Raw genomic sequence first — 56,868 nt, 5'->3', positions numbered from 1 at the left:
TTCTGAATGGTTTCGTTCCATTCAGCGGCCAGCGTCGCGCGAGTGTCATCGTCGAGCCGATCATCCAGTACGTCGAGGAACGGGTTAGGCATGGCCTTCTTGGCGGGTAGGGAGGACAAGTAAAGGCTGGCCGCCTCCCGCACGCGCGACGTGGCGCGTTCGATTTGCCTCATGGAGCTCTTGTCGGCGTTGGCCACAAGGGAGTGCTTCTCTAGAGCCGACAACAGCTTGTTCAGAGCCTTCGCGTTCTTTGTCATGTACGTATTGTGGCGCGTTCAGGCGTGCGGGGTGTGCGGCATTATGAGCAAGCCACGGGGCGCCCGAGTCAGCTCTCCAACTCGGCTCTCAAGACTGCAATGGCTTTTGGCCCGACTCCATGAAGTGTCGCGAGAAATGCGAGATCGGCATTCTCCAGGTCATCGAGGTTCCGCACCCCTACCTCGGCCAGCGCACGAGCTGCCGGCGCTCCGATGGCGGGAAGCGGCCGGGGATCGTCCATGACTTGCAGGGTACGCCCCCGTCGGAGCGACCCGTACGTCGGTCGGTCACCTCATGGCTGACCTCCGAAGTGGCGACGCCCGCAACGACTAGGGCGCGCTCGCCGCTTCCTCGTCTGCCGCAACATTCTTCTGCACCGCGAATTGGGTGCGGTGCAGCTCCTCGTACCGCCCACCCGCAGCCAGCAGCTCCTCGTGCGTGCCCCGCTCCACGATCGAGCCATCTTCGACCACGAGAATCAGGTCTGCGCTGCGGATGGTGGAGAGGCGGTGCGCGATCACCATCGCGGTGCGCCCCTCGAGCGCCTCGCTGAGCGCCGCCTGCACGGCGGCCTCAGAGGTCGAGTCGAGCGCGGCCGTGGCCTCGTCGAGGATCACGACGCGTGGCTGTGCGAGAAGGAGCCTCGCGATGGTCATCCTCTGGCGTTCACCGCCAGACAGTCGGTAGCCGCGCTCGCCGACCATGGTGTCGAGCTGGTCGGGCAGCGACCGGATGAGCGGCTCGAGCCGCGCGCGACGCACGGCGTCCCACACGTCGTCGGTGGATGCATCCGGCCTCGCGAGACGCAGATTGGAAAGGATGGTCTCGTGAAAGAGGTGGCCGTCTTGGGTCACCATGCCGAGGGTGTGCCGCATGGAGGCGAAGGTGACATCGCGCACATCCAGCCCCGCGAGGCGCACGGCGCCGCTGTCGACGTCGTAGAGGCGCGAGAGCAGCTGCGCGATCGTGGACTTGCCGGCACCCGATGTGCCGACGAGGGCGACGGTCTGGCCCGGCTCGATTCTGAAGGAGACGCCGTGCAGCACCTCCTCGCCGCCGCGGGTGTCGAGCGTGGAGACCTCTTCGAGGGAGGCGAGAGACACCTTGTCTGCAGACGGGTAGGCGAAGCGCACATCGTCGAACTCCACAGACACGGGGCCCTCGGGCACGGATGCGGCGTCGGGCTTCTCCTGGATGAGCGGTTCGAGGTCGAGCACCTCGAAGACGCGCTCGAAGCTGACCACCGCGCTCATGATCTCGACTCGGGCGCTCGCGAGGCCGGTCAGTGGAACGTAGAGGCGGGTGAGCAGGAGCGCCAGGGTCACCACGTCGCCGGTGTCGAGCTGGCCGGCGAGTGCGAGAAAGCCGCCGAGCCCGTAGACGAGCGCGAGGGCGAGGGCGGAGACGAGCGTCAGAGCGGTGACGAAGACGAACTGCAGCATCGCGGAGCGCACTCCGATGTCTCGCACGCGGGCGGCGCGCACGCGAAACTCCTCGGCCTCGTCGTCGGGTCGGCCGAACAGTTTGACGAGGGTGGCGCCGGGAGCTGAGAAGCGCTCGGTCATCTGCGTGCTCATGGCGGCGTTGTGGTCGGCGGCCTCGCGGCGCAGGGCGGCGAGCCGGCTGCCCATGCGGCGCGCGGGTATCAAGAAGAGGGGCAGCATGATCACGGCGAGAATCGTCACGAGCCAGGAGGTGCTGAGCATAACGATCAGGGTGAGGATCAGCGCCACGATGTTCGTGACCACACCAGAGAGCGTGCCGCTGAAGGCCTGTTGCGCGCCGATGACATCGTTGTTGAGGCGGCTCACGAGGGCGCCGGTGCGTGTGCGGGTGAAGAACGCGATCGGCATCTTCTGCACGTGGTTGAAGACGGCGGTGCGCAGATCGAGGATCACGCCCTCGCCGATGCGCGCCGAGTACCAGCGCGTCACGAGTGACACTGCGGCGTCGGCCACGGCCACGAGGGCGATGACGACGGCGAGCCACACGATCGTGTTGACCGCGCCCCGGGCGACGATGACGTTGACCACCTGGCCGGCGAGCACCGGCGTCGCGACCGCGAGGAAGGCCCCCACGACAGAGAGGGCGATGAAGATCACCAGCTTGGCCCGGTAGGGCACCGCGAAGGCCAGGATGCGCCGCACCGACTCACGGGAGAAGCCGTGCTTGCCGTCTCTGGCGCTCGAGATCTTGTACAGCGAGCTCCAGGCAGCGCTCTCCATGCTCATAGCAATTCCTTCCGTGGGCACGAGGCCGCACTGAGAGTCTGACGGTTCGCGTCTGGCATTGTGACCAGAGGAGGCCCTGCGCCCGAGATCGACGACATCAGATTCTTCTATCCGTGACGGCTGAGCCGTGTCTGCCTACTCCGAGCGCACCCGCCCGGCAATGACGACAGCGGCCGCCGCCGCGAGAGCCACCGCCAAAGGCAGTATGGGTCCGGCCCACTTGGCGGATGCGATGACCACGGTTTCGCAGACCGCCCCCAGCGGCAGCATGAGAATGCTGACGACACGGATGACCTGCCCCGTCGAGCTTCGTTCCGCGAGAGATTCCATCGTGCTCGTCAGCGTGCCGGTGACATAGGTGGTCGTGACGCCCGAGCGATCCGACAGGCGTCGGGCCGCGACCGTCTGCAGGGCCAGCGCCGCAGAGGCGAGCGCCACTGCGAGAATCTGGCCGTTCGGGGCCGAGGCCCATCCGAAGACCCAGACCAAAACGACGATCGCCTGCAGCACGATCGAGCCGATCAAGAGATGCGTCCACGTCGTGGCGCGAGGCGAGTTCGTGGGAGCGCGATGCGCGCTCGTCAGCCGGAATCCGAGGTAGAGAAAGGCTGCGAAGGCCAGGATCGCCGTGACGGAGCCGATGAAGGTCTGCAGAAACTCGGGCCTCGAGAACATGCCGCTCAGAATCAGGTTGCCGGTCATGTTGGCGGTGAAGATGCCGCCGAGGGCGAGGAACGCGAACGCGTCGGCCGCGCCGGAACCGAACGAGAGCAGCAGCAGGCTCACATGGACGGTGCGCCCGGCAGGCTCACTCGGTGGCATCACCATCGAGAGTCGATGCCTCGTCATCTTCTGAGCTGTCGTCGAGCTCGCTGAGGATCGCTTCGGACGGGTCGGCGTCGGCCGGTTCGCCGGCGAACTCGAATCCGTCTTGATTGGGGTCGCTGGGCAGGCTCACGATGGCTCCGTTCTGAGAGAGTGGCAAGTACGTGCGCGCTCTCGCGACGTTACTCGCGAGCCCGGATGCCGCCACACGACAAACGTCGAAAGCACCGGCCAGGCCGATCGTGCTCTCGTCTGACTGTTGTGGCCGCCTCACTGCATGAGTGTTCGCGCAGATACCCCCAACGGGTATCGGCTCGGCGGTGTAGGTTAGGTGTGGCTAACCTAATTACACGACAGATGTTCGAGCAATGACGGGTGCCACAGATATCGAACCGAGCACGGTGGCGTCGCCACGACCATGGGAGAGCACATGAGTGAACTGCACGCCGAGACCGCGTCCTCGCGCAAGCGCAAAAGTCCGTCGCGGCTGGTGCCGACAAGTCGGCGCATGCTCACGGCGGAGGTGCATCGCGTGCAACGGCTCAGCGAAAGCATGGTCGGGATCACGATCGGCGGCCCGGAACTAGAGCACTTCGAGTATCAGGGTGCCGATCAGTTCTTCCGTTTCTTCTTCCGTAGGCCCGGCCAAGACGTGCTGCGTATGCCGACCTGGGGCAACGATGGGTGGCTCGCGCAATATTTGCTGATGGCCGCGCCGACGAGGCCGCACTGCCGCATCTACACGGCACGTTCGTTCCGGCCTGAATCCAACGAGCTCGACATCGAGTTCGTCGCTCACGGCGATTCGTCTCCGGCATCCGGTTGGGCGGTGCGTGCTCAGCCGGGCGACCCGGTGGGCATCTTCGATGAGGGCACGACATACAACCCGCCCGCCGTGGATGGGTGGCAGCTTCTCGTCGGAGACGAGAGCGCAATGCCGGCGATCTTGTCGATTCTTGAGGGTTCTCCGGCAGATCTGCGCGCTCAGGTGTTCCTCGAAGTCCCGCACGCGGCGGACATCCGTGAGATCACGGTTCCGGATGGGGTCGACATGCACTGGCTTCCGCGTGAGAACGACCATGCGATTCCGGGAAGGCTGGCACTTGAGGCGCTCATCGAGGCACAACTTCCCGCCGAGAACCCGTCGTATGCCTACCTGGCCGGCGAAAGCGGTCTGGCGACGGGGGCGAGGCGGTTTCTCGTCAATGAGCGTGGCATGCCGAAGTCGGATGTGAAGTTCCAGGGCTACTGGAAACACGGCAAGGCAAGCCCCGGATAACACTGGTCGGCGTTGAGGATTCCATTGACCGACTCGACCTGCGCGCTCGATATGGCTCCGCTCGTGATCCTCGACAAGAGTCTTAGACAAACACGCGCCTGGTGCATGAGGATCGACACACAACCGTGCAGCGCGGCTGAACGACTGCACGACACCGACGTGAAGGAGCAGATCATGGCCGACCTCGAAACCCAGGCAGCACTCTCAGAAGCCCGAAAAGCCGCGAGTGCTGCGAGCTACGACATTCAGAAACTGCCCGAAGATTCGGTCGAGCGCCAGGCGCTGCACAACCTTCTCACCGCCGTGGACTACCTGATTCAGGCTGCCGACGGATCGGAATGAGAACGAGCACGCTGCGCGTCACATGAACCGGCGGCTACCCAATGCAGGAAAAACCGACGGTCGGCGCGCGAAACAGCCCGATTCCGGCCACTTCTCCTGAATTAGAGCGGCGGCCCGAGCGGCGGCTCGCGCGGCGGGTGCGTGCGGTGTTCGTCCGCGCGCCGCGCGCGCCAACTAGTATGCCTACGTGTCCGCCATGTTGTACGTCGAGATTGCCGATGACCTCCGCCGCAAGATCGTGAGCGGTGAGCTGTCTCCGGGTGACGACGTGCCGAGCGAGGGAGAGCTCGCCGATCTCTGGCGCAGCTCGCGAGGGCCGATTCGCAACGCCCTCGCGGCTCTCAGAAATGAGGGGCTCATCGAGACCCGCCGTGGTCGGCCCGCACGAGTCGCCGAGCGCAAGGCGCAGCAGGCGGCCGACGTGTCGATTCCATTCACGCGATGGGCACAGCAGATGGGCACCGAGCCCGGTGCTCAGACCCAAGAGGTCTCGCTGCGTCGCGCAGACGAGGAGAAGGCCCGAGCGCTCGGAGTAGAGAAAGGCGCCCCGATCGTCGATGTGGTGCGGTTGCGTCTGCTCGACGGTCGGCCGACCATGCTCGAGCGCCTGACGTTCATCGAGGAGGTGGGGCGGGTTCTCTTCGATGTCGACCTCGACACTGTGTCGATCACCGAGTACCTGAACGAGCGGGGCTTCGGCTATCACGATGTCGACCACGAGATCGACGCCGTCGCCGCCGACGAGCTCGACAGTCGGCTCCTCGATGTCGAGGTCGGCACGCCGATCCTGCGCCTTCATCGTGTCACCCGGGGGCCCGACGGTCGCATCTTCGAAGCGTCGGATGACCGCTACCGCAGCGACATTATCCGCTTCACCGTCTCTGCGTCGGGCCGTGCCCGAGAGGGCAGCCACTTCATTCGCGCGATCGGTTCTATCGGCGCCTAACCGGTCTGAGTGACGGGCTTCACCGGGTCGAGGCCGGGTGCCACCCCGATGCGCACGGCACCGCCGCCCGCCGCCGCCTCGATTCCGTCGTCGAGGTCGCCGAGTGCGACCGTCGCTCCCACGAGTTCGGCGAAGGGGTACACGTCGTGCCGCTTCTCCACGAAGCGCGCGGCTTCTTCCAAGTGCCGCGGCGCGTAGTTGTGCACACCGCGAAGCGTGATCAGTCGCCGCACGATGGCCTCCGGGTCGAGTGGCACGGCCGCCGAAGGCGAGACGCTTCCGACCAGCACGGCGACCCCGCCGATACCGAGTGAATCGATCGCCGAAGCGACGGCGAGAACCGATCCGGATGCCTCGATCGCCACGAGCGGACGCGTCCCGATCTCGTCGAGCGCGGTCTCAAGAGACCCCGGCTCGCCAGCTTCGAGAGTGGGATCTGCGGTGGCGGCCGCACCGAACCGAGCGGCGAGAGATCGGCGGCCCCGAGCGGGGTCGACCACGATCACGCGGGCTCCTCGGTCGTTGGCGATCGCGCACGCGGTGAGACCGATGAGGCCGGCGCCGAACACGATGACGACGGCGCCGTCGAGCGGCGTCACGACGGATGCCGCGTCGAGTGCGGCGACGGCCGTCGCGGTGCCGCATGACACCGGCGCCAGAGTCGCCGCGGGCAGCGAACGCGAGACGGGAACGATGGCTGTGCCGCGGCGAACGTGCGCATGGGAGGCGAAGCCTCCGCTGAGTTCCCAGCCTGCCTCGAGCCGTTCGTGGCCGTATTTCTTCACCGTCTCGCACTTCTGTGGGAGTCCGCGAATGCACGTGTCGCAGGTGTCGCATCCGATGGTCAGCGACCACACCACCCGCTCGCCCACCTCGAGCGGCGCGCCGGTCGAGGTGACGGCCCCGGCCCCGACGGCGACCACACGGCCGACCTGTTCATGCCCGAGCACCAGGGGTGTCGGGGCGCTGCGATGCCCCTGCGTGGTGTGCACGTCAGAGCCGCAGATGGTCGCGAGCTCGATGGCGACGAGGGCGTCGCCGACAGCCAGCGAGACCGTCGGCACCGCGATGGGCTCGTGCTTCTGGCCGGGCTGCACCCAGACCATCGCGGTGGGTGCGGGGTCGAGCTTCATCCTGACGACGCAGTCGCGCGCAGCCGCTGTCGATGCGGCGTCGTGAACGAGGGTCACCGCGAAGCAAACTGGGGCAGGCCGGCGAGGTCGCGCACGCTGTCGAGCACGATGTCGGCCCCCGCGGCCTCGAGCTGCTCGCGGCTGTGGGCTCCGGTGATGACGCCCACGACGAGCCCCGCGCCGGCGTTGCGCCCCGAGAGCATGTCGCTCATCGTGTCGCCGACGACCACGACGGATGCGACGGAGTTCGCGCCTGTCGCCACGATGGCGGCGAGAACGAGGTCGGGTGCCGGACGACCGCGGCCGGCGTCGGCGGGAGACAGAGCGGCGTCGACCTGCCATCCGAGGCGGGCGAGAACGGCGTCGCGGGTGATGGGCGAGAATCCGGTGGTGAGCGCGACCTTGATTCCGGATGCTCGGAGCGCGTCGATCGCGTCGGCCGCGCCGGTGATCGGGTCGACTCCGATCTCGTCGATGAGTTCTGCGTAGGCATCTTCGAACGCGTTGTTGGCGGCGTGCGCTGCCTCGTCATCGCCATCGGTCAGGTGACGGAACACCTCGATCTTCGACTGGCCCATGGTGTCGCGCACGTACTGAAGCGATTGCTCGAGCGGGCGCACCGAATCGAGGCCGGTGCGGCGTGCGGCGCGTTCGAAGGCCTGCTCCACGATGCCGTCGTCGACGACGGTGGTGCCGGCCATGTCGAGCACGACGAGCTCGACAGGAACGGTCGTGGCAGAGGACCCAGCGGAGGCAGCGGGAGTGGTGATGGTCATAGCATCGTGCTTTCTGTCAGGGTGCGGGAGTGGGTGTCGAGGTGTGCGCCGACGACCTTCTCGGCCAGGCCGAGTCCGGTGGTCATGCCGATGCCGGTGGTCACGACGGTGACGAGCACATCGGGTTCGATCTCCTCGATGAGGAATTCCTCGCCAGCCGTGGCGTACACGCCCTGCCAGCGTTCGACGACGTCGGCCCGGTGCTGGAACAGCGACTCGAATTCGTCGAGGAGCGCGCGAGCCGCGTCTTCTGGCTGGAACGGCGAGACGGACTCGCCCTTCCAATGGCTGTCGCCGACAATGAGTGAGCCGTCGGGTCGCTGCGTGTACATCTGGTTGAGGTCGAGCGCGGCCAGTTCGGGTCGCTCGGCCGTGAGCCGATCGCGCACGTCGGACGAAGCTGCCATGCTCGTGAAGGCGCTGTAGCGAATGAGCGACCATCCGGTGAGCAGCGGGCCGGTGAGTGGCCTCGGCAGATCGGCGGTGACGCGCATCATGTCGAGTCCGCAGCGTACGACGCCGTATCGCTCGGCCATCACGGGGAACAGCTGATCGATGTCGTGGTTGACCGCCACGACGATGGTTCCGGCGTCGACCGGGCCACGGCTGGTGTCGACCCGCCCGCTCGCGATGCGGCCGGCGGCCGTGCGCATCCGGAACTCGACACCGCGACCCAGCAGGTGGTCGCGAATCGCCGCGGCGGCGAACCTCGGATCGACCTGCAGGTCGAGGGGCAGCCGCGCCCCTCCCACCGCGGTGCCGGCGGGCAGGGCCGCGAGCGTCTCGATCTCGTCGGCGGTGAGGAGCTCGACCTCCACGGCAGCTCCGGGTGATCGCGGTAGGCGCTGGGCGGCGAGTTCGCGAAGCAGCTGCAGCTCGTCGTCGTGCCGGGCGACCACGAGGGTGCCGGCGTCGTCGATCCAGAATCCGGCGTCGTGCGCCAGGCGCAGCCAGATCTCTCGTGAGGCCATCGCGTAGTCACGCGCGAGGCCCGACTGCGGGGTGAAGCAGAGGTGGCCGAAGTTGCGGACGCTCGCGCCGGCGATCTCGGACGCGCGGTCGATGACCAGCACCGAGCATCCGCGATCGACCGCGGCGAGGGCTGCTCCGAGACCGACGATGCCCGACCCGACGACGACCACGTCGAATCGTTCGATCGCGCTCATCGGAAGACCCGTCGCATCCAGATGGCGAGGCCCTCGACGAGCAGTACGGTCACGAGGATCATCAGCACGATCGCCGTTACGATGCCGTAGTGAGAGCCCTGACTGGCGTTGAGCAGGTAGTAGCCGACGCCGCCGGCGCCCACGATGCCGAGAAGGGTGGCGGAACGGATGTTGCAGTCGATCATGTAGAAGGTGTGGCCGATCATGGCGCGCAGCCCCTGCGGCACGGTGGCTCCGGCATAGACCTGCAGCCGCGATGCGCCCGCCGCGGTGAGCGCGCGCTCGGGGCCCGCCTTGACCTCTTCGAAGGAGTCGGCGAGCAGCTTGCCGAGCAGGCCGACGCCGCCGATGGCCAGGGCGATCGTGCCGGCCTGGGTGCCGAGGCCTGAGATCACGATGAGCACGATGGCGAGGATGATCTCGGGGATGCCTCGCACCACCACGAGCAGCAGCCGCATGCCTGCCCGCACTCCGCGGGTGGGGGCGACGTTTCGTGCGGCGAGCGAGCCCACGACGATCGACACGATCACGGTCAGCAAGGTAGCGGCGAGCGCGATGGAGATGGTCTCGCCCATGGCCTCGAACATCGCCGAGGCGTCGTAGCTGCCGAACGAGGGCGGCCAGAACTGGGCGGCGATCTCCGGAACCTTCGCCCACACGGTGATGAAGTCGCCCCACTGGATGTCGCAGATCAGGATGCTGCCGACGACGACGGCCGCCGCTATCCACCCCCAGACGGTGTTGCGTACCCGCTCGCCGTTCCACGGACGGCGAAGCATCGCGGCGGGGGAGGCGGCAGCGGCCTGAACGCCGAGCCGTTCAGAACCGGGCCGGATGCGCCGGAGCCCCCGAAGCATCCGGTCGCCGAGGCCGCGGCCGGTCGGCTGGATGCCGAGCATGGCGGCGCGCACGGCACTGGAGACGACCTCCATCGCCACGCAGAGCACGAAGATCACCACGGCGTAGCCGAGACCGAGGCCGTAGTCGAGCGACTTGAACGCGAACGACATCTGCATGCCGAGGCCGACGACGCCGATGTATCCGAGGATCACCGATCCACGGAGGTTGATGTCGTTGCGGTGCAGCACGGTGGCCACCCACGAAGGCATCACCTGGGGCAGCACCCCGGCGGTGAATTCCTGAAGCTTGCTTCCTCCGCCGGCGCGGATGGCGAGGCGTGGGCCCTCGTCGATCTGTTCGATGGCGTCGGCGAACATCTTCGAGATCATGCCGATCGAATGGATGCCGATGGCCAGGATCCCGGGCAGCGCACCGAGCGAGAAGATCAGCACAAAGACCATGGCGAAGACCACGTCGGGGATGGAGCGGGTGAGTACGCCGAAGAACCGGGCGAAGGCCCGCCATCCGTTGCCGGGGGTGGTGTTCGATGCGGCGAGGTAGGCGACGGGAACCGAGATGACCGCGGCGAGCAGGGTGCCGCAGATCACGAGTCCCACGGTGAGGGCCGTGAAGTAGAGCAGCTCGCCGGGTTCGGGAAACGTGATGGCGCCGACTCGACCGAAGAAGCGCTCCGCGTTCGACCAGCTGCGCGCCATTTTCGCGGGGTCGATGCCGATGCTGTTCAGCGCGACGATCGAGGCGGCGAGAAGGGCGACGAGCGTCAGTGCGGCGGCGACTCGCTCGGGTGAGATGCGGCGGCGCGGAGCCCGCACGGCGGCGCTGCCCGGAGGAGTCTGGGGGCCGCTCGGCTCGCGCGCTCCGGAGCGGCTGCCGGCACGCCTGACCGCAGAAGTGCGGGTGGCGGTACTCATCGCGCCGAGTCCGGGATGCTGCCGACGAGCAGCTCTGCCTCGATGGCCTGCAGCTCGCTGGTGGTGGTGGCGACGCGGCCGTAGATCTCCATCACCTGAGCCTTCGTCAGGCCGACGGTGGGGGTGTCGAGCACGACCTCGCCGTGTCGAAGACCCACGATGCGGTCGGCCCACGAGAGGGCGAGATCGACCTGGTGCAGGCTGCAGAGCACGGTGAGGCCGCGATCGAGGGCGATCTCGCGGATGAGGGCCATGACCTGGTCGCTCGATTCCGGGTCGAGCGACGCGACCGGTTCGTCGGCGAGCAGGATCTCGGGGTTCTGCATCAGAGCACGCGCGATGGCAACCCTCTGTTGCTGCCCGCCGGAGAGGGTGTCGGCGCGCTGGTAGGCGCGGTCGAGCAGACCGACCCGGTCGAGGTGGCCGAGTGCGGCAAGTTTGTTGGCGCGGCCATATGACCAGAGGCCGAGCCGAGGGCCGCGCAACGTGGCGAGCGCCCCGGTGAGCACGTTCTCGAGCACCGAGAGGGAGGGCACGAGCTCGAACTGCTGGAAGATGAAGCCGACCTTGCTGCGAAGCGTGCGCAAGGGGCGACCGGAGAGCCCGGCAACATTCTCTCCGAGCACCTTGATGCTGCCGTCGGTGGGCTGCTCGAGCCCGTCTACGTGGCGCAGGAGGGTCGACTTGCCCGATCCGGAGAGTCCCAGGAGGACGACGATCTCGCCGCGCTCGACCTCGATGGATACGCCGTTGAGAGCGGTCGTCGCGCCGAAGCGCTTCGTGACGCTCGACAGCGTGATCACTGTGTCGGTCGGTGTCTGGGGATTCGTCATTGCAGTCTCCGGATCGGGTTCGTCAGCGGGTGGTGGGCTCAGGCGGCGCGCTCGGTCAGCTCTGGCACTGTTTTGCTTTGGTCTTGTCGCAGATGTCGCGGATGGTGTCGTAGTACGCGTCGTCGACCGGCTTGGTCTCGTAGAACACGCTGCGGAAACCGTCGGAGTCGGCCGAGCTGACGCCTGACTTGATGATCTGGTCGATGGTGACGTCAGAGAGCGTCTTCGTGAGCTTCGACTGCACATCGGTGGGGAGCGTGCTCGACATCACGATTGGAGCTCCGGGCACCATCGTCTGGGCGATGACGGTCACCTTGTCGGACTTCGCGACCTCGCTGTCTTCGGCGAAACCGGCGTCGCACTCAGTGCCTTCGCCCACCTTGGTGACGCTCACATCGTGCTTGCCGGCGAAGACCGGGGTGACGTCTTTCTCGGGGTCGACGCCGGCCTCGAGCAGGTTGTAGCTCGGGAACAGATAGCCCGAGGTCGACGACGGGTCGACGAAGCAGACCTTCTTGCCCTTGAACCCGGCGAGGTCTGTGATGGAGCTGCCCTTGGGCACGATCGCCTGCGAGTAGTAGCCGGGCTCCTGGCCCTCTTTGGTGACGATCGACGAGATCGGGGTCAGTTTCGCGCCGTTGTTCGAGGCGGTGACGTAGGTGAAGCCCGAGAAGCTGGCGACGTCGATCTGGCCGGCGATGGCGGCTTCGATCAGTGCGGCGTAGTCGGTGGACTCGTGGTACTCGACCTTCTTGCCCGTCTCCTGGGCGATGTAGTCCATGAGGGGCTGGTAGTTGGTCTGGGTGTCGACCGAATCGGGAACGACGCCGAACACCAGCGTGTTGTCGTCGACGGCGTAGGTGCCCGTGCTCGACGCGTCGTCGGTCGATGGGGTGGATGACGCGGCAGGCGACGCGCAGCCGGCAAGCGTGGCGGTGAGGAGAACGACGCCGGCGAGCGCGGTCGCGAGCGGTGAACGACGGATTTTCATGACGGCCTTTCGGTGAGAACGGGACGTCAGAATCGTGTCATGCAGGCGTAAACAAATGTACCTATGTCAGACCAATTCAAGTTAAGTTCATGTGTTGTATGCCTATCTCACGCTCGCCTCTCAGATCGCGAGCAGTACAACGCCGGCGACGACGATCAGTGAGGCCGCGATCCGCCATGCGGCTCGCCCCTCTCGCAGAACGACGACGCCGAAGAGGCTCACCAGAATCACGCTGATCTCGCGCATCGGAGCGACGAGCGCGACGGGAGCCATGGTGATCGCCACCAGCACGAGAATGTACGACAGCGGCGAGAGCACTCCGAAGGCGATGAGTCGCGGCCAGTGCTGCCGAAAGACGGTGGCGAGTTCGCGGCGGCGACGGCCGAGTGCGGCCGTGTAGATCGGAATCTCGATCAGCGTGCAGCCCACCATGAAGGCCACGGGTGCAAGGCCCAACTCGCGAACCGCATGGGCATCCCAGATCGTGTACGTCGCGATGGCGACGCCCGTGAGCAGGCCGAAGACGATGCCGGGGTCGAGTCGCCGACGCGCCCCGGGCATCCGGTTTTCGCCCCGCTCGCGGTCGACGAGCCCGACGGTCACGACGCCGAGCAGGATGGCCGCGACTCCCACCAGCGCGACCCACGACGGGCGCTCGCCCAGAAGCGCAACGGCCACGATCACGCTGATCGTGGGCCCCGTTCCCCGCGCTGTCGTGTACACGGTCGAGAGGCGGCCGACAGCGTAACCGCGTTGCAGCACCAGCATGTAGGCCACGTGCACCACTCCCGAGACGCCGACTCCCAGAAGAAAGGCGCCGATGTCGGGGGTGCCCAGCCCGCCGGTGAAGGGAATGACCCCGGCCCACAGCACAGTGCTGAAGACCGCCGACCACCAGAGAAACGGCATGCCGATGCGGCTCACGCCATGAGCGACGATGTTCCAGGCGGCGTGGCAGACGGCGGCGGAGAGAACGATGAAGACGGCGAACGGAGACACGGGCAGACCCTTCTACCTGTCGCGGGGCGCGACAAAGCAGGGTCCTCCGGGCTTTTGTCCTGTCAGATGACGGTCGTTGCATGGGCTTCGGCCGTGGCGCCGCTCGGACCAGGCGAGCACTGCTGCTCCGGAACCCTAGGCGCTATCGGGGATGACCGTAGCAGACCGAGGTGTCTGGCTGGGTTTCGGCGGCTCAGCGTGCAGAGTGAGGCGCGTTGGTGAGGCGCGCTCTACCGCAGGAAGAACCGACACTCGACGTGCGAAACGGTCCGATTCTGCCCACTTCTCCTGAATTAGAGCGGCGCGAGTCGGCGGCTCAGGCTTTCGGAGCAGTGTTGAGCGCAGCCGCCGCGCGGATCACGGCGCGGAACGCATCCGCATCCGGTGTCTCGCCCTCGCGGATGTCGATGGCCCGCCGCACGCCCGCGCCCACCGCGAGTAGCCCCTCGGGGTCGGCGATCGACGAGCCCCTAGGGAACGTGAGTTTGACCTTGTCTTTGTAGGTCTCGCCGGTGCAGATGAGGCCGCCGAGGCTCCAGGTGGCGACGCCGAGCGGGTTGGTGGGCTTCTTCCACTTGGCCTCTTCGATCACGTCGGGCAGGGCCTCGACGATCAGGCCCCGGATGCGCGAGAGCGTGTCGCCGCGCCAGTCGGGAAAGGCGGCGATGATCTGGTCAACCTCGGGTGATGCCATGCCATGACTTTATTGGCGTGCGGCGAGTTCTGGGCCACATTTCTGGGGAGACTCGGCAGGCGAGTCAGATGCCCGACGCTAGAGCGTCAGAGACAGCACGAGTACGGCGACAGAGAACGCGAGCATTCCTAGGCAGTTCAGCCAGAATGCCTGTGTGGTATTCCGTGCTCTGATGTGCGCGACGGATGCACAGCAGAAGTAGACGATCACGCCCACATTTGCGCTGAAGGCGACCCCGGGCATCCAGATGCCGACGATCAGGCCGACCACGGCGAGCGTCTTGATGACGACCAGGATCCACCACCACTCCCTCGGCAGATTGACGCCGCTGAGGCAGTCGCGAATGAACTTCGGAGGGCGGATCGACATGGCCACATCGACGAGAAGCACCAGCGCGAGAAGCGCCGTCGGCCACCACACGGCGGGGAGAAGGGTCATGGTGCGAACTCCTGAGAGGTATGGGCGCCCGAGGCGCAGGCGCAGATCGACGTGAACGTGTCGCGAAGGCTGGCGAGGAGTTCGCTCTCGTCGATCGTCTGTTGCGCCGACCGACTGAACAGGGTGCCGATGTAGGCGAAGTAGATCGCCTGAGCGGTGCCCGCGATCGCAGCGGGGTCGGTGCACCCGTGCGCGCTGATGGTCGCGCCGATCTCCTCAACGAGCAGCGCGGCTAGGCGCGTGAACAGCGGCGACGGTTCTTTTCCCGAGGCCTGGATCGAGGCGTACATGCGCGACAGGTCTTGGCGACTGGTGAACAACGCCACGAAGGGTCGCACCAGGTTCAGGATGCCGTCGGCACACGAATCGCCTCGGCCCACGACGGTGGGTGGTTGGGCGTGGCCCTTCTCGATGAGGGAGTCGAAGACCCGAACCAGGAGAGCGTTCTTGTCGCCCGACGCCATGACCGATCCCACGCTCACGCCGCTGGCCTCGGCGATGTCTCGAATGGTCGTCGCATCGAATCCGCGCTCGCGGAAGAGGCTGTCGGCGGCGGTGAGTACTCGTTCTTGCGTGGCCTGCCGAAGCTCGGCGCGAGATGGTGGCATGGGGTTCCTGGAGAGGCGCGTTTAGTGAACGTGTTCGGTGAACATGTTCAGTATACACATCGCCGATGAGCTGCGCCGCCCGAATGAGTGCCGAAAACGCCTCGTTATCGGTCGACTCGCGTGTGCAGCTCAGCCCGCCTGGAGCGTGTACCCGACCCCGTAGACAGTGACGAGTCGAGCAGGGTTCTGCGGGTCGTCCTCGATCTTCGCGCGGAGGTTCTTCACATGGGTGTCGATGGTGCGGCCGCCGATCCAGCGGTCAGTTCCGTGGAGTCGATCGAGGAGCCTGGCGCGGCTGAGCACGAATGGGTCATTGCCTGCGCGATCAGCTGGGAGTACGTCGCGATAGCGTCGGCCTCCGAGGTTGCTCCTTCGAGAACCGAGGTCGACAGAGATTCTCCAGCGCCCACCAGCGCAACGCAGAAAAGCTGCAGCTCCGAATCGGGCATACCCACATGAGGTCGAAGAACGGCCTCGAACATCTGCACTCCCGTGTCTACGAGCTCACGATAGATGCGCGCCCGCTCTTCGTTGCCGCTCATCGCGGCCCCGATCGCGAAGAACTCACTGCTCGCATCGGTCGCGCACCGGATGTACGTGGAGGAGAGAGCGTCGATCGTTGCTTCGTATGCGAGATCACCCTGGGCCATCCCGTCTTGGAACGCCCGTTTTCGTTCCGCATCGACCCAGCGGTAGAGGGCGGTCAACAATGCCGAACGAGTTTCGAAGTGGTCGTAGACAACAGGTTTCGACACTCCTGCCTGCTGTGCGAGAACGCCGAGCGTCAAGGCATCCACCCCCAGCTCCCGCACGATGGAGAGCCCCTTCTCCAGCAGATCCTCGTGGCGAGCTTGCCAGGAGAGACGCCGCTTTGGCGGTTCCTCGTGCGACGCAATTGCTTCGATGGTCATTAGCTACCTTTGGTAGGTTGCTGTTTCTACTAAAGGTAGCTTAACGAAACGGAGACAGGCATTGGATAGATCAGCAAGCCGACCCGTGGCTCCGCGCGTCTTCATCTTCGGCATCACGGGCAGGGTCGGTCGACTTCTTGCGAGTCGCCTCAGAGCTCGAGGGGTGCCTGTTTCTGGCCTGGTGCGCACGCCGCGGCAAGCCGCGACTCTCGAGGGGGCCGAGATATCGACAGTGGTCGGTGATCTCGCAACCGCGACCACAGAGGAGCTCGAGGCGATGATCACGAACTGCGATGTGGTCGTCTACGCGGCGGGCTCGAACGCTGGCCCCCAGGGCGTGACGGATGACATCGACCTCGTCGCTCTCGGCCGTGTAGCGGAGGCGGTCGAGCGCGTTCGCGGGATGCGGCTGATCCTTCTATCCGTTCTGCCCGAGGCGTGGCGTGAGCGATCGCTCAGCGACGACGAGGAGCACTACTTTGCGGTCAAGAAGAGAGCGGAGGTTCGATTGACCCGTCGAGACATCAATTGGGTGATCCTCCGGCCATCCCTGCTGACCGATGACTCTGGAACGGGAAAAGTCTCGCTAGGCCCCGCCGAGGAGCACGGCGAAATACCCCGCGACGACGTGGCAGCTGTTCTCGAGGAGTTGGTGTTCGATTCGACCATCGACAGGCAGATCCTCGAGCTGAATGAAGGGCAGGTGCCCATCGTCGAAGCGGTCCGCGCCTACGCGTCTGATGCGTAGACGTTCAATGAGTGGTAGATTACTCACATGTCTAAAGAACGCATCCTCAGTACCGCTGACGCTCGACGGTCAGACGTGCTCTCGGCGGCCACGCAGGCCTTCGGTCGCACTGGCTACTGGGGAACGAACACCACTGAGATCGCGCGCGACGCGGGCATCTCTCAGGCATACCTCTATCGCCTCTTCGCGAACAAAGAGGAGCTGTTCGTCGCGGTGATCGGCGAGATTCACAATCTCTTCCGCGACGAGATCGACCGCATCCTCGCGGAAACCCCTCGCGAGGATGCGCTGCAGGCCCTTCTTTCTCCGAGCTCGACAGAGCGCACTGGCGGCAGCGATGCCGGCAAGGTTCTGCTGCACGCGTCGGCGGCGTCGAATGTCGAGCCCATCGGCGTGGCCGTGCGTCAGTGCTACAGCGACCAGGCCGACTACCTCTCTTCTCGCGGCTTGAATGATGAGGAGATCCGCTCCTACTTCGCCTGGTCGCAGTATGCGAATGCGCTGCGAGCCGCAGGAATCGGCGCCGACGTTGAGGGCGGGGCGCTGCAACGCCTCCTGCCTCACTAGCGGCGCAATTCCATCCTTCGATGACCCCATAGTTCTTCATTGTCTTAGTGAGTGATTTACCACTCTATTTGAAAGGTGTTTCCTTTGTCTCAAATCCTGACCAGACGGCATCCGCTGCTTCTGCCTGTGCTCGCGTTCGCACAGTTTCTGCTCGCCGTCGACTACAACATCGTGCTCGTCGCCCTCCCCGACATGGGAGCCGAACTCGGAATGAGCGAGTCTGCGCTGCAGTGGGTGGTGAGCGCCTATGCGCTGGCTTTCGGCGGCTTGCTGCTCGTCGGCGGCCGCTTGAGTGATGTGTTCGGCCCGCGCCGGATGATCCTGCTCGGCCTCGCGCTGTTCGCCGCTGGCTCCTTGGTGGCGACTCTTGCCCCGGGCGCGGTCGTTCTGCTCATCGGCCGCGTGTTGCAGGGCGCGGGTGGCGCGCTTATATCGCCCGCCGTACTCGCAACGATCGCGGTCTCTTTCGACGAGGGCCCCGCACGATTCCGCGCCCTGGCGATCTGGTCGTCGGCGGGAGCGGTGGGACTCGCGCTCGGCTCGGCGCTCGGCGGAGTTCTGATGGCGTTCTTCACTTGGAGGGCGATCTTCCTCCTCCTCGTTCCGTTGGCGCTGATCGGACTGGTTGTTGCGTGGCGCGCGACCTCCCGCGAGGATCGACCGGCGCATCGTCGATCGCTGGACTTTCCGGGCGCGATCTTTGCGGCGCTTGGAGTCGCGGCGATCGTGTTCGCCCTCGCGGAGCTACCCAACCGCGGCATCGACGCGAGCGTCCTTGTCGCGGGGGTTGCCGGCATCCTGTTGTTGATCGCGTTCGTCGTGCGAGAGAAGACTGCGCGGTATCCGCTGCTGCAGCTGACGATGTTTCGTAGTCGGACTCTCACCGGTTCTTTGATCGCCATGGTTCTGTTCATGGGTTCCATCGGCACTAGCTACTACGTGTTCACGGTCTTCACCCAGAGCGTGCTCGGTGCCTCGGCGCTGCTCACCGGGTTGGCGTTCCTTCCCTGGGGAGTGACTGCGCTTCTGGCATCGAATCTCGCGAAAGCAGCGCTGAACCGGCTTGGAGTGCGCGGTGCACTGATCGTCGGCCTCCTCATCGCGGCGGTCGGCAATGCTGGGTTCGCCTCCGCTCTGCACGCAGACACACCTCTCTGGGTCGTCGTCGCGTGGACCGCATTGCTCGGGATCGGACAGGCCGTGGGATTTGCCACGCTGTTCGCCGCGGCAGGAGCCGGTGTGCCGTCAGATCAGCAGGGCGTTGCCTCCGCGCTGATGTCCACGATCCAGCAGGTGGGTACGGCTCTCGGGCTCGCAGTGCTCGTGGGGCTCGCGACGTGGACGACAACGACATCCAGCCTGGAAGGAGTCGAAGCTACGGCTGCTGGACTTCAGGCAGCGACCTGGATCGGGGCGGCCATCCTGGCTGTCGGCGCGGCGGTCACCGCGATCGTGATCCCCTCGAGACGGTGAGCCGGGTCCGCATCCACGCGAGGGGCCGTACCCGCCTGTGTTCGGCCAGATGTGCCACAGTGCTGCTATGGCTTCTCCCCAATCGCTAACCGAGAGCGATCGTCGACTCGTCGCTGCCTGGGCTGCCGACTGCGCCGAGCGCGTTCTGCCTGTGTTCGAGGCGGAGGCCCCCGACGAAGACAGGCCGCGGGATGCGATCGCCCGGTCGCGCGCATACGCTCGCGGCGAGCTCGACACAGCCGGCGAGATCCGTCGTCGCCTCGTGGCCAACCGTGCGGCGCAGGTGGTGAGCTCGCCCGCGGCGAAAGCCGCCGCGTGGGCGGCCGGACAGGCATCTGGTGTCGCCCACATGGGTGCGCACGCGCTCGGCGCGGCCGCCTACGCCGCGAAGGCTGCTGGCCTTGCTGACCCGGATGCCGGTGGCGCGGCTGAGATCGCCTGGCAGCTCGAGCACATGAGCGAGCCGGTGCGCCAGGCGCTGCAACAACTGCCTTTGCTCGGCACGGATTCGTCGGGCCCGCTCGGCACCGGACTCTTGGCGTCGGGAGTTCTCGGCGAGAACATCCGGCTGATTCAGGCAGCGCTCTAGGCGGGCTTAAGGGCCAGGAGTAATCTCGCTCGCATGTGCAGGAACATCCGAGTACTCCACAATTTCGAACCCCCGACCAACGACGATGAGGTGCGCGAGGCCGCGCTGCAGTTCGTGCGCAAGGTCAGCGGGTCCACCCACCCTTCACGTGCGAACACCGAAGCGTTCGAGCGGGCCATCGATGAGATCGCAGACGCAACGCGGCGACTGCTCGACGGTCTGGTGACGAACGCGCCTCCCAAGAGCCGGGAGCTCGAGGCGGTCAAGGGCCGGGAGCGGCACGAGAAGCGCATGGAACGCGAGGTGCGCATCCGCACGGCGACTGGATAGCTTGAGAGCCTTTGCCGACGCGGCCGATCTGGTCTCACGTGGCAAGCGCACCCGACAGCCGTGGTCACATCAGGGGTTCGGGCACCGCGCTACGAAAGACATGCTCGCGTCGACGCGCTGGCCGCCATCAATCGCTTCGTTGAAGGTCTCCTCCGGGTCCGCCCCTCGGGGCGCTACGGTCGCGGATCCTTCGAGGTCGGAAACCGACAGCACGGACTCGTCGCCGTCGCGAGTGATAACCACTTGCCCGTATCCCTGGAAGTTGGCGGCGAAATCGTCTGCCCCCACCCAGCCCGAGACGAATGAGTCGTCCGACTTCTCGAGCGTCAACATCACGCCGGTGGATTTTCGCGAGTCATTTCCTCCGAGGACGGTGATGTACCCGTCCCAATCGCACAGGGGTTGCGTCAGTACCCCGGCGACCTCATGCTGTTCCCCATCCAACGCGAACGAGATTCGGACCATGGGCTCTGCCCCAACGGCAGCATCCTCCGAAGAGCTCGGAGACGGCGAAGGTTGACTTGCGCCCGTCGAGCAGGCGCTGAGGGGCAAGGCAACGCTGAGAAGCGCGGCGCCGGCCAAGAGCCTCCAGGCCCGATTCCGTCGTTCGACTTTCTGTCGTAGCACCCGGCAACTGTATACGCACGGTCCAGACTGGCCCGCAGCAGATTTACTGGGCGAGGCGCTTATGGGCGCAGGGAACGGCGAAGTGCGCGTCAGCGCGGCTGCTCGCTCTGGCGGATGCGACCCGGAGCGGTCAGCCAGCAGGGGTCGACTGCGATGGCTGGGCCGGCCGGGGGATAGTCGCTGGGTGGTAGGGCGTGACGGGGACAGTCTCGCCGGTTGCCGGGTCGATCTTTCCGACGACCGTCAGAGTGCTCACGTCCACCCATTCGGGCGTCGATGTGTCATTGGAGATGGTGACGGGGCCAGTGGAGCCATTGGCCGTCAATGTCCGTTCCACCGCCTGCACTTGGGCGCCGAGCCATCCGGTGCCGGCAAGTACGCCGCCTGAAAGCAGAGCTGAAGCTGCGACGACTCCGCTGGCGATTGTGATGATGGCCCGGGGTCGAGCGTTCGCGATCTTCATTGTTGTTTCTCCTGTTTCGTTCGCGGCCTGGGCCGATGATTCGGCGCGGGTGCCCCGACTTCTCAGCGCGGTCAGGCACGCGCCAGCGGCCACGCTCATGGGCGAGAGTCCGAGCTCACTGGCATCGCGACAGTCGGCTAGCCATTGCTCTCGTCGTGTCTCGCGGCATGAGCGCGGCGAGAATAGTACGGCGGCCCTGATCAGCGAGCGCTCCAACCGGTTCACGACAGCGCCAGCTTTCCGGTCGCGGGCGCTTGGTTGGTGGCCCGCCGCTTCTCGGTGAAGGCCAGGCATAACTCGCGAGCTGCCGATTCGCCTTCAGCGGTGAACTCATAAAGACGCCGCCGCGGACCCTGCCGTTCTGAATCGTCTTCCCAGGTCGACACAATCCAGCCCTGGCGTTCCAGTCGTTCCAGAATCGGATAGACCGTACCCGGAAGTCGATCGCACTTCTTGACTATGAGAAGCCCCCAGATCGGATGGGGAGTTTCGAGCATCACCGAGAGAACGTCGATCGTTGGTTCCGTGACTCGTCGGATGGGCTCCATAAGGTTAATCTAGCTATATTGATTAAGGTTTTCAACAGTAGGGACGAGATCGCAGTTGCAGCACAGCGAGTGACTAACGGCGCCGCTGCCCTACGGAGATGCCCTCGCCGCGTTCGCGGAACGCATCGATCGCAAGCTCAGCGAAGCGCAGAGCGCGTGCTTCTCGCGAGCTAGGAAGTACGGATGACAACCCCCGACCGGCGAGGAGGACGAGCACCAGGTCGTCCATAACGAAGTCGCGGCGCAATGCGCCGGCTCGTTTCGCGCGTTGGGCCAGGTGGGCCAGCTGGCGCTGCAGCGATACTCGATGCTCGGTGAACATCTCGGCCTCGGGGTTTGCCGACATGAACGCGTTCACGAAGCCCTGATTGCGGGCATTCAAGACGCACAGCCTCTCGATGGCGGACGCGAAGCCCCGCCACGGGTCTGGGTCTGCGCAGCTCTCTTCGACGATTCGCCGGCAGGTCGCTAGCTCATCGATGAAGGCCTCGTCGACCAGCGTCTGCTTCGTTGGAAACCGGCGATACAGTGTGGCGGGCCCGACTCCGGCTTCGCGAGCGATGACGCGCATCGGCACGTCGAGCCCGCGCTCCGAGAATAAGGCGCGCGCGGCATCCAGAACTCTGTCGCGGTTGTCTTGCGCGTCGGAGCGCAGGAGATGAGGCAATTGCTCGGCCACATTTCTCACTTCGGTCAAGTGGACGGGGGCGTCCGTTACGTTTTCGAGGGTAACGCGAAACGCAATGGCACGAAGGAAGACATGATGCGAGCAGTAGTAATCCAGAGCTTCGGAGATCCCTCCGGCATGGCCCTGATCGACGTACCCGACCCGACGCCGGCCGCAGACGAGGTGGTGATCGACAGCTCGGCGATCGGAGTCGGCGGAGTAGACGCCGTGATTCGCCGAGGCACTCTCGGCGGCTACGGATTTACCGAAGGTCACATTCCCGGCAGCGAAGTCTCAGGGCTCGTGAGCGCGGTCGGCGCAGATGTAGACGCCTCATGGATCGGCCGGCGGGTGTGGGCCTTCACCGGCACCGGGGGCGGTTACGTCGAGCGGGCGGTCGCGACGATCGGCAACGTCGTGCCGCTTCCGGATGGGCTGTCGCCGGTCGACGCCGTCACGCTCGGGAGCGCCGCACCCGTGGCGCACTTCGGACTGGCCCACGCGCACTTCGCGGCCGGCGAGTCTGTGCTCATTCGAGGCGCAGCCGGCAGCATCGGCATCGCCGCAGTGCAGCTCGCCGCCCAGGGTGGCGCCAACGTCATTGCCGTCACCTCGTCGAGCGCCGAGCGCGGGCGACGGTTGCGCGAACTGGGTGCAACCCACGTGCTCGACCGTGCCGGAGATGGTGACCCCGCGGCATCCGGATCTTTCGACGTGATCTTCGACATCGTCGGTGGCGAGCAGATGCCGACGTTCTTCGACAGGCTCGAACCGAACGGCCGTATGGTCACGGTGGGCATGGTGGCGGGAATGCCGCCCGCCGACTTCGGAATGCACCTGCTGCGCGCGTTTCAGAAGTCGCGTTCGTTCGCGACGTTCAGCCTCGACACCGTTCCCGTTTCTCTGCGCGACGAGGTGCGTGTTGAGCAGTTCGCGGCTGCGGCCGACGGGCGGCTGCGGTCGGTCGTTCACGAGGTTCTTCCGCTCGACCAGGCCGTCGAGGCGCACAGGCAGATGGATGCCGGCTCGGTCTTCGGCCGAATCGTTCTCGTGCCGTGACACCGCCCCGCGCGCGGATGCTGAAGCGCCGCGCACAGTGAGGGTTCTCCCAGACGATCTCGCAACACTGGGTTGGGTTTGCTCAAGGTACGCCATTCGCCCGGCGCCGTCTGGAGGACCCCATCGCCACTACGCCCGCGCCCGTTATTCGCGCTCAACCGCTGCCGTCGCTGACGGGTCTTCGATGGCTCGCGGCTCTTGTGGTCTTCGCGTACCACGTGCGAAATGCCGGTCTTTTCAGCGGCAACGCGCAATCGGCCATGACCAGCGTCTTCGGGGCCGGGGCCATCGGGGTCTCGCTGTTCTTCGTCTTGTCGGGCTTCGTTCTCTCGTGGTCGCACAAGCCGAACCAGTCGGCGCGGAGCTTCTGGTGGCATAGGGTCGCGCGCATCTACCCGCTCCATGTCGTGGCGCTCGCGGCGGCGTTGCTGCTGTCGGCCACGGTGCTTCCGCAGATAGCAACCGGCGATCCGTGGGCGCTGTTCGCGAATGCCACGCTCACGAGCTCCTGGAACGCCGATTGGTGGCAGGCGGGCAATCCGGTGAGCTGGTCGCTGGTGTGCGAGGCCTTCTTCTATCTGGCGTTCCCGCTGATCATCGTCGGGGTGCGCGCCCTCAGTCGCAGGGCGCTCATCTCGGCTGCCGTGTCGACCGTGATTCTTGTACTTGCCACGTCTCCGATCGTCTCTGCGCTGTTGCCGCAGATCTCGCCGAACAGCTCGCCCATCGTGCGGCTGCCCGAGTTCGTGCTGGGCGTCGTACTCGCCCAGCTCATGGCCAAGAAGATATGGCGCGGACCTCGCCTCGTGCCCGCCCTAGCGGTGGCCATCGCGGGGTATGCCGCGGCTCAGAGCTTTCCAGACAGCCCGCTGCGCATCGCCAGCTTCACCATCGTCGGGTTCTGCCTGCTGATCGCCGCGCTCGCCCGCGCCGACCAAGAGGGCCGGCCCACCATTCTCGCCACGAAACCACTCACAACTCTGGGAACCCTCTCGTTCCCCTTCTACCTGGTGCACCTGCTGATCATTCAGAGTTTCGTCGCGCTCGTACCGGGCGCTTATGAGAACCCCAGTGCCGTCGTATCGATCGTTCACGTGATCGGGGCGCTGGCCATCGCCCTGGTCGCAGCAGCGCTGCTGCACCGGCTGGTCGAGAACCCGGGTCGACGGCTTCTGCTGAGCCGGATGCGGCCGAGCCGCACGGTTGATCCGTCGCCCGTCCGGCATCCAGACCCGAGCCGGCGTGAGCAGGCATCGGAAGTGCCTGTCGGCTAGAAAGTCGACGTGTCGGCCAACAGCGACGTTGTGCGTCTGGTGCTGAACGTGTGCTGGTAGTCGGGCACCACTTGGCGTAGTTCTCGAGCCAGCGCAGCACCTTGCCAAGCTGGTCGGCCGGAAAGCCCAAACGAGGCGACGGAGTGGGTGATACGCCACCCGAGCGAAAGATCGTCCCGTCTCGCCGGAACGGACCGACATAGTTGCACGGGTGGCTGGTGATATCCCCCGGCCCACCCGAAGGGGGGTGCGCAGGGCGGACGCTTTGTCTTCTAGTGTGAGAATCCGTCGGCGAGTGACGACGTAGATGACCAGGCGGGGGTCCAGTGGCACTCAAACGGATGAGGGCACGTGTACAACGGCTCCGCGACTGGATGGGCCTGCGTCGTCGGCCCATCGTTCTCGTCTCTGTCTTCGTCTCCGTGATCGGCATCCTGCTGATTGGCTTTGCGGTGGGCCAGCTGGTGTTTCCTCGCACGGTGGTCGCGGCGTCCGATGACGGGTTACTCGTCAATGTGCCTAGCTCGCCTGAAGACGCGATCGCCCCGACGATGCCCGATCTGCTGGGGCTCGACGAGCAGTCGGCCAGGCGCGCGCTCTCCGATTCCGGTCTCGCGTCCGACGTGACCATCGCCGAACAAGCGGCAGCCGGAGCAGCCGGGCTTGTCGTGGGCCAGCAGCCGCCGGCCGGATCGAGCGATGCCGCCGAAGGCGTGACCCTCACGCTCTCCACTGCGAGCACGGTTCCCGACGTCGTCGGGTCAACCTCCGCCGATGCCCGCACCGCGCTCGAGCAACTTGGTGCCATCGTCACCGTTCTCCGCTCCGTGCAGCCGGGCGCGGCCGACGGCACGGTGCTCGCGGTCTCGCCATCTGTCGGCTCGCCGCTCGACCGAGTGGTCGAGCTCACCGTCGCCGACGCCGGCGTCGCCCTGGCACTGGGCGACCTCGATCGGGTCGGCGGTCAAGGATGCTCCGTCGTATCGCAGGGCACGGTCAACGGCACTGACATCTCTGACAGCCTCGCGTGCCGTTCGCGCACGGGCGATACCTCGGCCGAGTGGAACCTCGGCCGTCACGCGTCGGTGCTCGAGGCAACGGTCGGCGCGCTGGATTCCGCCGAACAGGGTGCTGCTCGACTCCAGATCTTCGGTGACGGCGTGCTGCTGGTGGATCAGCCGATCGAGTTCGGCAAATCGAGCGTGATCAGTGTCGACGTGCGCAACGTTCTGCGTCTGAAGCTCGTGGTGTCTGGTGCGGCCAACGGCCCGACGGCTGTGCTCGGCAACGGCATCGTGCGAGCGACCCCGGACGAGGTCGCGCTGATCCGGGCGGGCACGTGAGAAGGCCGGCGGGCCTGGCAGGTGCAGTCGTCGCCATCTCGCTCGTTCTGGCGATGGGCTCTACCCCCGCCTCGATAGCAGTCGGTGCCCCTGTAGCCACCCCCGACAACAACTCCACCTCCGACCCGTTCGGCGAGCACACTCCCATGATGGTGGTGCTCGACACCTCCGGCTCCATGAATGACGAGATCGACAGCGTGCTCGGCAACGGCGGGCGCCGTATCGACTCAGCCCAAGCGGCGCTGCTCGACTTGGTGGCAGCCCTCGGTGCCGGTCAGCCCTACGGCATGATCGCGTATCCCGGTCGGGACGCCCCGACGGTCGACGGATGCTCCACCGGCCGTATCGAGACGCCCCTCGCTGATCTCGACCCGGCACAGGCATCCGCTCAGATCAGGCGTATGACGCCGGATGGCGACACTCCCACGGGGCCGGCATTGCTGCGGGCCAGTCAGGCCATCACCGACCGCTACGGCGAGGACTCCATCGGTGTCATCGTGCTCGTCAGCGACGGCGAGTCGAACTGCGGCACTCCACCGTGCGAGGTAGCGGGCGACATCAGGGCGGCGGGCATCGACGTGCAGGTGAATACGGTCGGCCTACAGATCGACGGCCCGGGCGAAGACGAACTCCGCTGCATCGCCGACGCCACCGGCGGCCGCTACGTAGGTGTCGACGACGGCGACGAGTTGATCGACGCCATCACCGGCGCCGCTCTCGCCCGCACGAGCGTGAGTGTCAGCGGCTCGGAGTCGTTCTCAGTGGTTAGTGGCACAGGGGCCGCGCCCGGAGGAACAATGCAGGTCACGGTCCGCAGCAGCGGCCGGGTTCCCGCCGCTGACGTACGCGTGTCGCTCAGCCTCGCCCTCGACGATGAAACCGCCGGTTCGGTGCTCGTCACACGCCCGGTGCGATTCCTCGGCAACCTCGGTGTGGGCGACGAACGCGTCGTGTCGTTCGACGTGCGACCGGATGACTCGCTCCTCGGACCCGCGACCTGGAATGTGTCGGTCACCGCCCGCAACGCCCGCCCGCAGCTTCTGCACGGAAAAAGCACCATCTCCGACACCCTGGGCCAAAGCGCGCTGGGGGCACTCTTCGACGGGGTGACCCGAGTCGCGGTCGTCGGCGACTCATACTCCTCTGGCGAGGGCGCGGGCAGCTATATCGAAGGCACAGATGGTGGGGACGGCTCGAAGTGTCATCGCTCTGACACGACCTACGCCGCCGAAATCTGGACCATGAAGAATGTCGACCTCATCGCTTGTTCAGGAGCCGTGACCAGCGACTTCTTCAACTCCCAGCACTCCGGCGACGCCGATGTGCCACCACAGCTGACAGTACTTCGAGCGTCCGCTCTCTCCAAGGCGCCGCCGCAGGCCGTGCTGCTCAGTATCGGCGGCAACGACGCCGGTTTCGCTGACATCGCCACGGCGTGCATCTTCGGCCCGGTGAGCTGCGACAACGGAATCCAACTCGACTGGAAGGGGCTGAAGGACAACCGCACCGCGGCCATCGAACGTGCGCTGGCCGTTCAGCCCGACGTGGCCGACGTTCTCCGCGCGGTGGACTCGGCCGTCAACGACGCGTCTGCGCGCCGCAATCGCGGCGGCAAGGTGGCGCCCATCGTACTCATTCCCTACCCCCGCATACTTCCTGAGACGTCGTCGGGGCAGGAAGCGCCCGGTGGTTGCTTCGTGGGAATCAGTGCCGAAGAGGTGGCTTTTCTCAACGACTTCTTCGACGCCCTGAACACAAGCGTGCAATTGGCCGCATACACGGTGCGCAACGAGGGGCATCCGGTCTACGTGGTGCCGGATGTTGTCGACGCGTTCCAGCCCGACCACACGATCTGCGAAGGCGGCTCCCAGAGCTACGCCGTCTTCGACAATTGGGACAAAGTCTCCACCCTGCACATCTCCGCGCTGCTCGGGAAGAGCGGACTGCTGCATCCGAATCGAGACGGCCATGCCGCCATGGCCCGGGCGATCAGCGCGTGGTCGAAATCGCGGGCGGCACGCAAGGTGACTAGCAACGCCGTCCCCACCTGGAATCCTGATCTTGTGGGCAACGAGGTTCCTTGGATAGAGACGGTGGCCACCAACCTGCTGGTGCCAGATCACGCCGCAGCGTCGGCAGGAGGTAGCGTCACCGTTCGGCGGAGTGGACTGTCACCCGGATCGCAGGCGGTGGTGCGACTCGACTCCTCGCCTACCGTTCTCGGCACCGCGGTCGCTGATGAGTTCGGCGGCGTTGCAGAGACCTTCCGGATTCCGGCCGACGTTCCGGTCGGAGAGCATCACGTAGTGGTATTCGGCTTCGAGACCGATGGTGAACCGGTGGCCGTGGCTCAGGAGATGAGGATCGTGCCCCCGGGGGAAATCTGGCTGTGGCCGCTGGTCGCGGTCGGGATCATGCTGCTTCTGCTCTCTACCGGTGCACTGCTGCTTGCTCGTAAGCGGGCGTGATCCCTCATCTCGGGTGGCCCGCTTTCGAGGGGGTGCATGGGTCGTCCGGCGCGTGTATGGTCGCGGTACGGGGGCTGTGTTCGTGCCTGCGCCGGCGTCGCGATTCGACGACAGCGAGAGAATAGGGGCGTGTCATCGCAACGGTGCGCGAAACGGGCCTGTTCGGGCGCGAGCGGGAGCTCGCGCAACTTCGCGCGGTGCTCACCCGAGTGAGCGAAGGCGGCAGCAGGTCATCTGGAGCGGTTGCCCTGCTTGGCGGGCACAGCGGCGTTGGCAAGTCGGCACTCGCACAGTCGGCAATCGCCGAAGCAGAACGACTTGGCTTCGCCACCCACCGCATCGCGTGCGAGCCTTTTCACGAGGGCATGAGCTTCTTTCCCGTGCGAGAGCTCGTTCGTCAACTCTGCGACGGGCGGCCGGTCGCCGAGACGATCGCCGTGATGTTTGGCACGGACTCTCCTCAGGCCGAGATGGCTGCCGTAAGCGACTCGGTGACGGCAGATCCGGCAAGTCGCCGAGAGGCGCTGGTCGCCACCTTCACGAATGTCATCGTCGGAAAATTCCAATCGACCGACGCGCAACCGCTGCTTCTGTTCATCGATGATCTGGAGCATCTCGACGTTGGTAGCGCCGACGCCCTCCTCTGCTTGATCTCGCGCATCAGCGAGGGGCCGGTCGTCATCTTGGGCGCCTTCCGCAGCGATCTTGTAGTGAGCCCGAGCCATCCGCTGAAGTCGATCACCACGTCGGCGCGGCGCGCGGAAGGCGTGCTGACCTCTGTGAGTGTCACGGGTTTTTCCGATTCGTCGATCGACGATCTAGTCGACGTGATGCTCGAGGGCGAGACCGAGCTGCCGCTCGCCTTTTACGAGAAGCTGTACCGTGAGACCGAGGGCAACCCGTTGTTCATCCGCGAGTTGCTCCGGGTGCTCCGCGATCCGGCGACCGACGGCAGCGCGGCTCAGTTGGTGCAGGTCGACGGCGCCTGGCGCTTCGCCGGACAGGTGGAACTCTGGGCGATCCCACCCTCCGTGGAGGATGTCATCGCGTCACGGCTGGACATGCTCGATCCGGAGCAGCGCAGCGAGTTGGAGTTCGCCGCTGTGGTGGGTCGGCGCTTCGCGTTCGAAGTGCTGCAGAAACTCACCGCGTCAGGGGAGGATGACCTTCTGCTGCATCTGGAGCGCTATCTCAGTTTCGAACTCATTCGTGAACTCCGAGACGACGACGAGTCTTTCGAGTTCTCGCATGGCAAGATCCGCGACGTGCTCTACGAGTCATTGAGCGGGTTGCGGAAGCGTCGCATCCATGGGCAGGTCGCACTCGTGCTCTCGGCGATGGTCGGAACCACCAATGAGGACTGGGATGCCCTGATCGGCGAACATCTCTTTCTGGCTGCCAAATTGGCCGAGGCCTTTCCTTACCTCCTGCGCGCGGCCCGCAATGCGCAGGCCACCGGGTCGGCACAGGATTCTGTACAGCTGTTCACCAAGGCACTTGCCGCATCCGCAGGTGCGGTGCTGCTTGAGAACGACTCACGTCAGTCCATCCAGCTCGAGCTTGCGAGCGCCCTCATATCGGCGAACGCGACCGAAGAGGCTGGCACGCTCTTGCAGCAGCTAGTCGGCGAGCAGGTGCCATCCGATATCCGAGCGACGGCACTCAACTTCTTGGGTGACGCGCAGATCTTCGACGGTGACATCGAGCAGGCCCTGATGACCTATCTGGATTGCGAGCGGCTCGCAGAGAAAACAGATCAGAGCGACATGATCTGCGAGGTTTCGTGCGATCTGGCCGAGCTGCACGGTCGTCGCTATGAGCGGCTGGCCGGGCTGGAACCCGCTCAAGCGGAGAAGCACCGGCAGCAGTACGTGCATTACGTCGACAAGGCGCTGCGTTTCGTTCCGGCGGGGTCGACCGGCCCGCTCCGTGCACGCGTGCTGCGCAACAAGGCGAAGATGTCACGGGTCGACGGCGATCTCGATGCAGCGGTGCGGCTCTACAGCGAATCCATCGAGTGCGTCGACGGACGCGTCTCCCATCATCGGTGGCTGATACCCTACGCCAAAACCCTGCGCCTCACGGGGAACGTCGACAAGGCTCTCGAGATTGTCGCCCGGGTGTCCGCCTGGAGTGCGCAGGTGGGATCGAAGCGCTCAGAGGCGATCGCGCTGCAGTACCAGGCCACGATCATGATGGCGTCGACCGAATCGGAGGCCGAACTGATCGAGGCTCGAGGCATCGCGTCTCGGGCGCTCAAACTGCACCGAATCATCGGTTTTGCGCAAGGAACCCACGAAACCGAAATGGTCTTGGGCGAGATCGCCTACCGCCTCGGAGCATTCGACGCGGCGCAATCGCACTTCGAGAGCGCGATTGCGAAGCGGTCGCTTGAGCAGGCCGAGCTGTTCGAGGTAATCGCGGGTGAACTCGATGCGAACGGTGAGCATGATCGGGCCGATCGTCTCCGTGTTCCAATCACTCCGGCTGCCGCCTCCGTCGAGGGAAGCCCATCTATCGGCGGACCCAAGGTGTCGGGTTCTGTCGGGACCGAAGTATGAACCGCACGCGCCCCCGGCGCCTCAGCGACCCACTAGTGATCATCGGTGCTGTCAGCGTCGTCGTGATGGCGCTCGGGATCGTTCTGTGGTCCATCGGACCCAGCAGCGGAGACAAATACACGGATATCGGCAGCAGTCTGGCCGTCGGTGCGGGCATCGGCCTCGCTCTCCTCGCCGTTGAGCAGCTCGTGACCATGCGCATCGAAGGGGCTCAGGACAAGGCTGCCGAGGAACGTCGCTTTTTACAGAGCCTCCTCGATACGCCGGATCTGGCCGGGTTGCGCTTGAGAGGAAGGGTGCTCTCGGGACTCGTGTTCTCCTTCCGCGATCTGCACGAGTCAGACCTCACCGGCGTGGTCTTGGATCGTTCGGACTTTCGAGGAGCCAACCTCACCAATACCTCGCTCGATGGAGCGCGGATGGGCGACGTGAACTTCACCAATACCGTTGTGGTGGGCGCACGGGCGACAGGCATTTCCGCCCGCGAATCCGCGTTCGACGGGGCCAACTTCTCTGACACTGACCTCTCCAGCTCGACGCTGGTGGCTTGCTCGATGGAAGGAGCGGTTTTCTACCGAGCCGACGTCACTGGCACCGATTTCTCGAAGTCGAATCTACGGCGCGCAGGCCTCGGAGCCGTCACGGCCGTGAAAGCGATCTTCGACGACTCTGATCTGCGTGCCAGCAAGGCTATTGCTGCCAACTTCTCAGGCGCGAGCCTCCGTTCGGCGGATCTCCGCGGCGCCGACCTCAGTGATGCGAAGTTCACCGGTGCCGACCTGCGTGATGCAGACCTGCGAGACTGCGTCGTGCGGGGCACGATCTTCACCGATGCACGAAGCAACGACGGCACCCGCTGGCCGACCGCGATCCCACCCACTAACTAACCGCCCCAACCGAGGAGATCCTGTGGCCGTATTTTGTTCCGACATCGACGGAACGCTTCTCAACGCGGAGCGCACGCTGTCTCAGCGAACGATTCGCGCCATCCGTCAGTTCACCGATGCCGGGCACACTTTTGTGCTCTGCTCGTCACGCATGCCTGCATCCATGCGTATTCTCGAAGCTCTGTACGGTGGCGCGAACGTTCCGCTCATCGCTTACAACGGCGGCATCGTTCTGCGCAGCGATGCTTCCGTTGCGCTCGATGTGCCGATCCTGCCTGATGACGCCCTGCTGATCTATAAGACCTGCCGAGAGATCGAGCTGCACGCCAGCTTCTACAGCGGCGAGGACTGGTACGTCTGGGCGGACGACAAATGGGCCGATCGCGAGACCAACAACACCGGGGTGTCACCCAACCCCGAGTTCGCCTCCGAGTACTTCGAGAGCGGCCGGATGCGCACCGCTCCGCCGCACAAGATCATGTGTATGGGCGATCCCGCGCTGATCGAACAGCTGGAGGCGCTGCTCGCAGCGCGGCCTGATGTGGTGACTTACCGGTCGAAAGACACCTACCTGGAGATCGCGAACGCGGGCTGCTCGAAGGGTGCCGGGCTGGCTGCCATGGCGGATGAACTCGGCGTCGAGCTCGCTGACTGCCACTTCTTCGGTGACAATTACAACGACCTGCCCGCCTTCGACGTGGTCGGCACTTCGGTAGCCGTTGCGAATGCGAAAGACGCGGTGCTGAGCGCCGCGACTGTAATCACCGGCCGTCACCACGACGACGGCGTCGCGGAGTACCTCGAGAAGTTCCTGGCGACAACCAAAGTGCGCACCCCGATCGACTAGCGGTTGCAGATCGGTCAGGGATTCAGAATGCCCGACTGGCTCCCGCTAACCGCCTCTTCCTCTGCCGCAACGTTCTTCTGCACCGCGAACTGGGTGCGGTGCAATTCCTCGTAGCGCCCTCCCGCTGCCAGCAGTTCTTCGTGGGTGCCGCGTTGAACGATCGAGCCGTCAGCCCGGTCACCGGATGCGCTTCACGAACGGGTCGATGACCGCCCAGGTCGCATCCGGCGCCTCGAGGTGGGGGAGGTGTCCCGCGTCTGGGACGACGGCGAACTCAGCACCGCGAATGGCGTGAGCGACAGCCTGGCCGTAGGTGGGCGTGACGATGCGGTCGCTGGCGCCGAACACGACGAGCGTCGGCACGGAGATCGCGCCGAGGCGGTCGAGAAGTGTCGCGTCGCTCATGCCGCGCCCCGCGATTGTGGCCATGGTCTCTCCGTTGGACTGCTGGATGGCGCGTTGTTCGTCGGTGAACGCCGCGGGATCCCTGTATCCGAGTTCGGGGTTGTGCCAGGCGGCCTCGGCGAGTTGGCGGGCGTCGAGCGCGAAGAAGTCCGCGCCGGGCTCGCCCTCGACGACGGCGCCGACGCCGTCGATGTCGATCACGGCGCCGACCAGACCGGCGTACCGCTCGTCGGCGGCGCACTGGATCGCCATCTCGAGTGCGATCCAGCCGCCGATCGACGACCCGACCACCACGACGTCGCGCTCGCCGCGCTCGAGAAGGTTTTCGAGGTACGTGGTCGCGAGCTGGGCGATGGATGCGATGTCGTCGGGCCTGCTCGTGCCGTTCCATCCCGGGTGGGTCGGGGCCAGAACATGCATGGTCGCGGCGAGGTGGCCGGCGATCGGCGCGACGGTCTGGGGTCCGCCGCCACCGTGAAGCACCAACGCGGTGCGCGCATCCGGATCGCCGGACTCGACGGCGAGTGTGTTCTGGGGGAGCTTGGCAGTCATCATGCACCTATCTCAATATGTTTATGTACTGGTGTTGATACGCTAACACGATGACGACGAATCTGGAATCGCTGGGGCAGGCGATCAAGCAGGCGCAGTACCGCAATCACCGCACGATGGATGCCGCCCTGCGCGAGGTCGGGGTGAGCCTGGTTCAGTGGGACGCCCTGCGCGCGATCGACCGCATGCCCAGCGCATCCGGTCACGATCTGGCGGTTGCGACATTTCAGAGCGACCAGGCGTTCGGCACGCTGGCCAACCGACTCGTCGACCGAGGGCTCATCTCACGCGCCGCAGGGCGCGGGCGGCGCATGGAACACGCCCTCACCGACGCGGGGCGGGAGGCGCTGCGAGAAGGACACCGCGTTGCGACGCACGCGCTCGAAGAGCTCTTCGCCCCGCTCGAGGAGGAGCAGCGCGCCACGCTCGAGGGAGTTCTGCGGAGGCTCGTGCAAGAGCCGTAGACCCGGAAGCCAGAGGCCTCCATTAAAACCGGCTCGGCTTGTCAGCTCAATGCCTCTGGTTGCGCGGGTGCTCCTTGGCGACTCTCTCGTTGCCACGCTTGTAGTTCCCCGTGATGCGCGCCATGAGCTGCTGAGGCTCGTGCTGTACATCGGCCAGAAACTGCTGGGCGGCGGCTCCTCGCAGGGTGACGGCCCGGCGTCCATGATGGCTGATCACGACGTCGCCGCGAAGTAACTCGTACGTGAAGCCGTCGGGTCGATTGGCCATGGGACCCTGCATGCCCGACGCCGTGACAAAGCTTCAAGGCCGTTTCGGTGGATGCGGGGTGCCGGCGGTTGTGTCGGGTCCTGATTGCCGGGGCAACTGCTGACGGCCAGGTTCGCGGCGGGCGTGCATCCGTGACGCCTAAAGTGCCCTAACGCATCCCGCTTCTCGATCCATGCTTTTGATGGTCTGCAAGCCTAATGGCTCGGGTCAGCGATCGACGAGGCGTACTCGGCGCGAGAGGGGAGAGGGTAGACGTTCGTGAAATATTAATCCTCGCGCGAAGATCGAAATTCCAGCTCCAGAGCATCGAGGCCAGCATCGATGCCCTTGATTAGGTCCGAAAAATTATTCTCCTCTTGCCAAAATTCGGCTGTTTTCTCACGCAAGTGTCGTTGTTTGGTGTAGTTGGGGGATGGCAGCGCCTTTAGCACGGCATCAAACACGCGTCGAGACAGCACCTTGTCGTAAACGTCTCCATTCATTACGGTCAGTGAATCCGGAAATCGGAGTCCGGACCCCGCGAGCCGAATGGTCGGACCGCCAGCAAGGTTCTTACGTACGAACACACCAGTACCTTGGTTGCGTTCCGCCCAGGCGTTTCGGTCTCGATAGTGCTTATAGATACGATCAGCAATCATCTTGTTGCCTTCGCGTGCAGCACCATTGCTTTCGACAGCGACTACACGCTTTTTCACTTCAGAGGCTCTGAATTCACCTTCCCACTGATCGAGTTGGTCAGGAAAGCCAGGCGCTAGGGATCGGCCAAGTCTCAGGGCTAGTCGAGCGCGCCAGCTGCGTTTCTCTACGTGAGAAAACGGACGGAGGTACCCGGCGGAGTCTCGCCACCAGGTTTGGGTGTCAAGCGTAAAACGCAGGAACCCGATTCCGAATGCTTCACCAGCTGCGGACACTTCTCTTTCGTTCTGTCGAAGCTGTTGCGTGCGAAGGTCGTAGGTCTGGTTTCCCTGCATGGAAACCTGAAGCTTGCCGTCGGTATCCACAGGAATCGGTAGCTTCCATTCGTAGGGCCCCCCGTTTTCGTCAGCTTGTATAGGGACAAACCAGGACCCCGGCGGAAGAATGAGCTCTCGGTTCCCTAAAATTGTTGAGAAGTCCGGTCCAGAGGTTTTCTCAGTTGCTGTGCTCGGGTGCCGAATAGTCAGCTTGATATCGACATTTCGAACCGTGCTCTTCGAGGTGTTTGCAAGAACCACACCATGGTAAGCAGGCTCGTCGTCAGAGATTTGGCCCGGATCGTCTTGTTGTTCTAGCTCGGTCGGTAGGTACGTCTCGGCAGGCCATGCGATTACCCGGGATGCTTCGATTTCTTCAGCGCGCGAGCGATCAATGCGCGGTTGACGGACGATGGCAAGCCATAACGTTGTTGCAAGAAGGAGGGTGTTCACAAGCGCACCCAAGAGTCCTCCGAAGGTGTCGCCTATTGTTCCCCAAGTTGTCCAGTCCATACGCCCCGTTCGCCCAACCACATAGTAGGTTTAGCCACCCACGCCTTATCGAGTGTCAACGTCCGCTTAAAGCGGCGTCGGGTCCGCGCTCATTCCAGGGCTGTGCGCTTGCACGAAGAGAAATGTGCACAGAGCACCTCGCCTGCGGGCACGGACGACTTGGGTGCCGGAGTTTGGGTGGCCGGGGCGAGGAAGCAATGAGTATCGTGCCGCCTGGTGAGGGAGTGCGAGGTCAGTTGATGTGCGTCGTCTTGAGTGCAAGTGCACGGTCCGTCATCGTCGAGTGTCGGACGTCGACGTCAATACCAGTCTGAATCTACGTGGCCGTTGAAGAAGATCATTTGAGTCGCTGTAGCGGGATCGATTGTCACGTGATGCTGAAGGTATGCAACGAGCTTGTCGAGCTGGTCTGCGTGCGCTTCCATGAAGCCAACCATTGCGACCGCCATCATCATGTCTTCTCGTTCGTCACCCTTCTCGACGAGTCGCTTGACCAATTCGCCATGCCGCTCGGATAAAATCTCGGGTCGCGGTTGGTTGGCGCGCTTCTCGGAGAGCTCGTACGTCAAATGCCACGCTTTAAGGAGTCTGTTGTTGGCCTCGGACTGACCGTCGTAGGCACGAAGTTCACTCCACTCTCCTATGTTTGCATAGGCTGCGCGGAGCCCATCGACTATATGAACTCTGGTGCCGTCCCAACGCAAATATCCCCACAACCCGTATGCGTTGCCATCGTGAGCTTCCACGGCCAGGGAGAACTGCGGCACCAGTTCGAACCATCGTTGGTCGCGGTACCCGTGCAGAAGAGATTGGAGAAAGTCGTGATTGTCGTACACGTTAGTGCTGATGTCCCAATGAGGCGCGTCCCCCTGCAACTGATCCAGCCACAATCTGGCAGGACCGACCCAGCCGGGTGAGTCGGCGATCACCATCGAAATGGATCCGCGAAATCCTGCCCATTGCGTTACGTTCGTTGTGCGCGCTCTGCCATTGAAGTATTGCGTAGAGAGGCCGCCACTCCAGCCTTCGCACGCTTGCAGAATGTCTGCCTCCGAGAAGAGGTCGGCATCGTCAAAGACGCCGAAGCGCTCCACTTGATTGATCGTCCAACCGTGCCCGTTGATCAGGGCGCTCACCTTCTCCGGGTAGCAGACGTTCAGCGGGTGACCCTCGTACTCGATTCCGAGAAGCACGAGCTCTTCAGTGGACATCTTTTCGATGTCCTCGTCGTCGAAACCCGACTCTCTCAGTAGCACCTCACCCATTGGCTGTCGAGAATCTTCCGAGAGGATCGTGCCGAGCACAAGGACGACCATCCGTGTCCCGTCGATTGATAGATGCAGGCCGACGAAATCGTTGATCTGAAGGTCGTGGAGGCGCGCCTTCACTGCGTCCCACGTCGTAGTTAGGTCCTCCTTCGGTATCTCGTCAATCCGTCGCTGGGACACGGTGAGGCTTCGAGGCGTCGCGGTTTTTAGCGCCCTCATTTCGAGAGTCCCTCTTGGCGTCAGCCCATCTGCCTCTAGAACGAGCTGAAACCCTCTGAGATCGAAGTCGCTGTGATGGACGTAATAGCTGAACGGGACCAGCAGTTCATGCCAGTCGGTTGACACGATAATTGCGCGGATCATCTCGGGCCGGAGTCCCTTATCTCGCCCGAGCAGATCGACGTACTTTCCGATCTCATGGACGGCTTGCCGAGACGTCGAGCTCGCTTTTTTCAACTCGATCACAACGAAGGCGCCGGTGGAGTCGCGTGCCAAAATGTCGACGAATCCGTCAGCTCCGTGCGGGTTGCGAAGATGGTAGTTGTTTGCCACGTGTTTGAGGCCAGGTTCGATCAGCGATAGCTGCGTCGCGAGCAGATCCCGGATAGCGTTTTCAGAGGCGGTCACGTGGGAACACTACTGAATGATTTGCTTCCGGTGCCACATCTTCTCTTCGATCAACATTCCGGCCTATCTACTGCAGGTTTGTGGGCCGACGGGCCCAGACGCTGCGATCCTCGCGCGCCGTGACGCGCGGCGCCTGCAGCAGAGTGGCACAACCTTGGGGCGGAGGTAGTGCCGCACGAATCGAGGCCATGCAAATTGAGTTGAGCCATGCTCCTCGGGAGTATGGCTATTTCGTCGGCATGCGCAACGACGGGGAGGACTGTTACTAACAATGACCAACGACTGCCCTTCGCCGGGACTGCGATCTCCTCGCCGCCACGCGCTCGGTGGCGCGAGGCCCCGGCATCACTCGAGGCAGCAGGTTACGACTTCCACTAATCGAAGAGCCGCGATGGGAAATCCTTCTCGGAAATGACCAGCGGTGCATCCCAAATACCGGACAGCCGGAACTTCTCTCCCCGCTTCCGCGACGCCTGCAGGGAGAACGCGCCTTCGTCGTTCTCCCCCAGCAACTCGGTCAACACATCCGCCCACGGGATCGTCAGCACCCCTTCGGGGCCGCACACGAGAACGATCCAGACCGCCGGGTATTCGCAGGCCAGCTCTTCCAACTCCGCGCGCTGGTCGTCGGAAAAGGCGAACCTCCACGGGCTGAGGCGACTCGTGGAGTACTTCACGAAGATGACGTCGTCGTTGACGGCATAGGCGCAGTGGGACCTGTCCTTGAGCGCGTGAATCGTCACCTCCTGGCCCGCCTCGGCGACGAGGCGGGCCAGCGCGACGCCGTGGTAACGGAGCTTTTCCCCGATCACCTAGACGGTCGCGTTCCGCCCGACGAAAGCCAGGCGGCGGCTGTTGACATTGGGGTCGTTCGCCGCCGGCGCGTACTTGTAGTAAACGCGCGCATTCCCCTTCTCGTTGGAGAAGAGCATGAGGTGATGAATCGCGCGGGGGTAGACGTCCCGCTCGATCTCCTTGGCCCCGATGAAGCCCTTCGCCCGGGTGATGGTTTCCGGGTCCGCCGTTTTATAGCTCGCTGTGATGAGCCGGGTCGGGTGGACAGCGACGGACTCCGAACCGTGGAGGCTGAAGTTCTCGATGAACTCGACAAGGTGGTCGGGGAGCGCGTCGTTGCCCACGGCGGCAGCCAGAGCCTTGACCAGTTTGATGCCGGTGCCGCCGGTCCCGATGATCTTCTCCACGTCAGGAGAGAGCTCGAAGATTTCCCAGGTCATCTCTCCGCTCTGCCAGTCGACAGCAGAGAGCTTCACGCTCGCGGTCGTCGCAGGTTGGATACGGTTGTCCTGCAGCCACAGCGGAGCTCCGGATCCGCTCCGAATCTGGCGAAGAGACAGCTTGTGAAAAACGAAGCACCGCTGCCAGTCGTCGTAGAGGGAGCCGGGGATGTACAGCTCGAAGCTCTCCAGGTACGCCCCGCGGCTTCCGAACATCCGGGCGCGCTGGATGTAGGTGTCCTGCTGAATCTTGTGAGCGGAGTCGCGGGTGAAGAACATGGACAGTAGGTTGTCGAAGGTGACGCCGCGGGAGACGATGTTGCCGCCGATGGCCACAGTGAACAGAGCCGCGGGGGTGGTCACCTTGGCGTAACTGGACTGCGACCGGTCCGAGTTGCTGTTCATGACAACGACGTTGTTCTGGTTGATCGACCGCAGCACGAAGCGCGTGAGTTCCGTGGCGAGATCACCGTACCGTCCCTTGGCCAGGTCGAAGAGCTCGCGCGTCGTCGCCTCATACTTGGTTGATGTTGCGTCGGCGAGGATCCCGAAGATCTTCGTCACCGCCTCGTAGTCGACGGTGTGGTCAGCCTTCTTGCCGCTGGTGTGGATTAGCAGCGAGTAGTTGCCGGGGCGCTGCCCGGTGAGGTTCAGGAATGCGACATTCACCAAGAAGCTGAGCAACGCTTCCCGCAGATACTTCGCATCGTCGCGGCTGTCGGGCATTCGGATCAACCCGTACTGGAGGTTGTCCATCCCCTCCTTCGTCGTCGGGAAGAACACGTCCTGGCCGGTATAGAAGGGATGAGGCGGGAAGTCTACCCACCGGGTGTTCTCATTCTCGAACGTGGCGTTCAAGTCGAGGCGCGCCGGGGTCGCGGTGACTCCGATGTAAATTCCGTCCGCACCGATCAGCTTCTCAACAAGGTCGTTGATCCGCGTCTTCTCGGCACGGTTGACCTTCCCGTTCGGCGTCGCGTAGTCGGCCTCGTCGTCGATGATCACGCGGTTCGGGTGCTTGGAGATCTTCTGCAAGAGCTTGTCTAGGTCGCTCTGGTTCTTCTTCGAGAAGATGACCCAGTCGCGGCCGGTGATCTTCACTGCCGGGTCGAGGATTTCGGAGAAATTCTTCGGGGCTGGGTCGAGGCCGGAGTGCTGGAAGCGAGTGATGTTCTGCTCGAGCAGTTGAACGCTGTCGTTGGTGAGAACGATGATGATCCGCTTGCCGACGTCGAGGAGCGCAGCAGTCAAAGCGATCATCATCTCTGTCTTGCCGCTCTGCGGCTCCCCGTAGATGACGAACGACCGGGCTCTGTGGACCTGGATGTTCTCGATCGCCGCGTCGACGGCCGACTTGATGCTTTCGGTGCTCTGGCCCTTGTCCGTGATGCGGCCGTACTGGCGGGCGAGCCGGCCGACTTTGGAGTGCTCAATCTCGGCACCCAGAAAGTCGTTTATGTCGAAGTCATTCGCGGTGGTGGTCATCCTTGATCCTCTCGTGCCGAAGGCGCGGGCTCGTCCTCGGATGTCCGTCGCCCGGCCATCTCTGGAGACGTCGTCTCGCAGGCCGGGCAAGGGACATTATGCCCCAAATTATGATTATCGCGACGCGTCGTCACGGTTATTCCGCCGAGCGCCCCCCCGGTTGAGTAACCTCAGGTGTGGGCGAATCCAAACTGTCCGAGAACCCGGCGCACGCGCTGTCTCAGCCGGGCACAATTCTCCTCGTCCTGATGTCGAACCCGCCCTCGACTACGACTGGCGATCGCACGCGCCGTCGAGTGGAGTTGCTGCAGACGCTGGTCGGAATCGAAGAAACGGTGACGGCGAACTTGTTCTCGATACCGACTTACCGCACCGGCGAAATCTCCGAGGCCGGAGTCGATGCGGATGGTTGGCTGGACGCTCGACCGGCGATCGTCGATGCGATGGACCGTTGCACAGCGGTGATGCTCGCGTATGGCGGTCAAGAGCCGGCGGGACAGGCGCGGATGCACTTCCGCGAGCAAATCAGTTGGGCCGAGAAACTGATTGACGCCCGAAACCTTCCGGTCTGGACCGTCGGAGGACGGCCCTTGCACCCGTCGCGCTGGCACCGGTTCACCCACTCGAACTATCCAGAGGTGCCATTCCACGACGCCCTCGTCCGCTCGGTCAAGCGTCGGCCGATGCAGGCGTAGACCTACTGCTCTTCGTCAAGGTCCGGCAGGGCGTCGATATAGGCGTGGATGGTTGCGAGCAAGGTTTCCGGCTTGATGTTCAGCTCCACCCGGTCGTCGAGGGCGACGAATTGGTTGGGCGCCATACGACTCAACGCGAGACACTCGGACTTCAGGTCATGTTCTGAGATCGTCAAGTTTTTCTTATAGCGGAGGGCCGTCATCAAGGCCGGGTATTGGACGGTGTGGTCCTTGACCTCCTGCTGCAACTCCCAGACCATTTCGACGATCTGCGGGTGTGGGCTCGGCGGCGGCGACGACTGCTCGAGAGCATCCACCCATTCCGCGGCTTCGTCCGGAGTCTGGCAGGTGAGGAAGAGGTGGCTGAGCACCTCAAGATCCAACCGTTTGGCGGGAGAGATGCGGACTAGTCGCGCGAGGTCACGGACCCTCATAAGGGTGATCCGCTTGTCGGGATGGGCGAGGAGATCCGTTTGGATTTCTCGGACGACCGCTCCCAGATTGTCAGCTCCGGTCTCGAAATCCGGCCCGACGACGAGCGCGTACTGGCAGTTCAAGTCGTCCCGATGACGGACGATCGTCGAAACTTCGACAGCGCTCTTCTTGACCTTCGCGCCCGCTTTCTCTTTGCTCTTGGCCTCAAGCGATACCCGGTAGCTGCGCTGCCGACCGGTCTCGGACGCGGAAAGGTGCGCTTCGGCAAGTCCGTCCGCTTCGCCTGTCTTGGCTTTGTGGATTGCTTCGAAGCCCAGCTGTTGGAAGGCGTCGACCACTGCCAGCTCTAGACCTTTCGCGCTGGAGACTGCGTTCAGCAGCGCTTGAGCAACGGTGAGCGAGTTCCGGGCGCCCGATGACCGGGCTAGGTGGCGCAGGAGGGCGTCGCGTTGGTCGAGAACGGACGATACGGCGGACGGGCCGATGTTCGCGTCGTTCAGTTCGGCTTCGAGAAGCACCTCGGCTGCGGCAAACAGCTCGAGCGGGAGATTCTTCTTGGGGTCGTTGAACTCGTCGGAGAAGTGGGCGACGAAGGGGTGGTCGAGATTGATGGAAAGCTTGCCGGTGGTCGCATCGAGGACCGCCATCGGCACGAGCGTTCCGATGTCTTCGTAGACGACTTCGCCGATCAGGCCAGCACCGGACTCGATGCGTTCCTCGATGTGTTCGACGAGCGCTTCCTCGGTGGGGTACGCAGTCTTGTCGATGGGCACGATATGACGGGGCTGGTATCGCTCGGTGTAGGAGTCGACAGCCATTCGTAGAAGCGGGCGCTCCGTGAGGCTGGCGGGGCTGTCAGCAAATCGCTGGGAAGCGCGACGTTCAAGGTCCTGGGCGGCTTCGAACGATTCGAGCTTCGCTCGGGCCAGATTGAAGAGACCGCGGAGTATTTCGCGGGCGCGCTCGACGGGAGCGCCGGCGCGAAGGGTTTCCCGAGATGATCGGAGTTCTTCGTCGAGCCGGTCGAGGTTGATCACCAAACGGAAGCGTGAGAACGTTCCGTGTCTGAGGCTGTTGCGGTCGATTCCGAATCCGGCGTCTTCCTCATTGATGAGGCGCCCGTTCACGTAGACGAAGAAGCCATTGCTTCGACCGATGTTCTCCGACTTGCCGGAGTCGATGGGATCTTGGAAAACGTCCAGGTACCCGGTGACAGGGCCGAGCACCGAGTCCGTGAGCGACCAGTGGTGGTAGTCGCTTTCATCGAAATCTTCGTTGAGTTCGACCTCGAGTTCCTGAGGCGCCGGCTGGGGGATTTTTAGGATGTCGCTGCCGATCGTGTACGTCCCGATTTTGTCCACTCCGGCTTTCGACGGATCGACCGGCTTGCCGTTGAGGTAGAGCGCAAAGTCATCCCGGAGCGGCATGGCGGTGGCGAGCACCCATCGGAGCGTTCCGACGGAGAGATCCGTGGCCATCTCCTTGAGGTCGGTGATGATCGCGATGGTCCAGCTATCCTCGGCGCCGTCGCCGAAGAGCTGCAGTCCAGGGCGGCCGTTTGCGTCAGTCAGCCAGGCGCCGGCCGCCTCGCGGGCTTCCTGCTCGGTGAGTTCGCGGAGGTCGAGCTGGACGGGGCTTACCGGATCGGCGCTTGTCGCTGCAGTGCGCCCGGCTGCGGAACCGGAGGGTGGGATGACGGTGAAGTCCATCGACGTTGAGTAGTACTTGCCGTCGGATTTCGTGAGGTGGGTGAGGCGGTCTCCGAGGACGTAGGCGGCGAGCTTTCCGATTCCGAACTTCCCGATCGTGCGGCGCCCTTTGCCGGTCACCCGGTTCTGGCTCTTCGCTGATTCGCCGACAATCCAGTGGACCTTCAGCCCGTTGGAGTCCATCCCCGTCCCGTTGTCGAGAATCGCGATCGAAGCGTCCGCAGAGGCGCGGTCCGCCGACATCACGGTGTGCACGCAGGTGGCGTCAGCATCGAACGCGTTCGAGACGAGCTCTTCGATCGCCTTGTTCGGGCTGCTGTAAAGGCCTTCGGAGAACAACTTAATGGCTTGGAAGCTGATCTCGACATTGATGTGGTCGGTGATCGACCCGGCTTCGTAGAAGGCCGAAGTGGCAAGGCTCATAGGGATCACCCTAGAGCCGTCCACCGCCCCGCGGCGATGCCAAGCATCGAAGGAGCAGACAGTCGACGTTCGCGAAGGCCGCTAAGTGGTCTTCTTAACGGTGAGAACCACTTCGGTTCTCATACGCTTGGCCATGCTCGAAGCGCTGTCGCTGGTGCTGATCGGCATGTACCGGCTGTTCTCGGGTAGATCCCGCTCGACACGTTCTTGGAAGGTGAAACCTGCGTCGTCGAAGGCCTTCTGGACCATTCCGTCGTTGCTGATGAAGTTGCCCTTCAGGGAGGAGTTGCCGACCACCGCTATGACCTGGGCGCCGGTTCGCGAAACCCGGTACAGCTCGTCCGCGAACTCGCAGACGTCTTTGGCGTACCGGGTGATCGTGGGGAGGGGAAGGGCGTTGGGGTCGGAGGCCGAAGCCTTGATCACCTCGACCATGTTCTGAACTCGTTCAGCGGGTATCTCGTCGAGCCCGCGCTCGGCGCCGATGCTGTTGGAGCGAATGTCGCGAAGCTCCGGGATCGTGTGGCCCAGCCAGATGAGGGACAGTTTGTGCCCGCGGAGGTAGTCGATGGCATTGAGATACGGCGGGGAGGTGATGGCGAGGTCGACGCTGTTGTTCGGGACGTCGGCGAGACCACGGGAGTCCCCGCGGAAGGCTTTGGCTGAGCCGGGCATTGCGCGCTTGTCGAGGAGGCGGGTTAGTTCCTTGACCGAGCGGAGGAAACCGTCGTAGACGTCGTAAGTCGACTTCTGGATGGTCCGGTGAGGGCGGCTGTGAGATGTATCGGCAGCCAAGGAAGCCTTCGGCGATTTGGTGACGATGATCCGGCTCAACGCGATCTGGAGCGTTTCGCGGACGGCCTCATCTTCGACGAGGTCCAGACCCAGAGACAGCCGATTCAGGGCGACACGCTGCTTGTCGCCGAACCAGAACTTCGCGAATGCCTGGGTCTGCTTGTCCTCCCAGCGCATTTTCTTACGGGTTGACGCTTGAGCGGCGGCGACGAGTCGCTCCGCCTGATCGAGCAGCGGGTCGGTGGCGATGGGTCGGGTGGCGACACGGGTCATCATCACGGCGAGCGGGTCGACGTCGAACCCGATGGCGTTGTGACCACGCTCGGCGGCGACGGACAGCACAGTTCCCGATCCACACATCGGGTCGAGGATCGACAGTGCAGTCTTGTTGCCGACTTCACGGACTTTCAGATAGTCCGTAGCGATCTCGGGAGCCATCCGTGCCGGGAACGGGTGAATTGTTCGCGCGCCCACAGTCTTACTCCTCCACGCGAGATAACGTCGGCGCATAGAGGCGCGCTGTGTTCGAAATCTTGTCGTCGTTCATGATCGCAGTCGGATGCCCTTCAGTCAAAGAATGACACGACTCGGATCGAGAAATGGTCATCGGTGGGTTATCTGTTCGTGGATGAGCATTTCATGGGCGGCCGACATTGGTCCGGGGCGTCTCGGCGACTTGTCGCACGGATGCTGGAACGGGCTACCGCCTCGTCCACATCTTCTCGAAAAGGCCTCTCTCTTCATCGGACAACTCAACACCACCGTGAACGGCGGCCATCGACGTGTCCCAGTCTCGGAATCCGTCCGATCTCGGTGTGATCAACACTCCGATCGAAGTCGCGTTGTCTATGTTCTCGGACTCGCGCCGCTTGTCGTGCTTCTCGACGAGCCACTGGTTGAAGACCGCGCGGGTGGACTCGTTGAATCCCGACGCGACGGCGAAGCCGAGCTGGTCGTGTCCCTCTTCGCTGAGGAATGTGCGCGCGGCCCAAAAGGCGGTTCCTGGCGCTTTCGACCGGAGTTCTGCCAATGCGTTCAGCAGGTATTCGCCGAGATCAGTTCTGTACCCGACCGGGAGACTGTCGATCGAAGCGAGAACGCGCTGCCGGATCGTTTCGTCGCCGTCTCCAATTTCCGAGTTCGCGATTTCCTCCAGGAGTCGACGCAAGATCTCATGGGCTTCGAGATCTTCGTCGCCGACCGGTGCAGTGGGAAGGAGCGGTACCGAATGTAGGACTGTGGACTCTCCAGCCCTCGGATCAGTCGAACGCGGTTCGGCTTCGGAGTCGGCCTTGGCAAGCTCGAAGTACCGATGAGGTTCTTCTCCCAATATCTCGGTCGGCATGGCGACGCGATGAAGGTAGTCGACGACCGCATAGGTTGATCGAAGTTGACTGAAGAGGAACTCCCAATCGCGGCGCAGCAAGACGAGGTAGGGAAGTCCGATCTCGACCGGATCGATGTCGATGGTCGGCGGTGATGGGTGTTCGACGATCACTACCCCGACCCACTCGATGTTGGGGCCGTCGACGGTGATCGCGCGACCGCGAGCGTTCTGCATCTCGGTCGGGCCGGCGGTCATCCGTCGCGCTGTCCCTTTCACTTGGCGGCCGGCGATCGCGATCTGCTTCTTCACCCACGACTCTTCGCGCTCCGGAGTTCCGACGGCGACCTCCCGCGTCTTCACTTGGACGATCGCGCCGCGCCTGCCGACGACGAGGATGCCGTCACCGATCTCCCGAACTCCGGAGCCCTTCTGCTCGACGACGGGGGAGAAAACGAAGTCGGGGAGCCCCCAGGTGGAAGCGGCATCTTGAACTGCCATTTCGGCCGCGATCCCGCTGCGGTCCAGCGAGCGGAGTGGGGTCGCGTCGGGGACAACCCTTTCGAAAACTCCGGCCGCTGTGGCTAGGACGAAAGTCAACTCGTCCGCATCCGTAACTACTCCCATTCCGGGCCCGCTAGCTGACAGAGCGTCGAGGTCGCCCGACGTCCAGTCCCGGGCACTTCCGAAGGCCTTTTGCCAGTGCTCTCGGGTCGCATACTTCGGTGGTGCCAAGATTTTTTTCGCCCCGGGAACCGCTTCTGCCATGGCTGTGAACATCAGCATGAAGCCGGTCACGGCGTCGAACACTCTGGACAGGCGGGCGTCGAATGTGTCGTCGAGATCGTCCGGGTGGAACTCGGTCACGAATCCGAGGTCGACGTACGTTCCGGGGAAGCCTTCGACGTTGGCGCCGTCGACGTAGCCGGAGATCGCGAAGTCGGCGACAGTGAAGTTCGCGGTCAGCTCGCCGGGCTCCGCCATCGTCACCGAAGCGGGGGCCATCGGAGGTCGAACCAGGATCTGCGGATTTGCCGGTGTTGCCCACGCACCGACCTGGTCCCCGTTGTCGATTGCGTTACCCCAGTTAATGAGTCGTCGCAGAGCTTCTTGATACGGTCCGGCGGGGTGCCCGTCTGGGAGTTCGCGGAAGGGCTGACTGGCGCTGATTATTCGGGCTTGGTCTGCGGTCACTCCGTCGATACAGGACCTGGCGAGGAGACTTTGATAGCTCTCGTTCGAGTCGGCGATGGGGAAGAACCGTGGCCGGTCGGTGTCCCGCGGACGGTTCAAGACGCTGAACATTTCGACGGACTCGCTGACGAGTGAGTCGAGGGTCGCCCACAGCCCCCTGATGCAGGCTGTGAAATGGGTGGTGAGCTCACGGCGGGCTTCGGCTCCGAGAACGGAGTGAGCAAGGATTCGACCGGTGCCGTCTGGGTTGACGATGACGCTGACGTCCATCGGCTCTTCGCCCAGACTGGCGCTCCACGTTTCCGCCATTTTGATCCGGTGCGCGCGCGGCTCCAATGAGTGCAGCTGCCGAAGGGTAGAGGTGGGTCACGGTTGAAGGGTATGTGTCTGGGGCGATATCTGAACGGTGATAGCTCGTGTCCCGGCCCGGAACAATGAGCAGCCCCATTTCGGGTGAGGTCGTTGACCACCGCCGACTTTCGTCGGCTGGCGGAGCGTTTGGAGAGAGCCTCGATGTTCACGATTACCCGGAAGGCAGCGTAGCCGCGCGGCTACGCTTTGTTGGCAATGCCCTCGTCGGTCGCCCGGTTCTCCTTGACCATAAACGGAGGCTGTCGGATCTGAGCCGAGTAGGGACGCTAGACGAATTCGTGAGTTGGAACACGATGCGGCCGATATTACTTAGTGCGACTTCCAACTATCAAAGGAACCCCATGATCTCCCCACCGGATTACACCGTCAGAATGTTCGTCCGCGTTAAGAGCATCGACCTTCGCGGACATTTGGTGTCGATCACGACTCCCTACTCGAAGGGCTTGAAGGTTCACGCCGAGCCGTGGAACCAACCTTCGTGGTGGGTTCACCTCGAGTGGACGGGCGAGACTCGGCTTTTTGCGATCGATGAGATTGAACTCGTCGAAAGCTGAATTGGTCAAACGGCGGGTGACGCTATCCGCGGAAACACCGCGGGCGGGTCAGCCGCGCCGACGTATCGCCCGCGAGGCCTGTCAGGCTCGCACAGCTACCCCTCGTCTACGCGCGGCATGGAATACCGACGCTTCGGGCTTCGCGGTGCCCCCTCCGCGACGAGGAGCCCTTCGTCCAACAATTCGTTCAGCCGGGCAATGACGGTGCCGCGGTGGAGTCCGGTGGCGGTGCTGATCTCGGAAGACCCCAGGGGCCCCTGGGTATGCAGAAGTTCCAACACCCGTCGGCGGCCTTCGAGCACGGCGCGTGAGACCGGCAGGGCTGTCGTTGATAAGGACTGGACGATCGGTGCATCTGCCGGCCGTTCCCCGGTGGGTTTGGCAAGCTCCGTGGAGAGCACATAGCGCGCGAATTTGCGCCCACCTTCTTTCACGGCCGCTCCGCGGGTGACGAGGTCGCGCAACACTGCTCCAGCCTCGATACGGTCGACGCCCCATTGCCGGAGCATCTCGTTGGTAACGTAGTCGGCTCGCATCATCGCCAACGCGATGTCATAAGTCGGCGTCGGCCACGGCCCGCCGATCTTGTTGAGCCATGCCCTCGTGTCTTGGCTAAGAAGCTCAGAGTGACTCATCGAAACGGTGAACTGGGTCACGGTGGAGATGAAAATCGGGCGGTTCTGTCCGCGAGCTTTTGCCTCGCGGATCATTGTCTGAATGCCCGTCGCTCGGTTCTCGGCGACCAGACGGTCTGATCCCGGTAGGTAGGTATCGGAGAGCAGTGACGCCAGTACGCTGTTTCGGGATGACGACAGCAGGCCTTCGTTGCCCAGTTCGTCGGGCGAGATGGGGCCGTACAGCCCTCCGGGGCTGCGGACCACTAGCCGATCCGGGTAGAGCTCGATGTGGACCTGCGTGCCTTGAGTGATTGGGCTGTAATCGCGGTGGAGCAGGGCATTCACAACGGCCTCCCGAACTGCCGTCATGGAGTACTCCAGCCGCTCCTCGCGCCCGTCACCGGTCACGACCGTTCTCACGCTGAGGTGTTTCCGCACCGCGGCGACCGCTTCGGCGGCCATCGCGGGGATGGAACCGCGAATTGTGAGGTTGTCCACGAAGCGAGTTTCAGTCTCCGCTCCATCTCCGTAAGCAACGAACGACACCATTAGTTGGGGGAAGTATTGCTGTGGGAAGTCGGCGTAGGTGAGGAATCCGCCGAGCGTCGGGAAGACGCCGTCGTCTGTTTCGACGGTGATTCCGAGTTGCCGCATCATTCGCTCGTCATCCATCTGCCGCAACGCCGGAGTGCCGGCCCGGACCCGTTCCAAGGTGCGGGCAACGGCTCCGAAGGCGAGATTGTCGACAGAGGCTTGCAGCACCGGGGTTCGGTCGAAGATCGGCTGAGATCGAGAGGCGTAGAGCAAACCGATCTCAGCTGGAGTCATCCTTCGATCGCCGTCTCCACTGCGAATCAGGGCCCCAGTGGTCGGTCCTTTCGATTTGAGATGGACTGGCTTCTGCTCGGGGGACGTTTCTGGGACGTCGATGACGACGATCTGCTTCCCATCTAGTTCGACGAATTCGACGTCGATCTGGATCGGCGGATCGATGGCGTCTTGCGCTTGTCCTACTGCCGCGTCGCGGTACTGCGCCGGATCGGGTACGCCCACGATGCTGAATCCGGACTCTTCGTCGATGCCGATCAAGATCACACCGCCAGAAGTGTTGGCGAATGCGACCATCGTGTCCACGGCCGACTTGGGGTATCCGCTGGCGCCGCTTTTGGCTTCGATCTCCGTCGGCTCGCCGCCGATTTCCTTCATCTGACGTACAAGCCCCCGCAGTGCTTCAGCTTCCATGGCTCGTACTGTACAGCCTGCGAACGGCGGGAATGATAAGTAATCGTGTTGTCGATAAGTTCGTTGTTAAGTTCGTCGCCAAGTTCGTTGTTAAGTTCGTCGCCAAGTTCGTTGATAAGTACGTTGATAAGTACGTTGATAAGTACGTTGATAAGTACGTCAGTAAGTTCGTGATCGGCCGGTGGAGAAGCCCATCGACAAGGTCGGCTACCGGCAGAGCAGCGAACGCTCAATTCGATCGAGGCGAACGACGCTGACAGCGGCGAGACGCCATCGCCCAGACCCCTCTCGTGCTACGAAGGGGTAGCCCCACCCGCGGCCACATCAAGACGATTGCTGCTATCCCTTCCAGTTGGTGCCCATTACAACCGCCGACCACTACGTCTACGCCCCCGACTCCCCACGAATACTGAACACAGATCCACGAGTTCGTCCAGGCTGCCGTCCGCGCCGCCGCACCGTTCAGCACTTACTCGGGGAAGCAACTCCACTTGATCACCGCCCGTCTCGCCCTCCGGGTCTAGCAGACCGCTTCGCTTCTCCTCGAAGTCGACGAGGTTCTCTCGCTGCCCGTCATCGACCGGTTCACATCCCGGGGCCTGCGCCAGGACAAGAAAGCCGTCGCCTTATCTCTGGTCTTCGATGCAAATCTGCTTTGGGATGGCTTCGCGAACGACCAGGGTGACTCGGAACGGAAGGAGTTAGCCGATTTTGACAACGGCGACTCATCTGCTGGCGTCGGCAAGTGACAAGAGAACGGGTGAAGGAGTGGCCTCCGGGTGATGAGTCCAAGATGCGCTCCAAGGAATTCTCGCGCCGGTCGAGTTCTAACGCTGACTCATTACTGACCAGCGGAACGCCGCAACATAGACTGACCCAGTGAGCGACTCTCCCGTTTCCCCCGTCAAGCTGCGTCCCGAAATCCTCGCGTTGCCCCCCTATAAGCAGGGCACCTCTATAGAGGGAGGGTTCAAGCTCTCCAGCAACGAGAACCCCTTTCCTCCGCTGCCCGGGGTGCTCGAGGCCGTAGAGAAGGCGAGCGCCTCGCTCAATCGCTATCCGAATGCCGCCGCGCCCGACCTCACCGCCAAGCTGGCAGAGCGGTTCGGCGTGAGCGCCGACGAGGTTATTATCGGGGCCGGGTCGGTCTCCCTTCTCGTGCAGCTGGTGCAGGCGGCGGCCGGCGCAGGTGACGAGGTCGTCTACTCGTGGCGCTCGTTCGAGGCCTACCCCTGGATGCCCACCCTCACCGGCGCGGTCAGCGTCAAGGTTCCCAACACCGACGACCATCGGCACGACCTGCCGGCGATGCTCGACGCCATCACCGATCGAACTCGGCTGATCATCGTGTGCAGCCCCAACAACCCCACCGGAACGATCGTCACCCAGACCGAGTTCGAAGAGTTCATGGATGCCGTTCCGAGCGATCTGCTCGTGATTCTCGACGAGGCTTATGCCGAATTTGTGACCGATGAGGATGCCGTCGACGGCGCCGCCCTGCTCGGCCACTACCCGAACCTCGTCGTTCTGCGCACCTTCTCCAAGGCCTACGGGCTGGCCGGCCTGCGCGTCGGCTACGGCATCGGACCTGCCGCTATCCTGCAGGCCGCCCGCACGACCGCTATTCCGCTCGGAATCACCGACCAGGCGCAGCACGCCGCCGTCGTGAGCCTGGGCGACGACATTCAACTTAACGAGCGAGTCGTAGACATCGCCGAGCGCCGCGACGCCCTCTGGGCCGCGCTCATCGACCAGGGGTGGGACGCTCCGAAGCCGCAGGGAAACTTCATCTGGCTGCCCACCGGCGAGCACACGGCCCACGCCGCCGAGGTATATGCCGAAAATGGAATAGTCGTGCGCGCATTCCACCCCGAAGGAGTGCGCATTTCGATCGGCGAGCACGAATCTGTAGAGAAACTCATCGCTGTGTCGTCAAAGCTTGTGGCTACCCTCTCAGATGGCCCCTCGACGCACCCGATAGCGTAGGCATACAAGCGAAAGACAAGAGGGTTCATCCATGACCACTCCTCCGCCCGCGGTTCAGTTCCTGGCCACAGACGGCACCTTCGCTCCCAGCGCCGGGAGCGACGAGTACCTGCCCTATATAGAGGCGCTCAGCGACGCTCAGCACGAGCAGTTCTATCGCGACATGTTCGTCATCCGACGTTTCGACACCGAGTGCACAAACCTGCAGCGCCAGGGGCAGATGGCCCTGTGGCCGCCGAGCCACGGACAAGAGGCCGCGCAGGTCGGATCGGCCCGCGCAACGCGCGCGCAAGACCACATCTTTCCGAGCTACCGCGAGCACGTCGTCGCGAAAATCCGCGGCGTCGACCTCATGGGCATCGTCGGCCTGATGCGCGGCACCACCCTCGGCGGGTGGGACGTGAACGACCCCAAGAACGGCAACTTCCACGGCTATACCCTGGTTCTCGGCACGCAGACGCTGCACGCCACGGGCTACGCCATGGGAGTCAACTTCGACGGCGCCGTCGGCACGGGCAACCCCGACACCGACACCGCCGTGGTCGTCTACTTCGGCGACGGCTCCACCAGTGAGGGCGACGTCAACGAGGCCATGGTCTTCGCGGCCAGCTACCAGACGCCCACCGTCTTCTTCTTGCAGAACAACCAGTGGGCCATTTCGGTTCCGGTCGCCACGCAGTCGCGCGTTCCCCTCTACCTGCGCCCGCGCGGCTTCGGCATTCCGAGCGTGCAGGTCGACGGCAACGACGTTCTCGCCAGCTACGCCGTCTCGGCGAAACACCTCGACGACGCCCGTAACGGTCTGGGGCCCAGCTATATCGAGGCCATGACGTACCGCATCGGCGCCCACACGACATCCGACGACCCCACCCGCTACCAGACCGACGAGCAGCTGGCCCACTGGGTCGCCCGCGACCCGATTCTGCGCTTCGAGACGTTCCTCAAGAACAAGGGTGCGAGCGAGGCCTTCTTCGCCGACGTCGAGCAAGAGGCGGCCGACTTCGCGGCGGACATCCGGCGCCGCACGCTCGAGCTGCCCAACCCCACGATCGACAACCTGTTCGACCACGTCTACAGCGAGCCGCACCCGCTCATCACCGAGCAGAAGGCCTGGCTGGCGAACTACGAGGCGTCGTTCGGAGGAGACAAGTAATGGCCGTCGAAGAACTTCCGCTGGCGAAGGCCATCAACGCGGGCCTGCGCAAAGCCATGCGCGACAACGACAAAGTACTGCTCATGGGCGAAGACATCGGAACGCTCGGAGGAGTGTTCCGTGTGACCGAGGGCATCAAAGCCGAGTTCGGCGACACGCGCGTGCTCGACACGCCCCTCGCCGAGTCAGGCATCGTCGGCACCGCCATCGGCCTCGCCCTGCGCGGCTACCGGCCCGTCTGCGAGATCCAGTTCGACGGCTTCGTCTACCCGGCCTTCAACCAGATCACCACGCAGCTCGCCAAGCTCACCAACCGTGGGCGCGGAACACTGCGCATGCCCGTGGTCATCCGCATTCCTTACGGCGCCCACATCGGCGCGATCGAGCACCACATGGAGAGCCCCGAGGCGTACTTCGCTCACACGGCCGGTCTGCGCGTGGTCAGCCCGTCGACCCCCAACGACGCCTACTGGATGATCCAGGAGTCGATCGAGTCGAACGACCCCGTGATCTTCTTCGAGCCCAAGAGCCGCTACTGGCCCAAGGGCCCGGTCGAACTGGATGCCTCGGCCTCGCCCCTCCACGCCAGTCGCGTCGCGCGCACGGGCACGGATGCGACCCTGGTCGGTCACGGCGCCATGGTCACCATGATGCTGCAGGCCGCTGAGCTCGCCGCCACCGAGGGAGTGAGCCTCGAGGTCATCGACCTGCGCTCTCTGAGCCCGGTCGACTACACGCCCATTCTCGACTCGGTCACCAAGACAGGCCGCCTGGTGGTGTGCCAGGAGGCCGCCGGCTTCGTCAGCGTCGGATCCGAGATCGCGGCCACCGTCGCCGAGCGGGCGTTCTACTCGCTGCAGGCTCCGGTGATCCGGGTGTCGGGCTTCGACGTTCCCATGCCGGCTCCTCGTATCGAGAACCTGTACCTGCCCGACGTCGACCGCATCCTCGAAGCGGTCGACCGGTCGCTGGCGTTCTAGACCTCCCGTTCCCTGAGCCTGTCGAAGGGAACGTCCCGCACTTCCCTTCGACAGGCTCAGGGAACGAAAACAAGCAAAGGATGGCATCGTGACCACCTCGCACTTCAACCTCCCCGACGTCGGCGAAGGCCTCACCGAGGCCGAGATCGTCTCTTGGCGCGTCGCCCCCGGTGACACCGTCGCCATCAACGACGTGCTCGTCGAGATCGAGACCGCCAAGTCGCTCGTCGAGCTGCCCTCTCCGTTCGAGGGCGTCGTCGAGGGTCTGCTCGTAGCCGAGGGCGACACCGTCGACGTGGGAACGCCCATCATCAGCGTCTCCTCCTCCGGCTCCGGTGCGGTCGCGCCCGCGCCCGTTCCCGGCTTCGAGACGCCGATCACCGCGGCCTCCATGCCCGCCTCCGCACCGGCCTCGGTTCCCGCGGCACCGGCGCCGACCGCTCACCACGTCGCTCCCGCGGCCGTGTCGTCGCCCGCGGTCGTCGAGGCCGAGCAGGTGCGAGCGGATGCCGCCGCCAGCGTCTCAAAGGAATCAGACAGCTCCTCGGGCGCGGTCCTGGTCGGGTACGGCATCAAGGGCCACGTCGCCAGCCGCCGGCCCAGCCGCGCTGGCGGTGCCGCAGCGGCCGGGGCCAAGCCGGCCACGGCATCCGCTGCACCCGTCTCGGGTGGCCAGCCGCAGGCATCCGCAACCCGCGCCCCGCGCATGCCCGTGCTGACCGGCCTACCGATCATCGCCAAGCCGCCGATTCGCAAGCTGGCCAAAGACCTCGACGTGAACCTCGGTGAGGTGCAGCCCACGGGCCCCATCGGCGACATCACTCGTGCCGACGTGGTGCGTCACGCGGAGCAGGCGAAGGTGTTCCACAACATCGAGACGCCGCAGTGGGCCGACACGCGTGAAGAGATCATTCCCGTGAAGGGCGTGCGCAAGCAGATCGCGAAGGCCATGACGCACTCCGCGTTCTCGGCGCCGCACGTGAGCCTGTTCGTCGACGTCGACGCCACGCGCACCATGGAGTTCGTGAAGCGTCTGAAGACGTCGACCGACTTCACGGGCGTGAAGGTCTCGCCGCTGCTGATCATGGCGCGCGCGATGATCTGGGCCGTGCGCCGCAACCCGATGGTGAACTCCGCGTGGGGCGACAAGGAGATCACGGTTCGCAACTACGTGAACCTGGGCATCGCCGCTGCGACGCCGCGCGGGCTCATCGTTCCGAACGTCAAGGATGCGCAGGACATGTCGCTGCTCGAGCTCGCCACGGCGCTGGAGCAGCTCACGCTGACCGCGCGCGAGGGGCGCACCTCGCCGGCGGATCAGGCCAACGGCACGATCACCATCACGAACATCGGTGTGTTCGGCATGGACACGGGCACGCCGATTCTGAACCCGGGCGAGGTTGCGATCGTTGCTCTGGGAACGATCAAGCAGAAGCCGTGGGTCGTCGACGGCGAGGTGCGTCCGCGCTTCGTGACGACCGTGGGTGCGAGCTTCGATCACCGCGTTGTCGATGGCGATGTGGCGAGCCGGTTCTTGGCCGACGTCGCGAGCATCATCGAGGAGCCGGCGCTGCTGCTCGACTAGATTCCTTGCGCTGGTCGAGTAGGTCGCTCAGCGACCGTATCGAGACCACGCTGGTGATCTCGATACGCGGGCTCCTTCGTCGCGCCGCTACTCGATCAGCGCAGAGCGGTGCTTCTCGGGGGCGACGCTCAGTCGTAGCGGACCGAGATGGGCTCGTCTCCGTCGAGCACTGCCTGGCAGCCGAGAATCAGGTCGTTCGCCAGGTCGTCGTCGTCGAGGATCTCGTTGATGGCCATGGTCACGTTGCCGCCGGTCAGGCGCGCGATGCACCCGCCGCAAAAGCCCTCTCCGCACGCGTAGGGAACCTTGATGCCACGGGACTTCAAGAAGACGGCGAGCGGCACGGCCGGCGGCCACAGCAGCTCGTGCCGTTCGCCGTCGAACTCCACGACGAGTGGATTGCCGGTGTTGCTCTCCATGCTTACTCGCTTACTCCTGGAAGGGATCGATCGGTACAGCAACGGCGCCCGAGAGGACGGCGTCGTCGGTTGCCGGGTTGAGAACTGGGCGGCCCGACACGAGCGCGCGCTCGAGCCGCGTCGAAGCCTCGAGAAGCGTAACTCAGGACGCGGGTTCGTTCCTCAGCCGCTACTCGATCGGCGCACACGCGCCAGTAGTACTCCGCGCGGACAGTAGTGCCCGGTGCGCCGGTACATGTTGTCCGCGCGGGGTACTACTGGGCCGGAGTAGCGGCCTCTATTCGCGGGCAGCCGCGCGGGCGAGGTCGTGCAGCAGGTTCGCCGCGTAGTCGCGGTTGTCGTCGGTGATGGCCGGATGCGTCGGGGCCGCGTGATCGTTCGACACCCGGAAGGTCTTCGTCTCGGCCTCCCAGACGAAGCCCTCGACGTCTTCCAACGCGGTGCGGAACAGCGGCTCCATGAGGTCTTTGGAGTACACCGCCTTGTTCGTGATGGCGATGCCGTAGACACCCGCGAACGTCGCGCTCGACAGCGAGACGAGCAGCACCTCGTCGGCGGGAAGGCTCCACTTGGCCGACAACTTGTTCAGCGCCTTGACGTCTTTCGGGCGCGAAGGAATCCGGAAGTCGGAACTCATGCGGCTCGCGAGCACGAGCTGCTCCACGGTCTGGGTTGCCTCGGCGCTGGCCGCACTCCCGTAGCCGGTGACGGTGGCGCCCGCCGCCTGCACTGCCGTGATGACGGCGGAAAGGTCGGCGGCGGCATCCACAGCGGTTGTCGGCTCGAGCATCTTGGCGATCTGCGCGAGACCGATGGATGCGCCGCCCAGCTCGAGCGATTCGCCCGCCACCCGAATGGCGGCGGGGTCGATGCTCTCGGTCGCGAACTGGGCTGAGCTGTGGCCCACGTCGTCGAGGTAGACGGTGCGATCGGTGACGAGAATGCCGTTCGAGCGGCGGCGG

The 56,868-nt window shown here is 64.2% G+C and carries 54 protein-coding genes (2 of these 54 running past the window's edge); 21 read left to right on the top strand and 33 right to left on the bottom strand.

All coding sequences use genetic code 11. The annotated features are described in order from the left end of the window. The 5 genes from B9Y86_RS14500 to B9Y86_RS14480 all read right to left on the bottom strand — a co-directional run. Nucleotides 1-257: the 5' portion of a hypothetical protein gene (locus tag B9Y86_RS14500; protein WP_085487346.1), read on the bottom strand. 25 nt of this gene lie to the left of the window's left edge; the window shows 257 of its 282 coding nt (coding positions 1-257); it begins with the start codon at nt 255-257; its stop codon lies off the left edge, out of view. Nucleotides 258-325: 68 nt separating this feature from the next. Next, entirely contained in the window at nt 326-499 is a 174-nt protein-coding gene (locus B9Y86_RS14495) for a helix-hairpin-helix domain-containing protein (RefSeq protein WP_085487344.1), read from the bottom strand. A gap of 88 nt (nt 500-587) precedes the next feature. Further along, on the bottom strand, nt 588-2,489 hold the full coding sequence (locus tag B9Y86_RS14490) for an ABC transporter ATP-binding protein (protein WP_085487342.1): 1,902 nt from the start codon (nt 2,487-2,489) through the stop codon (nt 588-590). 135 nt (nt 2,490-2,624) lie between these two features. Continuing rightward, nucleotides 2,625-3,311, bottom strand: a complete 687-nt coding sequence (locus B9Y86_RS14485; protein WP_176223374.1) for a DUF1275 family protein — start codon at nt 3,309-3,311, stop codon at nt 2,625-2,627. After that, on the bottom strand, nt 3,298-3,588 hold the full coding sequence (locus tag B9Y86_RS14480) for a hypothetical protein (protein WP_139824923.1): 291 nt from the start codon (nt 3,586-3,588) through the stop codon (nt 3,298-3,300). The genes B9Y86_RS14485 and B9Y86_RS14480 overlap by 14 nt, the downstream gene beginning before the upstream one ends. A gap of 156 nt (nt 3,589-3,744) precedes the next feature. Between B9Y86_RS14480 and B9Y86_RS14475 the strand changes: the two genes are divergently transcribed. The 3 genes from B9Y86_RS14475 to B9Y86_RS14465 all read left to right on the top strand — a co-directional run bounded on the left by B9Y86_RS14475 (nt 3,745) and on the right by B9Y86_RS14465 (nt 5,881). After that, nucleotides 3,745-4,593: a siderophore-interacting protein gene (locus tag B9Y86_RS14475; protein ID WP_217809213.1), complete on the top strand. Its 849-nt coding sequence runs from the start codon at nt 3,745-3,747 to the stop codon at nt 4,591-4,593. A 63-nt stretch (nt 4,594-4,656) separates the two neighbouring features. After that, nucleotides 4,657-4,935, top strand: a complete 279-nt coding sequence (locus B9Y86_RS14470) for a hypothetical protein (protein ID WP_139824922.1) — start codon at nt 4,657-4,659, stop codon at nt 4,933-4,935. A 196-nt stretch (nt 4,936-5,131) separates the two neighbouring features. After that, on the top strand, nt 5,132-5,881 hold the full coding sequence (locus tag B9Y86_RS14465) for a GntR family transcriptional regulator (protein ID WP_244894786.1): 750 nt from the start codon (nt 5,132-5,134) through the stop codon (nt 5,879-5,881). On the opposite strand, the gene B9Y86_RS14460 is transcribed toward B9Y86_RS14465, so the two are convergent. From B9Y86_RS14460 to B9Y86_RS17785, 12 genes are all read right to left on the bottom strand, one after another. Continuing rightward, nucleotides 5,878-7,071, bottom strand: a complete 1,194-nt coding sequence (locus B9Y86_RS14460; protein ID WP_244894776.1) for a zinc-binding dehydrogenase — start codon at nt 7,069-7,071, stop codon at nt 5,878-5,880. The genes B9Y86_RS14465 and B9Y86_RS14460 overlap by 4 nt on opposite strands. Continuing rightward, nucleotides 7,068-7,790, bottom strand: a complete 723-nt coding sequence (locus B9Y86_RS14455) for a phosphonatase-like hydrolase (protein ID WP_085487334.1) — start codon at nt 7,788-7,790, stop codon at nt 7,068-7,070. Before B9Y86_RS14455 ends, B9Y86_RS14460 begins: the two co-directional genes overlap by 4 nt. After that, entirely contained in the window at nt 7,787-8,956 is a 1,170-nt protein-coding gene (locus B9Y86_RS14450; protein WP_085487332.1) for a TIGR03364 family FAD-dependent oxidoreductase, read from the bottom strand. The genes B9Y86_RS14455 and B9Y86_RS14450 overlap by 4 nt, the downstream gene beginning before the upstream one ends. Further along, nucleotides 8,953-10,728, bottom strand: a complete 1,776-nt coding sequence (locus B9Y86_RS14445; protein ID WP_085487330.1) for a PhnE/PtxC family ABC transporter permease — start codon at nt 10,726-10,728, stop codon at nt 8,953-8,955. Before B9Y86_RS14445 ends, B9Y86_RS14450 begins: the two co-directional genes overlap by 4 nt. Beyond that, entirely contained in the window at nt 10,725-11,561 is an 837-nt protein-coding gene (gene phnC / locus B9Y86_RS14440; protein ID WP_085487328.1) for a phosphonate ABC transporter ATP-binding protein, read from the bottom strand. Before phnC ends, B9Y86_RS14445 begins: the two co-directional genes overlap by 4 nt. Before the next feature lie 55 nt (nt 11,562-11,616). Beyond that, entirely contained in the window at nt 11,617-12,552 is a 936-nt protein-coding gene (locus B9Y86_RS14435; protein WP_085487326.1) for a phosphate/phosphite/phosphonate ABC transporter substrate-binding protein, read from the bottom strand. A gap of 120 nt (nt 12,553-12,672) precedes the next feature. Beyond that, the gene (locus B9Y86_RS14430; protein ID WP_085487324.1) at nt 12,673-13,551 is read right to left on the bottom strand and encodes an EamA family transporter; all 879 of its coding nucleotides are present in this window, start codon (nt 13,549-13,551) and stop codon (nt 12,673-12,675) included. Nucleotides 13,552-13,867: 316 nt separating this feature from the next. Continuing rightward, nucleotides 13,868-14,245: a DUF1801 domain-containing protein gene (locus B9Y86_RS14425; RefSeq protein ID WP_085487322.1), complete on the bottom strand. Its 378-nt coding sequence runs from the start codon at nt 14,243-14,245 to the stop codon at nt 13,868-13,870. A 78-nt stretch (nt 14,246-14,323) separates the two neighbouring features. Further along, complete coding sequence (locus B9Y86_RS14420) at nt 14,324-14,683, bottom strand: DoxX family protein (RefSeq protein ID WP_085487320.1); 360 nt, start codon at nt 14,681-14,683, stop codon at nt 14,324-14,326. Next, on the bottom strand, nt 14,680-15,291 hold the full coding sequence (locus B9Y86_RS14415; protein WP_085487318.1) for a TetR/AcrR family transcriptional regulator: 612 nt from the start codon (nt 15,289-15,291) through the stop codon (nt 14,680-14,682). The genes B9Y86_RS14420 and B9Y86_RS14415 overlap by 4 nt, the downstream gene beginning before the upstream one ends. Nucleotides 15,292-15,420: 129 nt before the next feature. Further along, complete coding sequence (locus B9Y86_RS17790) at nt 15,421-15,594, bottom strand: winged helix-turn-helix domain-containing protein (RefSeq protein WP_244894775.1); 174 nt, start codon at nt 15,592-15,594, stop codon at nt 15,421-15,423. Further along, on the bottom strand, nt 15,513-16,202 hold the full coding sequence (locus B9Y86_RS17785) for a TetR/AcrR family transcriptional regulator (protein WP_085487314.1): 690 nt from the start codon (nt 16,200-16,202) through the stop codon (nt 15,513-15,515). Before B9Y86_RS17785 ends, B9Y86_RS17790 begins: the two co-directional genes overlap by 82 nt. A gap of 61 nt (nt 16,203-16,263) precedes the next feature. Between B9Y86_RS17785 and B9Y86_RS14400 the strand changes: the two genes are divergently transcribed. The 5 genes from B9Y86_RS14400 (at nt 16,264) to B9Y86_RS14380 (ending at nt 19,909) form a co-directional block, all read left to right on the top strand. Next, on the top strand, nt 16,264-16,950 hold the full coding sequence (locus B9Y86_RS14400; protein WP_217809212.1) for an NAD(P)H-binding protein: 687 nt from the start codon (nt 16,264-16,266) through the stop codon (nt 16,948-16,950). 27 nt (nt 16,951-16,977) lie between these two features. After that, on the top strand, nt 16,978-17,517 hold the full coding sequence (locus B9Y86_RS14395) for a TetR/AcrR family transcriptional regulator (protein WP_085487312.1): 540 nt from the start codon (nt 16,978-16,980) through the stop codon (nt 17,515-17,517). 84 nt (nt 17,518-17,601) lie between these two features. Further along, entirely contained in the window at nt 17,602-18,990 is a 1,389-nt protein-coding gene (locus B9Y86_RS14390; RefSeq protein WP_176223373.1) for an MFS transporter, read from the top strand. A 67-nt stretch (nt 18,991-19,057) separates the two neighbouring features. After that, a complete protein-coding gene (locus B9Y86_RS14385) occupies nt 19,058-19,579 on the top strand; it encodes a putative immunity protein (protein ID WP_085487308.1) in 522 nt (173 codons plus the stop codon). A 33-nt stretch (nt 19,580-19,612) separates the two neighbouring features. Further along, nucleotides 19,613-19,909, top strand: a complete 297-nt coding sequence (locus B9Y86_RS14380; protein WP_055856803.1) for a DUF2277 domain-containing protein — start codon at nt 19,613-19,615, stop codon at nt 19,907-19,909. Nucleotides 19,910-19,978: 69 nt separating this feature from the next. On the opposite strand, the gene B9Y86_RS14375 is transcribed toward B9Y86_RS14380, so the two are convergent. The 4 genes from B9Y86_RS14375 to B9Y86_RS14360 all read right to left on the bottom strand — a co-directional run bounded on the left by B9Y86_RS14375 (nt 19,979) and on the right by B9Y86_RS14360 (nt 22,235). Further along, entirely contained in the window at nt 19,979-20,374 is a 396-nt protein-coding gene (locus tag B9Y86_RS14375; RefSeq protein WP_085487306.1) for a hypothetical protein, read from the bottom strand. A 292-nt stretch (nt 20,375-20,666) separates the two neighbouring features. Then, nucleotides 20,667-20,999: a hypothetical protein gene (locus B9Y86_RS14370; protein ID WP_085487304.1), complete on the bottom strand. Its 333-nt coding sequence runs from the start codon at nt 20,997-20,999 to the stop codon at nt 20,667-20,669. A 221-nt stretch (nt 21,000-21,220) separates the two neighbouring features. After that, the gene (locus B9Y86_RS14365; RefSeq protein ID WP_085487302.1) at nt 21,221-21,547 is read right to left on the bottom strand and encodes a PadR family transcriptional regulator; all 327 of its coding nucleotides are present in this window, start codon (nt 21,545-21,547) and stop codon (nt 21,221-21,223) included. Nucleotides 21,548-21,620: 73 nt separating this feature from the next. Next, complete coding sequence (locus B9Y86_RS14360) at nt 21,621-22,235, bottom strand: TetR/AcrR family transcriptional regulator (RefSeq protein ID WP_085487300.1); 615 nt, start codon at nt 22,233-22,235, stop codon at nt 21,621-21,623. 75 nt (nt 22,236-22,310) lie between these two features. On the opposite strand from B9Y86_RS14360, the gene B9Y86_RS14355 reads away from it, so the two are divergent. From B9Y86_RS14355 to B9Y86_RS14325, 7 genes are all read left to right on the top strand, one after another. Beyond that, nucleotides 22,311-23,273: a zinc-dependent alcohol dehydrogenase family protein gene (locus B9Y86_RS14355; RefSeq protein ID WP_085487591.1), complete on the top strand. Its 963-nt coding sequence runs from the start codon at nt 22,311-22,313 to the stop codon at nt 23,271-23,273. 56 nt (nt 23,274-23,329) lie between these two features. Further along, on the top strand, nt 23,330-24,547 hold the full coding sequence (locus tag B9Y86_RS14350) for an acyltransferase family protein (protein ID WP_085487298.1): 1,218 nt from the start codon (nt 23,330-23,332) through the stop codon (nt 24,545-24,547). Between the two features lie 341 nt (nt 24,548-24,888). Then, on the top strand, nt 24,889-25,890 hold the full coding sequence (locus B9Y86_RS14345; RefSeq protein ID WP_085487295.1) for a PASTA domain-containing protein: 1,002 nt from the start codon (nt 24,889-24,891) through the stop codon (nt 25,888-25,890). Further along, nucleotides 25,887-28,358, top strand: a complete 2,472-nt coding sequence (locus B9Y86_RS14340; RefSeq protein WP_085487293.1) for a VWA domain-containing protein — start codon at nt 25,887-25,889, stop codon at nt 28,356-28,358. The genes B9Y86_RS14345 and B9Y86_RS14340 overlap by 4 nt, the downstream gene beginning before the upstream one ends. Before the next feature lie 143 nt (nt 28,359-28,501). Next, nucleotides 28,502-30,919 carry an ATP-binding protein gene (locus B9Y86_RS14335; RefSeq protein ID WP_176223371.1) on the top strand — a complete coding sequence of 806 codons (2,418 nt, stop codon included), beginning with the start codon at nt 28,502-28,504 and terminating at the stop codon, nt 30,917-30,919. Beyond that, nucleotides 30,916-31,806 (top strand): pentapeptide repeat-containing protein, encoded by an 891-nt coding sequence (locus tag B9Y86_RS14330; RefSeq protein WP_085487289.1) that lies wholly within the window; start codon nt 30,916-30,918, stop codon nt 31,804-31,806. The genes B9Y86_RS14335 and B9Y86_RS14330 overlap by 4 nt, the downstream gene beginning before the upstream one ends. 22 nt (nt 31,807-31,828) lie before the next feature. Next, entirely contained in the window at nt 31,829-32,653 is an 825-nt protein-coding gene (locus B9Y86_RS14325) for a Cof-type HAD-IIB family hydrolase (RefSeq protein WP_176223370.1), read from the top strand. A gap of 177 nt (nt 32,654-32,830) precedes the next feature. On the opposite strand, the gene B9Y86_RS14320 is transcribed toward B9Y86_RS14325, so the two are convergent. Then, nucleotides 32,831-33,613, bottom strand: a complete 783-nt coding sequence (locus B9Y86_RS14320; protein WP_244894773.1) for an alpha/beta fold hydrolase — start codon at nt 33,611-33,613, stop codon at nt 32,831-32,833. A gap of 47 nt (nt 33,614-33,660) precedes the next feature. On the opposite strand from B9Y86_RS14320, the gene B9Y86_RS14315 reads away from it, so the two are divergent. Beyond that, on the top strand, nt 33,661-34,074 hold the full coding sequence (locus B9Y86_RS14315; protein WP_085487285.1) for a MarR family winged helix-turn-helix transcriptional regulator: 414 nt from the start codon (nt 33,661-33,663) through the stop codon (nt 34,072-34,074). Between the two features lie 46 nt (nt 34,075-34,120). Here the strand turns inward: B9Y86_RS14315 and B9Y86_RS14310 are convergent, their stop codons facing one another. The 5 genes from B9Y86_RS14310 to B9Y86_RS14295 form a co-directional block, all read right to left on the bottom strand. Beyond that, the gene (locus tag B9Y86_RS14310) at nt 34,121-34,342 is read right to left on the bottom strand and encodes a hypothetical protein (RefSeq protein WP_085487587.1); all 222 of its coding nucleotides are present in this window, start codon (nt 34,340-34,342) and stop codon (nt 34,121-34,123) included. Between the two features lie 266 nt (nt 34,343-34,608). Then, nucleotides 34,609-35,748: a hypothetical protein gene (locus B9Y86_RS17380; protein ID WP_139824920.1), complete on the bottom strand. Its 1,140-nt coding sequence runs from the start codon at nt 35,746-35,748 to the stop codon at nt 34,609-34,611. Nucleotides 35,749-36,107: 359 nt separating this feature from the next. Further along, nucleotides 36,108-37,703: an endonuclease NucS domain-containing protein gene (locus B9Y86_RS14305; RefSeq protein ID WP_085487283.1), complete on the bottom strand. Its 1,596-nt coding sequence runs from the start codon at nt 37,701-37,703 to the stop codon at nt 36,108-36,110. A gap of 374 nt (nt 37,704-38,077) precedes the next feature. Then, nucleotides 38,078-38,515, bottom strand: a complete 438-nt coding sequence (locus tag B9Y86_RS14300) for a hypothetical protein (protein WP_085487281.1) — start codon at nt 38,513-38,515, stop codon at nt 38,078-38,080. Continuing rightward, nucleotides 38,516-40,423, bottom strand: coding sequence for a Z1 domain-containing protein (locus tag B9Y86_RS14295; protein WP_085487279.1), 1,908 nt, complete (start codon nt 40,421-40,423; stop codon nt 38,516-38,518). A gap of 176 nt (nt 40,424-40,599) precedes the next feature. Here B9Y86_RS14295 and B9Y86_RS14290 point away from each other — a divergent pair, with 176 nt between their 5' ends. Next, nucleotides 40,600-41,118 carry a DUF1643 domain-containing protein gene (locus tag B9Y86_RS14290; protein ID WP_085487277.1) on the top strand — a complete coding sequence of 173 codons (519 nt, stop codon included), beginning with the start codon at nt 40,600-40,602 and terminating at the stop codon, nt 41,116-41,118. Between the two features lie 2 nt (nt 41,119-41,120). On the opposite strand, the gene B9Y86_RS14285 is transcribed toward B9Y86_RS14290, so the two are convergent. From B9Y86_RS14285 to B9Y86_RS14265, 4 genes are all read right to left on the bottom strand, one after another. Next, a complete protein-coding gene (locus B9Y86_RS14285) occupies nt 41,121-43,685 on the bottom strand; it encodes an ATP-binding protein (protein ID WP_085487275.1) in 2,565 nt (854 codons plus the stop codon). 81 nt (nt 43,686-43,766) lie between these two features. Continuing rightward, nucleotides 43,767-44,954, bottom strand: coding sequence for a site-specific DNA-methyltransferase (locus tag B9Y86_RS14280; protein ID WP_139824919.1), 1,188 nt, complete (start codon nt 44,952-44,954; stop codon nt 43,767-43,769). A gap of 226 nt (nt 44,955-45,180) precedes the next feature. Further along, nucleotides 45,181-47,307 (bottom strand): hypothetical protein, encoded by a 2,127-nt coding sequence (locus B9Y86_RS14275; protein ID WP_139824918.1) that lies wholly within the window; start codon nt 47,305-47,307, stop codon nt 45,181-45,183. A 712-nt stretch (nt 47,308-48,019) separates the two neighbouring features. Next, nucleotides 48,020-49,783 (bottom strand): ATP-binding protein, encoded by a 1,764-nt coding sequence (locus tag B9Y86_RS14265; protein ID WP_085487267.1) that lies wholly within the window; start codon nt 49,781-49,783, stop codon nt 48,020-48,022. An 879-nt stretch (nt 49,784-50,662) separates the two neighbouring features. Here B9Y86_RS14265 and B9Y86_RS14255 point away from each other — a divergent pair. The 4 genes from B9Y86_RS14255 to B9Y86_RS14240 all read left to right on the top strand — a co-directional run bounded on the left by B9Y86_RS14255 (nt 50,663) and on the right by B9Y86_RS14240 (nt 55,487). Continuing rightward, nucleotides 50,663-51,769 carry a histidinol-phosphate transaminase gene (locus tag B9Y86_RS14255; protein ID WP_085487263.1) on the top strand — a complete coding sequence of 369 codons (1,107 nt, stop codon included), beginning with the start codon at nt 50,663-50,665 and terminating at the stop codon, nt 51,767-51,769. A gap of 31 nt (nt 51,770-51,800) precedes the next feature. Next, nucleotides 51,801-52,922 carry a thiamine pyrophosphate-dependent dehydrogenase E1 component subunit alpha gene (locus B9Y86_RS14250; protein ID WP_085487261.1) on the top strand — a complete coding sequence of 374 codons (1,122 nt, stop codon included), beginning with the start codon at nt 51,801-51,803 and terminating at the stop codon, nt 52,920-52,922. Next, a complete protein-coding gene (locus B9Y86_RS14245; RefSeq protein WP_085487259.1) occupies nt 52,922-53,902 on the top strand; it encodes an alpha-ketoacid dehydrogenase subunit beta in 981 nt (326 codons plus the stop codon). Before B9Y86_RS14250 ends, B9Y86_RS14245 begins: the two co-directional genes overlap by 1 nt. 88 nt (nt 53,903-53,990) lie before the next feature. Continuing rightward, entirely contained in the window at nt 53,991-55,487 is a 1,497-nt protein-coding gene (locus B9Y86_RS14240; RefSeq protein ID WP_085487257.1) for a dihydrolipoamide acetyltransferase family protein, read from the top strand. A 128-nt stretch (nt 55,488-55,615) separates the two neighbouring features. Here B9Y86_RS14240 and B9Y86_RS14235 read toward each other — a convergent pair whose 3' ends face one another. Further along, nucleotides 55,616-55,906, bottom strand: a complete 291-nt coding sequence (locus B9Y86_RS14235) for a 2Fe-2S iron-sulfur cluster-binding protein (protein ID WP_085487180.1) — start codon at nt 55,904-55,906, stop codon at nt 55,616-55,618. A gap of 277 nt (nt 55,907-56,183) precedes the next feature. Next, nucleotides 56,184-56,868: the 3' portion of a hypothetical protein gene (locus B9Y86_RS14230; RefSeq protein ID WP_085487178.1), read on the bottom strand. 275 nt of this gene lie beyond the right edge of the window; only the last 685 of its 960 coding nucleotides appear in the window; its start codon lies beyond the right edge, outside the window; it ends in the stop codon at nt 56,184-56,186.

Origin of the sequence: Agreia pratensis (assembly GCF_900177685.1) — a bacterium.
GTDB classification, from domain to species: domain Bacteria; phylum Actinomycetota; class Actinomycetes; order Actinomycetales; family Microbacteriaceae; genus Agreia; species Agreia pratensis.
Note: the sequence above shows the minus strand (reverse complement) of the source record. Positions and strands in the feature narration are given on the sequence as shown.

What these genes read in the sequence shown, in the direction of transcription:
- B9Y86_RS14495 (WP_085487344.1), bottom strand. Translation starts at nt 499, where the DNA reads ATGGACGATCCCCGGCCGCTTCCCGCCATCGGAGCGCCGGCAGCTCGT.
- B9Y86_RS14490 (WP_085487342.1), bottom strand. Translation starts at nt 2,489, where the DNA reads ATGAGCATGGAGAGCGCTGCCTGGAGCTCGCTGTACAAGATCTCGAGC.
- B9Y86_RS14485 (WP_176223374.1), bottom strand. Translation starts at nt 3,311, where the DNA reads ATGCCACCGAGTGAGCCTGCCGGGCGCACCGTCCATGTGAGCCTGCTG.
- B9Y86_RS14475 (WP_217809213.1), top strand. Translation starts at nt 3,745, where the DNA reads ATGAGTGAACTGCACGCCGAGACCGCGTCCTCGCGCAAGCGCAAAAGT.
- B9Y86_RS14465 (WP_244894786.1), top strand. Translation starts at nt 5,132, where the DNA reads ATGTTGTACGTCGAGATTGCCGATGACCTCCGCCGCAAGATCGTGAGC.
- B9Y86_RS14455 (WP_085487334.1), bottom strand. Translation starts at nt 7,790, where the DNA reads ATGACCATCACCACTCCCGCTGCCTCCGCTGGGTCCTCTGCCACGACC.
- B9Y86_RS14450 (WP_085487332.1), bottom strand. Translation starts at nt 8,956, where the DNA reads ATGAGCGCGATCGAACGATTCGACGTGGTCGTCGTCGGGTCGGGCATC.
- B9Y86_RS14445 (WP_085487330.1), bottom strand. Translation starts at nt 10,728, where the DNA reads ATGAGTACCGCCACCCGCACTTCTGCGGTCAGGCGTGCCGGCAGCCGC.
- phnC (WP_085487328.1), bottom strand. Translation starts at nt 11,561, where the DNA reads ATGACGAATCCCCAGACACCGACCGACACAGTGATCACGCTGTCGAGC.
- B9Y86_RS14435 (WP_085487326.1), bottom strand. Translation starts at nt 12,552, where the DNA reads ATGAAAATCCGTCGTTCACCGCTCGCGACCGCGCTCGCCGGCGTCGTT.
- B9Y86_RS14425 (WP_085487322.1), bottom strand. Translation starts at nt 14,245, where the DNA reads ATGGCATCACCCGAGGTTGACCAGATCATCGCCGCCTTTCCCGACTGG.
- B9Y86_RS14420 (WP_085487320.1), bottom strand. Translation starts at nt 14,683, where the DNA reads ATGACCCTTCTCCCCGCCGTGTGGTGGCCGACGGCGCTTCTCGCGCTG.
- B9Y86_RS14415 (WP_085487318.1), bottom strand. Translation starts at nt 15,291, where the DNA reads ATGCCACCATCTCGCGCCGAGCTTCGGCAGGCCACGCAAGAACGAGTA.
- B9Y86_RS17785 (WP_085487314.1), bottom strand. Translation starts at nt 16,202, where the DNA reads ATGACCATCGAAGCAATTGCGTCGCACGAGGAACCGCCAAAGCGGCGT.
- B9Y86_RS14395 (WP_085487312.1), top strand. Translation starts at nt 16,978, where the DNA reads ATGTCTAAAGAACGCATCCTCAGTACCGCTGACGCTCGACGGTCAGAC.
- B9Y86_RS14385 (WP_085487308.1), top strand. Translation starts at nt 19,058, where the DNA reads ATGGCTTCTCCCCAATCGCTAACCGAGAGCGATCGTCGACTCGTCGCT.
- B9Y86_RS14380 (WP_055856803.1), top strand. Translation starts at nt 19,613, where the DNA reads ATGTGCAGGAACATCCGAGTACTCCACAATTTCGAACCCCCGACCAAC.
- B9Y86_RS14375 (WP_085487306.1), bottom strand. Translation starts at nt 20,374, where the DNA reads ATGGTCCGAATCTCGTTCGCGTTGGATGGGGAACAGCATGAGGTCGCC.
- B9Y86_RS14370 (WP_085487304.1), bottom strand. Translation starts at nt 20,999, where the DNA reads ATGAAGATCGCGAACGCTCGACCCCGGGCCATCATCACAATCGCCAGC.
- B9Y86_RS14365 (WP_085487302.1), bottom strand. Translation starts at nt 21,547, where the DNA reads ATGGAGCCCATCCGACGAGTCACGGAACCAACGATCGACGTTCTCTCG.
- B9Y86_RS14355 (WP_085487591.1), top strand. Translation starts at nt 22,311, where the DNA reads ATGCGAGCAGTAGTAATCCAGAGCTTCGGAGATCCCTCCGGCATGGCC.
- B9Y86_RS14345 (WP_085487295.1), top strand. Translation starts at nt 24,889, where the DNA reads ATGAGGGCACGTGTACAACGGCTCCGCGACTGGATGGGCCTGCGTCGT.
- B9Y86_RS14330 (WP_085487289.1), top strand. Translation starts at nt 30,916, where the DNA reads ATGAACCGCACGCGCCCCCGGCGCCTCAGCGACCCACTAGTGATCATC.
- B9Y86_RS14320 (WP_244894773.1), bottom strand. Translation starts at nt 33,613, where the DNA reads ATGATGACTGCCAAGCTCCCCCAGAACACACTCGCCGTCGAGTCCGGC.
- B9Y86_RS14315 (WP_085487285.1), top strand. Translation starts at nt 33,661, where the DNA reads ATGACGACGAATCTGGAATCGCTGGGGCAGGCGATCAAGCAGGCGCAG.
- B9Y86_RS14310 (WP_085487587.1), bottom strand. Translation starts at nt 34,342, where the DNA reads ATGGCCAATCGACCCGACGGCTTCACGTACGAGTTACTTCGCGGCGAC.
- B9Y86_RS14295 (WP_085487279.1), bottom strand. Translation starts at nt 40,423, where the DNA reads ATGACCACCACCGCGAATGACTTCGACATAAACGACTTTCTGGGTGCC.
- B9Y86_RS14285 (WP_085487275.1), bottom strand. Translation starts at nt 43,685, where the DNA reads ATGAGCCTTGCCACTTCGGCCTTCTACGAAGCCGGGTCGATCACCGAC.
- B9Y86_RS14275 (WP_139824918.1), bottom strand. Translation starts at nt 47,307, where the DNA reads ATGGCGGAAACGTGGAGCGCCAGTCTGGGCGAAGAGCCGATGGACGTC.
- B9Y86_RS14265 (WP_085487267.1), bottom strand. Translation starts at nt 49,783, where the DNA reads ATGGAAGCTGAAGCACTGCGGGGGCTTGTACGTCAGATGAAGGAAATC.
- B9Y86_RS14250 (WP_085487261.1), top strand. Translation starts at nt 51,801, where the DNA reads ATGACCACTCCTCCGCCCGCGGTTCAGTTCCTGGCCACAGACGGCACC.
- B9Y86_RS14245 (WP_085487259.1), top strand. Translation starts at nt 52,922, where the DNA reads ATGGCCGTCGAAGAACTTCCGCTGGCGAAGGCCATCAACGCGGGCCTG.
- B9Y86_RS14235 (WP_085487180.1), bottom strand. Translation starts at nt 55,906, where the DNA reads ATGGAGAGCAACACCGGCAATCCACTCGTCGTGGAGTTCGACGGCGAA.